Here is a 57,671-nt window from a genome sequence, read left to right on the forward strand (position 1 = left end):
AGTCTCTGCAGATCCATTTTATTCTGAATCAAATATAAGATATCTTGAAGGCATCGCAAATGATATCAAAACAGGAAAAGCTCACTTTGAAGAACATGAACTACTGGAGGATGAAGATTAATGGGAATCCTATGGGAAGACAGAGGTTGGGATGATTATCTTTATTGGCAAACCCAAGATAAAAAGACTTTAAAAAGAATTAATTCACTAATAAAAGATGCCCAACGTGATCCATATAATGGTATTGGAAAACCTGAACCGTTAAAGGAAAACCTCAGTGGGTTTTGGAGCCGTAGAATAAATGATGTAGACCGCCTTGTTTATGATTTTGAGAACGAAAATATACGTATAATTTCATGTCGCGGACATTATGAATAAAATATCGTTAATATACACCGCCTTAGATTGCAACTCAACACTCAACTTAGGGCGGTGTTATTCATATATGTCTATCTTTCCATTAAATAATCGTTTTGCATATATATAAAATTTATAACATTGCGCTCACTGTGTCTACAATGTATAATAATGATAGAATTATGATATATCAACTATGGAGCATTCCTGTTAGGGTAAAAATATCAGGTTTGTAAAAAATGAGTGCCTCTCATAGAATAATGATTGTTAACTTGCCGGTTAATAAAAATCATTGTTCAAAGGAGACACCCACAAATGAATTGTAAGCAGAATGAGAGAATCAATCAAGTAAAAGAATCAACTTTGGTAGTTGGAATTGATATAGGAAGTACTACACATTATGCTAGAGCCTTTGATTGGAGAGGCATTGAACTAGGTAAAGTTTTTAAGTTTAGCAACAGTCGAGACGGTTTTGATAGCTTCAAGAATTGGATGCAGTGGTTACTAAATAAAAACAATAAGTCAGATGTGATAGTAGGAATTGAGCCAACTGGTCATTACTGGTTTGACCTTGGCGCTTATCTTGAGGATGGAGGCATCCTACTGGTTATGGTTAACCCTTATGCGGTAAAGCAGACCAAGGAACTGGATGATAACAGCCAAAGTAAAAATGATTGTAAAGATCCTAAGGTAATAGCAAAGCTAGTTATTGAAGGCAGATATTCTGCTCCATATACACCTGATGGTGTTTATGCAGATTTAAGAGTGTTGGCAACCAATCGTAAGCGAATCATTAGGGAACTTACCCAGATTAAAAATCGCATTGCAAGATGGTTTGCCATATATTTCCCTGAATATAAAGATGTGTTTGGGGACTATGAATCACAAAGTAGCATGCTCGTTTTAAGACATGCATGTACTCCAGAAGCAATAGTAAATCTTGGACCTGAAGGAATAAACCAACTTTGGAGAAATGAAAAACTTCGAGCTGTTGGAATGAAAAGAGCAATGACTCTGTGGGAAACAGCAAAAAGAAGTATCGGTCTGAAGAAGGGAACTACCGCAGCAGAGTTTGAGATGAAGATGATGCTTGAGGATTATGATTACAAAATGACACAGTTAAATTCCATCATGGAAGAGATAGAAAGCTTGTGTAAGAAGATACCTGAAAGCGAGCAGTTGCTTGCCATTAAAGGTATAGGATTAATCACTGTTGCTGGATTCTTGGCTGAAGTTGGTGACGTAAGACGTTTCGATTCACCACGGCAGATACAAAAGCTTGCAGGGCTTTCTCTTAGAGAGAATAGTTCAGGAAAGCATAAGGGACAAACGACCATAAGTAAAAGAGGTCGAAGTAAGCTACGAGCTGTGCTGTTCAATGCAGCAATCCCTTTAATAGCTACAAATCCAGAATTCAAAGCACTGCATAAGTATTACACAACAAGAGCACAGAATCCTTTAAAAAGGAAGCAATCAGTGATTGCAATCAGCTGTAAGCTGATAAGAGTTTTCTTTGCAATTTTAACTAAAGGTGTGACCTATGATCCAGCCAAGATGATGTCGGATATACATAGGCAGCCTGTAGCAGCATAAGAAAACAACTGTAAATTTCAGGAAGACGTCCGCCGAAAGGTGCTGGGATGAGCAGAAACTTTTAAATACAACATAGAGAGCCGTAGTCGGATTTTTTTCCATCAGAGCATGACTCAGCAATGGAGCATAATGACGCCCCTTTATGGATAAGCAGAACGAAGGAATTAAGGACCCTGGAATCAGGTGATCCCGTATGACATGGGAGGTTAGGCTGCCGTAAGGACTTGGGGATAAGAAGGGCCAATCATAGTGATAATAAGGCGACGTCTTATTAAGTGCACCCCAAATACCTGTATATCCATAGTTTTGGCCATGGGGAATGGCATGGACTTAGATAGCTTCATCTATGTGACTATGAAAAAGTGAGAAAAAGTGAGAAAAAGTGAGTTAACAAGAGATATAACAAGATTAATATGGGAGGTTTCGTATATGATTATTAAACCATCTGCAGCTTTAAGAAATAGTTATTCACAAATTTCAGATTTAGCAAAAGAAACTGAAGAGCCTATATACATTACTGTTAACGGTGAAGGCGATGGTGTTTACATGAATATGAATGCATTTGAAAAACGTGAAGAAATCCTTAATCTACGTGAAAAGGTCTTACAAGCTGAGGAAGAAAGAATTCGTGGCGAGAAAACACTTAGTGTGTCGGAAGCTAGAAAACTTTTAAGGGAGCGCATGCATGAATTATAAAGTTGAAATACTTCCATCAGCATGGAATGATTTAAAATCTATTGAGGATTATTATGCGCTTGAATTCGATATAGAAACAGCAATTAATGTAAGCGATTCTATTTTAGATAAAATTGAGCTTTTAGAAACTTCTCCAGAAATCGGCTGTGATACTCCAGATTCTTGGCTTAATAAACGTGGGTATAGAATGCTAATATGCGACAAACACGTTGCTATATTTAGATTTATAGATGAAGCCGTATACATATATCATATTTTTGACACACGTAGAGATTATCCAAAGCTCTTCAAAAAGCAATTAAAAGATGATAAATAGCCTAAACCTCCGCAAAACAATAAATAATGCGGAGGGTTAGTTGAATCAAATTTGGATGGGTTATTGTTGATGATACTAAACGCGGACATAAGTATGGGAGGAATATGATGAATCTAGGAGCTTGGATGTGCGGAGTACTGGTTATACCATTTGCAACAGTAGGACTGTTGTTTGGATTATTCAAAGAAAGGGCAACTAAACTTTTTCACATTCGAGTGAAAATGCAATTGGATATATTACACTTATTGTTGAAGGCATACAGCTTGTGGCTATATTGGGTTCAATTGTGTTTGTGGAAAGAGCTCTTAAGAAAACTTTTAATGAAAATGGTATCAGAAGATAAATTTCAGTTTGATGGGCTTTGGAATCCTCTTTTGAAACAACTTCCTGGAAAATGTCTCCAAGAACTTCCTTATATCCAGCAAACGGATATGAATTAGCTTCTTCTGACAGACCTACAGCTCTATCATAGCCATCTGCCCACAAATCAAAACCTTTGTTATCTAACATTATGCCGCCTCCTTCTAGTATTACGCTGCCAACCAATGGCACTAAAATTTTACTATATGAAGGTGCTAAATAACAAGTTGTTATTGACCTATACATTTTAAAACTGTTTATTCTATGCCGAATTTGGCTTGGCAGAATCTTTTAATGATAATAAAATAGTTAATTCCTTAACAGCAAGAGGACAGCTAGTAACACTGTCCTCTTCTCTCTATTTTGCATGTAGATTTTCAATGGCTTTTTTGTATCTTATGTCCTGCGTAACAATATTGTCATCAGAATCAAAGTTTTTGCTAAATCTATATGCCCAACAAGGAACATTTTCTTTAAAGAACTTATAGTCTTCTAGCACTTGTTCATCTGTTGTTTGTTTCTTCACCCATTCATACATTTCAGATGCGGTGGCAACAGCACTATAAAGTGATTCAAAAGCTTGATCCAAATTTCCCTCATTAATAAAATAATTGCATTTCATAGTATATGCAGTAATATTACCAAATGGGCACTCTATATAACATAAAGCTATGAAAGAATTGTAATATAAACGGAGTTATAGTAAAACACTCTTTTGTTTGGCAGAATATTTTAATTTAATCGAGTAAGCTACTCTTCCTCCGTGGATTCTCTCCATGAAGATTTTTTTATAGCCATTTACCTGACAATGAAGTACAATACTTACCAATATATATAATTTGTAGATGAGTTTGATTAATATATAAACTACAAGGAGGATGTATATGATTATCAAAAATGAAATTCCAATTTTGGAATATGATACTAGTTCAAAAGAAGTTATTTCTCCAACTCACGACTGTCCAGATTTAAAGCTTCCAGAGAAATGTCTTTTTACATTTCTAGGAGATGTCGTTCATGAATATGCTAAAAAAAATTGCGCTGACGTTGTCGAAGAGATGATCAACGTATCCCATACAACCAAGATTTATGTACTTCGTGAGAAAAATGAAGATATTTGTCTGGTCCAATCACAGATTGGAGCACCTGCAGCTTCACAGGTAATGGATGTATTGGTAAGCTGTGGTTGTAAGAAAGTAATTGCTGTAGGTTCTTGTGGCGTTCTGGCGGACATACCTGAGAATGCTTTTTTAGTTCCAACCAAAGCCCTTAGAGCAGAAGGTACTTCGTATCACTATCTTCCAGCTTCAAGATATATTGAACTCGACGAGGAACCTGTTTCAGTAATTGAAAACACTTTTATAAAACATGAACTACCATTTGTGGCATGTACCACTTGGACAACTGATGCATTTTTCCGAGAGACCAAAGATATGGTAAAACATAGGATTTCAGAAGGTTGTACCGTTGTAGAGATGGAATGTTCTGCACTAGCTGCTTGCTGTAGGAAAAGAGGCGCCAAGTTTGGACAGTTTTTGTTTACTGCTGATTCGCTGGCTAACGTTCATGATTATGATGAACGAGACTTTGGAACAAATGCTCACGAGAAAGCTCTTCTACTAGGATTAGATATTCTAAGAAACTATAACTAATAGATTTTTTAATTTCGTACTACGGAGACTGAGTAATGAATGAATCGAAGCTTTATAAAGAAAGCGTGGCTACAATTGTAACCACGCCTATATTTTACTATTTAAGTAATTTCTTTATTCCATTTTCATTATCTTTTGCAAACGAACTTAGCTCATAAGAACGGATTCGCTCTTTTACCATATTAGGTTTTACAAATCCACTTTTAACAAGCACTGCTAAACGATTAATAACAGTTTTATTTGTCACTCCAAGCTCACGGCTAACTTCAATAGGTGTAAATTCACCCTTGTATCTCTTCAAGAGAAGTAAAAGCAGTTCCTTTTCTTTTCCTTTCAGATATGACAAGCTGCCTTCAAGTTCTTCTCCACTGCTGTTCTCAGATATTTCGCAAACCTTATTGGAATAAAGGAGTACCATTCTGAGAAAGTAATTAAACCAAATCTCTGAATGTGGAGGATTGTCCCTACCTGAATAATAAAGTGATGGCAAGCCCATTTGGATAGAATAGTAATATTCTTCTATATCATAAGCAAAATATTCTTCTAATGAACCTATTCCATTAAATCCAAATCCGTTAATATCAAGTATATATCCAGATAAAAGTCTGGCAGTACGTCCATTTCCATCTTCAAAAGGATGAATGGTAACTAGTTGATAATGAACAACTGCAGCCACTATCAGTGGATGATCATCTGTAGTGTTTACATACTCCACTAGTTCATCCAATAAATCTGGAATATCAATATATTCTGGCGGAATGTAATCAGGATGTCCGCTTTTTGAATCATATACTGCGAATAATACTCCTGGTGGCATTGGACCTCTAAGGCCAATTTTCTCTTTCGAAGCACCTTTTTCAACATATTTCTGCACATCAAGAATCAGTTTCTTAGAAAACTTCTCCTTTTTTTTAGCCTTTTCTTCAAGATAATTCAGTGCAAGAAAATAATTACGAACCTCTTGCTCAGGTCTTAGATAATGTTTTCGCTCATCACTTTCAATTACTTCATCAACCTGCTTCTCCGAGAGAGGATTCCCCTCTATTTTCGTAGAGGCATAGGAGCTTTTTTTCTTTGAGTTTTTTCTGAGCTTATTTGCTACAGACACAGAAATATTTACAGTCGACACTTTAAATCTGTTTTTTTCTATCTCAGTAATGTACTTCAAAATTTCATTATTTAAGGTTACTTTTATCACTAAAATAGCACCTCCTGACAATATATATCATATCAGAAAAGGTGCTATTTCTCCACTAAAATTACACTATTTTTACACTATTTTTCATTAACAAAATCTAATAGTTTTTCTCTTCACTATTCAATTATCTCGGAAGTATAGTATAAAAATTAATAGAAATGTTAAAAATTACGTAAATAGTAAATATAGCCACAAATATACTTGTTATGTTGTTTAATATTCCGTCTATCTGCAATGATTTATAAAAACCTAAAATAAAATATGTCTGAGTGCTCAAAGGGAGGAGGTATTTTGAGTCAGAATACTCAAATCTGATAATAAATAGTCAAACAGTTGACGAAGGCTTTTGGGAAACCTATTACATGGGCACAGGTAAAGATTATGATGAACTAGCTGATTCCATAATAACAGAGTACCTAGAGGACCCATATAGAGAGCTTGCTCTAGATTCCAGCGTTGCTGGTGAAAAAAGTAGATATTATATCTATAGTGGCCTTATGGAAGGCGAAGAAATAGAGCTATTAATTGAGTTTATTCTTAACTCTAATAATGAATAATTTATTGTTCTTCTACTTGCAACTGATCAAGAAAATTCAGAAATAAATGACTACATTGAAATGGTTAACAATGCTGAATATACAGGTGCTGCAGATTCTATCGAAAACCCTAGAAGCCCATTTTATATTGCCCCAGAATCACTTGATGCTGATGAAGAAATAATCAACCCCTAAGAAAAAATAATCTATATATTAATCCTATTGCGGCTAGGTGTGCCGGATAATACCAGTAGAAGAACTTACCCAGCCATTTGCAGTCTCCTCTTTTACCGTTATATAGAGCTAAAAGCGGTACTGTTCCCCAGCATGCCAAATGTAATATTCCATATATGTGGCTGTGAACTATAAAAAAAGCAACTGCGTACATACTCACGGAAAACATAAGATACAGCATTTGTCTATGAAACTTTCCGTGGTTTCGACCAATTAACAAAATTGCTATTGTTGCTGCACAGCTCCAGTCAGCTGTACAGGTTAAAATACACCCTATAATAGTAATCAATACTTTAATCCACGTTTTAAATTTTGTTGAATCCCATACTTTAAGAAAAATAAGCCCCCACATAAGTGGCCATGCTATGCTCGTTGAATTAAAAATCAGATTCTTAAAAGGATTAAAGCTAGACATATTAAAATAACAAAAGGCAAAATGACTTATAAGAGCTAAGATAGCCATCCTTTTTAGGTATCTATAATAATCATGAGTATGATGATATCCTTCAGCTACAAAAAATATCATTATAGGAGCTGTAAGCCTTCCAACCATATGCAATAATATCTGACTAACGCTTTCTGCTTGAGTATAAGTCTCTATACCCATCCAAGCCAAATGATCAATAGTCATTGCAATAATGGCTATTACTTTAAGCATATTTCCAGTCAAACTAAGCTGTTTATTAATTTTTTCCTGCATTTTAATTCCCCCGAATTACCTATTAAAGATATCTGCAATTATATCCAAAGTTTGGTCCGACCGCATAAATTATATATTTACAATTAGTCATGTTAAAAGCTGGAGTAATAGCTGCCTCTCCATCATTTAAAGGTGGATTGCATTTATCACAGGCATCTGATAGTTCTTTCATTCCAGCCTTACTAAAGATAACATCCACATATACCACCACCAGCAGCTAAATATCTATTGGCAGCATTAACAACTGCATCAACCTTTTGGTCTGCACATGATCCATTTATTAATTTCAAACTACTCATAAGCCTATTCTCCTTCTACAGTTCTTCTACATCTATCACATTAAATCCTTCAGCTTTAAGTAATTCTACGAATACACCATTGCCAGAAATTAGTTTTCCTGAGAAAGTGCCATCATATATAGTATTAACACCACAGGATGGACTTCTAGATTGTAAGATAACAAGCTCTGCACCCGTATCTTTTAAAATCTCAAGTGCTTTTTTCGCTCCATCTCTAAATTCTTTATCTACAGAACTACCATCCTTATGCTTAACAACCCCATCTACTATTTCTGCAGGGTCTCTTGGAATAGGCAGACCTCCAAGAACCTCCGGACATATGGAAACAACTTCATGCCCCTTAATGTACTCTATCGCGCTCTCACTATAGTTATTTCCACCGCTGTATTTACAGTTTTCGCCTAATAAACAGGCGCTTACACCTATTACCATCTTATATATCCTTGCAAAATTCCTCTATTTTTCTTTCATTATCATCACTAGGTTTATCCTTTGGATCAATAAGAATAAGAGTAGCAGCTAATGTATCTATGCCGATACTATCTTTCAATTTCTCAAATGCTTTCTCAGCTCCAGCTCCACTTTGACATGCAACGGCTGCAATCTTCTTTTCTTTAATACTAGGATTATCTTTTATAAATGTTCTAAGTGGAGGAGTCACATTACTAGCCCATACTGGAAATCCAAATACTATCTGCTCATAAGAATCTAAATCCACAGCATATGGTTCAAGCTCAGGTGTTTCTGCCATAACTGCACTCTTTCCACCCCAAAAGAATTTTGCAAATCCTTTTTCTGGATACTTTTTAACAGGAACTAATCTTAGTGTATCCGCACCTGTCTTCTCTGCAATTTTCTTAACAACAAAATCCGTATTTCCCTCATGTGAATAATAAACAATAAGTGTTTTCATGAAAAATTCCCTCCCATATGAACGGCTCATTTCAATTTTGTTATATACTTGGTTTGTAATTATCTTTATCAACCACAATATAGATATCTTCACCCATCTTTTGCTCGAAATAATCTTTTTATTCAAATATGGGGGTCACAAAAGTGACCCCCATTCAACCAAAGTCCTAGGATTAAGTGCTGAGGCTGTTGAGACTCGGATTGATTCTTAGCCATGAAAATACTGAAAAAGTGGTATTGTCAACTATGTATAACAGGTAATTGATAATTTTTCAATTGTCGTTTATTCTCATACATTCTTTTATCAGCCTTATCAAATACTCCTGCTACATTTCGCTCACCATTGTATCTTGCTGCCCCACAAGCAATTACAACATTATCAGTTTTTTGATTCTCCAAATTAATCTTTTCAAGTTCTGCCATTATAAGGTCCATATTCTGATAATCCATACCTTGAGCAATAACAGCAAACTCATCTCCGCCAATTCTATATATTGGGCTGTGCTTAAATAAGTTACAAATTATAGAACATCCAGATTTAATAAACTCGTCTCCTGCCTGATGTCCCAAAGAATCATTAATTTCTTTAAGACCATTTATATCAAAAACTATGGTTGCAAACTCTAAGTCCTCTTTTTCTTCAATGAGACGGTTAAGTTTAGCCTCTGCGTCAATGTATGCATGTTTATTCTTAACTCCAGTAAGAGAATCAAGATTCGCTATCTTACTCATCTCTGCAAGATTCTTATAATAATTCTGGTCTTTTCTAACCTGATCATCTACATCGACAATACCTAGTATTAGAATTTGTTTTTGGTCTTCAATAATATAGGTAGCCTTAATACATACATATTTTGGTGCCCCCTGATACATTAATCTTATGTTTATAGAATAAACACCATTACTTTCAATTGTCTTACAAATATTTTCTTTTGAAAACAACGTAAGGAAATGGTCGATATCTTCTATAAAAACATTTTTCAGACCTTTCTCTCTGAACTTTTCAAAGAAATTGTCCCCTTCATTATCCAAGCCCAAGTATCTATAATCTTCATCTAAGGTATATCTAACAAAATGTTCATTCTCAGGATCAATTGCATAGATACAAATAAAATCACCTGTAAGCGCAGTGACTCTGTTATAAGTCATACGCTCCCTTTTAATTCGTTCAATTTCCTCTTTATGTCGCAGTTCAGCATCATTATCAATATACCCCAGCATTACAACAGACAACGCTACAGCATCGTTTTCTTCGTTTGTAGCAACTTTACGAATAAACAAGTGAATTACATCGTTGTTCTTGCCTCTAATATCAACGATAACAGGCTTTCCATCTTTTTTGCACTGTATCAATGCATTGAAGAAATTTTGGTCTGCTCTACCATCCGAATAATTCTCACTTACAGAAAACTTTGGATAATATTTCTCCATAAATATCTTATAGGATTTGTTACCTTTCATATGTCTAATCTCATCGCCTTTTACTTCTACGATAAACATAGGCATTGTGTCAAAGTAATCACCAGAAATAATGCTATCATCAGCTGAGAAAGACATATCATACATATTTACATTACCAACAGTTGCGTAATACTCAGCCTCTTTAGGATTCTCAAAACCTATCTGAACTCCGTTTTTATATCTATCTAGAATAGCATCAAATGGAACTGCCTTACTATAATAATAGCCCTGAAGTTTTGTGCACCCTACCTCATTGAGGAAATCTACTGGATTCTCATTTTCAACACCTTCAGCTACTGTATCGCTTCCTAAACCACTGGCTAAACGAACAATTTCAGAAACAATAACCTTACTGTCTTCACTCTCATGAATTTTATCAACGAAGGCCTTATCAAGCTTTATTACATCAAAATGAATCTTCTGCAGTAAATCCGGAGAGGAATACCCAGATCCAAAATCATCTAACCATACACTAAAGCCCAATTCTCGGAATCGTTTTATCTGGATAATCATGTATTCTACATCATCTGTAACTACACTTTCAGTCAACTCGATAACTATTCTACTTCGATCTATCCCTGCATCGTCCACACGTTTTCTTATCTCTTCTACAATGTCACAGGCATAAAAATCCGTTTTTGATAAATTGATGGAATTAGGCACAACATTTAAACCTGCCTCGGCCTGCTGCTTAAGCTTTATAATTACCTGCTCCGCAACATATAAGTCAAGTTTATATGTTATCTTTGCATCCTCAAGAATAGGAATAAAATCATTAGGACCAATTTCACCCTTCTTAGGATCCTTCCATCTGACAAGGGCTTCTTCATTACAAACCTTGCCATTAGATGTACGGATAATAGGCTGATAACAGACCTTTATCCAACCATCTTCTATAGCTCTATCTAGATTTTCAAAGATGTATCGTCTGTCCTCAAACTGCTTCAACATCTTCTCATCAAAATACACAATTTTCGAATCATAAATCTTGCCACAGCTGTCACAGGCTATCTTAGCTCTATCCGTAGCTGTAGCAGGACCTACATACCCAAATCTGGTATCATAAATGCCTATCTTCACAGGCAAATTCTTACCATTATTAATAAGCTTAAAATCTTTAACCAAACATTTAAGCTTATCATCAATCCCTTCCCTGTCTGTGCATACAACAAAATGATCAGCTGTTGTTCTGCAGCAATTATAATTTCCAAAAAACTTAACCAGTAATTTAGCACTCTCTTTTATTAATATATCACCAGCTTCATAACCATATCTTTGATTAAATGCCTGCATACCGCTTAAATCAAAGAACATCATTACTAATTCTCTCCACTCATTCACAGCCTTGCTTCTTGTGGCTTCTGCCAATTCAAAAAAGTAATCCATGGCAGGAAGACCTGTCAAATAATCATAACTCAGAGCTGTCGCAGCCTTTTTGCTCTGAAAATGCTTGTTATGGATTAGATTAAATCCCATAGCGATGTCTCTGTTATCAACATTGTAAACGCCTTCGTTTACATAGTTTATAACAGCAAGTCTTACCCCATTCTCCTTGTATATATGCTTTCCTATAGAATGAAGAATGATATATTTATCACCAAGTTTGGAACGATATACCTGATTGTACTCTCCGCCATCTACTGCGAAACGCACAGCAGCATCTGCCAATTCAGCAACATCATCAGGATGCACATCTCTATACATATCATTATCCATGAGATGATAAGCCTCTTCTAATGATTCAAGGCCAATAAGCTTCACAAATCCCTCAGATAACGCTACCGTAACAACACGTTTATCAATAAACTGATAAACAGCAAGCGGTATACTGCTGCTTTCAATTAATTTCAGTTCTTTATCATCATATCTATATCTTTCCATGTCGAATCCCCACAAAATCGCAGATTACAGCAGATAACATATACATCCATATTATACCTTTTGGGTAATATCATTTCTCTTTATTCACAAAAGTTTCATTGTTCTCAATTTACTGCTCCAAAAGATGATTACTAGTGATGAGAGGTCAGGATCAAACGCGGTAATATTTGAGACTTTTAAACAAAAATTTAAATAGGATGAGCTTCAAATATATATGTATTCACCTACTGCAATTGGTGTTAAAGCTAATATTTACTTATGTTTAAAACCTTCCTTTATTCACGCTTTTGCCCTTTGAGGATTATCTCGCAATTCAATTAGCAGCAAAAAGGCTCCTTCACCATTAAGATACTCGGAAATCTCTGCTAATTTCCTTGCAGTATAACCCTCTACCTCAACAGCCCCTTCTGAAACATATTTATTATCCTTTATCCATATTCAAATTCTTTTGCAATATCAGGGTTTTTCTCGAACTTGCATATATAGATGTCCAAAAATTAATTACTTCCTATTACTGTTTTTCCTTTGTAAGATACTATGCCACCGATACTTTTAGCATTTGTATATCCCATCTTTTCCATAGCACTTACTGCAGATGCACTTCTAGAACCTCGAAGGCAATATACAAAAACTGGAGTATTTTTATCTGCAATGACATCCACTACCTTTTCTATATTCTCAACTGGCACATTTTTACTTCCTGGAATGTGTCCACCTAAATATTCTTCCTTAGAACGCACATCAAGAAGCACTGCGTTTTCTATAGCCTTCATGGCTTCTACTTCGGCATTAATATCTACATGTTTGAAAAGATTAAATAATCCCATATTCACCCCTCAATCCTACGACATTAATTCAATCAACCGCTCTAACTTTGCAAAGATTTCATCCAAACTAAAATATCCAGATCCGCGGATAGCCACTTGCCCTTCTACATATACAACAACAGTAGGAAATGACAAAACATCATTCTGTGCCGCAAGCTCTGGATGCTCATCAATAGATATATGTCTTGCTTCAATCTGCTCATGATTAGATAACCAATCTTCTAACCGTTGCCGTATGGCTACACATGGTGTGCAAGACTTGGAACTAAATTGAAACAATACTATTGAGTGTTTACAGACTAATTCTTGTATAGTCTCTCCCGCTTTAATATCAATCATACCTACTTTTCTCTACTTTTAATACCATCATAGATTTTCTGCTCTATTTCATCATTAGACAAAGAGTAATACTCATATTCACTAAAAGCTATGACAACATCCCCTAGCTCTGTTTCAGCAATGACACAGTCTTTTCCTTCAAAGAAAATCTTATATGTCTTTCCAGCTAAAAGCTTTGTGAATTGTCTTTCCTCTAGAAATTCTCTTTCCATAGTAAAATCCCCCTACTATTCACGTTATTTGCTAGGTTTGTAGTTATCTTTATCAACCACTATGTAGATATCTTCACCCATCTTCTGCTCAAAATAATCTTTTAGCGCCAAATTAGTATCCCATTTTTCAGGATCATAGTAACCGTATCTTCTTTTAACATCAGACATTCTATCTATGATATCCATAACACCTTCAGCTCCACCGATGGAATCACAAAGTTGAATTAACTTATCATATTCATCAAGTTCTATCTTGGCCAATTCTGTTTTTATTAATTCCGTCTCTTCATCCGTTGTATCAAAGTTGCCAACATAACCGTCAATGCTTTTGCCATTGAATGAATGTGTAAGACATACTCTGGCTGGTTCATCGTAACCTAAAGACATCATATAAGAATATCCATCAGAAACATGTCCAAGATGACGTTTCCCAAATCTACGACCAATATCGTGAAGTAAGCCAACAACATAAGCTTTGTCTACATCCAGCCCAATTTTTGCAGCAATACATTCAGCGCAGTGAGCTACAGTTCTACTATGATTTCCCCAAGGGCCTGGATTCATTTTTTCTGCTTCTTCAAGAAGTCTGTTTGCCTCATTTCTAGTTGGATACATTAATAACCTCTTTCCACATCCTAATTACTAACCGCATTTACATCTATCTCCATATGACCGGTGTCATATCCACAATCGATATGAACTGTTTTCGGGATAATTAAATCTTCATCAGCTACAGGATATGTTAAATAAAGTTTATCGTCCTTCCATGTAAACTCTGGTTTATCACCCTCATATTCGGTATAAATCCACTCTTCATAAGCATAATTTGTGTTTGAATCAGTGCCATCAATAGTGTCATTAAGTATGATTCCATAGCATCCCTTCTCTTTACTTATTATTCCATATGCTTTGTATCTACCTGTAGAATCCTCTGCTAAAGATATAAGGGCATCTTGGGAATTATCAATAGTAGTTCCCCACTCCACTGGTGTAAAATTAAATTCATTAAGAACTCTATCAATCACATGTGTATAGTCATCACTCTCCTCTACTATTACCTCAGGCTCATATTTTTCTACAGTCACATGACCTTTAGCCTTCTTACCTGTAACAGTAACTGTATATGTTCCAGCTTCTTGAATACCTACTTCAAAACTTGTTGTAGGAATGTTGTTGCCTTGATATACTGGATCATCTTCTCCACTTTGAATAGTTAATGCAATACTTCCACCTTCACTATCTACCCATACAGAAAAGCTGTCACCTGACTCACACTCAATATCATGCGAATATGATGTATTTAATATAGAAAAATCTATTTCAAAAGTATCATCTGTTCCTACCTTATTTCCATTAAATGTGGCTCCGCTATTGCCACATCCACATAAAGCAGCTGAAATTAATACAGTTAATACAACTTTCCATTCTTTCATTACGTTTCTCCCTTCAGAATACATTAATATAGCTTTAATTGTTTATTTATCTGTGTCTTATATTCTTCAACTACGTCCTCTGGACTTGTAATCTTCACATCAGCTCCAAGTCCAAACACCCATCCAAAAAACTGCTGAGATACAGCCACATCAACAACAACAAAACTCCGACCGTTTTCTGCAGGTCTTATTGTCACGTCTTTTCCGAATCTATCGATAAATATGCTCACCTTATCATCAGTTTTCACCTGCATTATTTTACAGAGATAGCTTAACTTTAATTTTTGATTTGATCCTTTTGGCATAAATAACCCCTCCGTATATACGAACTAAACTAAGCTTAGTATAACACAGAAGGGTATATTATTGGACAATATAATTTATTTTGGAGTTGATATCTTATCTGGAACAATCCATTTGATAATAGTTTTGTAATAAAGGCTCCTCCCATAGAACAACCATAAATACAGTCAACATGACTTATTCCATTTACTTTAAGCCAAATTTCTAGTTCGACTGCTATTTCTTCTACACTTGTGAAATCATTTTTTACATTTGGATCATAACCTGGAATTGCAGGAATAATCAGATGATACTTTTTTTCAAGCGCTGGTATAACGTACTCAAAGAAATCCCACATCACAACTGCAGGATGAAGCAACACCATTATCTTGTCATTTTCTTTACCAAATTCATGTATTGTCATAGCTTTCCTACCTAAATAGTAAACATATCCATGCTAAAAAAGCAGAAACTGGAACAATACATATTACGTGAAGTAAATGCGTCTTCCAGTTATAACCAAATAACTGCCTATTTAATACATACTTTGTTTCTGGATAAAAGTGTGGAAAAAAATTGAGACCTGCATTGCATAGCAAGAACCAATCCCCCATTCTAGCTATACACTTTATACGTTTTATCTACCTCTAAACTAATAATATCACATCAAGTTAGTCTTTGCTAACACTAGTTGCGAATATCGAATCGCATATAATATTCTTCAACCTAGTATACAATAGCCATATCTAAAACTCTCTGTACACAACACCTGGCTCTACATAGCTATAGAATGCCGAATTTCATCAGAAATTCAGCATCCGTAAATGGCGCCATTAAAAAGGTTCCATAGGACACGGCATCAGTGTGCCCTGTCCCCTGGAACCTTAATTATAGGTGCAAATAAGACTAATTTCTTGCTTTCTTTAATATAGCAAAGACACCGCCCTTTTCACAGTTAAGTTTTGCTTTATGGTTGTAGTGCCATTTCATTTTGTACTCCTCTTCTTTGGCATTCTGTTTGTTTACGTCAATACCATTGGCACTATATGATACTATTATTTGACGAATTAAACCATGTGTACCTGTGCGGGTTACGTAATTTGGACTCTTTCCACCAGTTGAAAAATATGTTGTTTTGCCTTCCTGCTTCAGATTTGATGTGTCAAATCCAACCTGAGTCAGATAGTCATTCATAGTGATACCCATAGCATTTACATGATCCTGAAGTCTGCAAATCTGTTCTTTAGATAAATCTTGCTTATTTTCTAATTGTTTATAATCCAATTCTTCAGAATTGTATGTCGCAATTCCTGGGCATAATTTAATTTCATTAAAACCATCCGTAGTCTTTTCAAGATATACACGTCTATTTTTACTTGCGTAATCTTTAAGAGTACCAATAATGCCATACTTGCATTTTTCAAGTTTAGCATCTTTATCACCAGTAAAAATAGATGCTATGCTCATTTTTGCTGTTTTGATACCATCTTTACGTTTCACCAAAGTATCATACTGTTTTTTTGTATCTTCATCTAACGTAGCAACCTGTTCAGCAGTAAGGTTTACAGCCGCATCCTGTATTTTTAATACATCCATAACAAACTTACAGTTTGAAGCAAACTGCTTCACTCTGGTTTTGATAGCGTCACTGGCCTTATCCATAGCTTCTCCTGAGAACATTGATTCTTCCTTATAATAATCATAGAATAGTTCGTACAGGTTTTTACTCATAATTGATGCCTGTGGGCCTTCGCCATCCTTTGAACGAAGTCCATCTGCTGCCATGAACATATCTTTGAAAACACCTGATTTTGCAGCCTTCCTGTCCTCATCAGTACCAAGGAGAGAAGCGATTTCTACAATAGTTTTAGCTTCACCACCTTCTTTATCTTTATATTGTTTTATTATACTGCTCATGTCAGTTGCGATTTGTGTACAGCTGCTTGTAAATACATCAAGATTATTACCTATTGAATTAATCGCTGTTACTACTGGTTGTAGCCTTGTGTTTGTATTTATAAGTGTCTCAATATTTTTATCTGATATATCTATTCTTTTTGAAATCTGGTCAACTACATCTGAATACTCAGACTTTATACCTAATGCTCCCATGATGATAGACTTAACAGGTGCTGCATAGAAATCTGAACCTGGTAGTAATTTCAATGAGCCGTCAACAACTGAACCGCAAGCTTTACCAATTAATGCAGTACCATCATCCTGTTTCTCTTTTGCCACAGGTCCAGTTTCCTCTGTTGATTTACCAGAAAAAATTTCTGTCCCTTTTGTATTAATTGATGATTCAATCTTGCCATTAATAAAGTCTTCTAAGGTAGCATTTTCTTTAATATTATTAGCCTCAGCTTCATATTTAGCCTTCTCAATCATCTCGGCATCTGAATATGTTTTTTTACTAATTTCATTAGAACCTTCATATACTACCTGTTCCCATGTACCATCGGCATTTCGTGTTGTTACGGAAATTGTCTCCGCAGGAATGGTCTTTTCTTCTGTAGATCCAGGAACTGTTTTTTTAGATTCTGGCCTATATATCTTTTCTGAAAATGATCCGTCTGGATTATATGTTCTCTTTAAACATCTACCGTCAGCAGCTGTATATAGATAATCTATATTGCCTTCATATGTTTTTCCACTCATCTTCAATCTGAATTCAGGGTTTGCTGGCATATTCTTAGAGACATAATCCTCCAGCTCTTCTTGGGTCATAGCCTGTGCTTTAGCAGAATCTTCTTTAGCTTCTTCCCCACCCTTATTGTCCTGAGGCTGAGCCTGGTCTGCTTCTGTAGCTGTCTTTTCTTCCTGTGGCTGTGCCTGATCTGTTTCTGTAGCTGCCTTTTCTTCCTGTGGCTGTGCCTGATCTGTTTCTGTAGCTGCCTTTTCTTCCTGTGATTGTGTTTGGTCTGCTTCTACGGTTGTCTTTTCTTCCTGTGGCTGTGTCTGGTCTACTTCTGCAACTGCCTTTTCTTCCTGTGGCTGTGTCTGTTCTATTTCTGTAGTAGCCTCATTAGCCTGTTGCATCATCACCCCGTATTCTGCGTTCCCCGTAGTGCCAATGATTGTGTCTGCATTAATTTTTTCTTCTAATGTACGAACATACTCTGCTTGCACTTCGTTGGGAATTTCATTTGCTTCTGCTGCGAAGGCGATTGTTGACATACTAGACATTGTAATAATAGCAGCCATTCCACCGGCTAATAATCTAACTTTATTCATCCTTGTTTTCATACTCTTTGCCTCCTATAAAAATTGTTTTTCACAAATCTGATTTGCTGTGTTCTATGTTGCACATAATAACAGTCAGTCAATCACATTTATGTCACACTGCTCATAAATCATAAATCCATGGAATTAGGAGTCCTTTCCGATAACATCATAGCCCAAGGACTTTACAAGAAAATGGGCTTCACTGAATGGGGCCGTCTCCCAGAAGCCTTTATATTAGACGATGGCACTCCTATCGATGAGATAACAATGTATAGAAAGCTATGAGTATAAAAAACACAATGGCGGAGCCTAAGCTCCGCCAAATCTATACTTAACCCTATCATTTAATAACCTCAAATACTATTCTCTGCCCTTTTCTTAAGCATACTTTGTTAGTAGGTAAATCGCAACAAACAAAATAATCATGCAGGAATAAAAATATTAAGATGAAATATATCATTCTCAATATGATATTCCATACTTCCACCTAGCTTCTCAGCCAGCATCGACATTGATTTTAAGCCATAGCCGTGGTTTTCCTTATCCTCTTTTGTTGTTTGCAAGAATCCCCCTTCAGTTCTATGTAATTCACTTATTTCGCAATAATTGTCAATATGAATAAACACCATATCATTATGTTTTTGGACATTTAAATGAATCAAACGTTTGTCAATATTATCAATTTTCTTTACCGCCTCAATAGCATTAGATATGGCATTTCCAAATAATGAATATAATTGATTAGGCGAAATATTACTGAGTACCGCACCATCAACAATGTGTATCAATCTAATTTTCTCATATTCGCACTGAAGACTTCTTTCTGTAAGAATTGTATCTAATACATCATTACCAGTTTTAATACAGCTAGTATAGATTGAGATTGCTGCCTCTATTTCCTTCAGATTTTCATCAACAGAGCTTTGACTCCCACTCCGTATTTCCCGGATTTGAAATTTAAGGTCATGGCATTTTATATTGATTAAATCTATACTCTCCTGCACCCTTTCATACATCAGTTTATCTGCATTCCACAATTCTTTAACTCTGACAACTTCCTTTTTTTCCTGCTCGCGCCATAAAAGGGCAAAATGAACTGCCAATGCCAGTGCACAACATAATATGCTCTGTAGATACATGACCACATAAACAGGGACAGGCAACTTTTTATCTCCGACTCCATACACTAGCACTGCATTTAAAACCACATCTACTAAAACTATTATAAAAGTTAGAAATAGTTTTGTGTATCCTGCACCTATATCAAAATCTTCTTCATCGTATAAAAGGTAAGACATAAGAACCCATATCATCCAATAAATCATGCAGTAGCTCAAAAAATATACAAGAATTGTTATTATATTGATATTAGGAAGAGAGTTCTCCTGATATACATCCCCATAATTAGCCATCCCCGTAACAGTAAGGATAAAATTGTATGTTTCAAACGCAATATGCTGAGTTGTATACGCCGTAACACCGCAAAACAAAATATTATAAACAGGCTCATCAAAACAAAAATATGCAAAAACTAGCATAATAAAAAAAAGGAATAAAAAAATAAACATTAAGGAAATAGTGTTATAAGCAACGATTGGCAAGAATCTACAAATTACAAGCAATAACATCGCAGCCCCAAAGACCTTTTTAGCAAAATTCTCTCTTCTCTTAAGTTGTACTGTGGATATAGCCATCGCCAATAATAGCTCTATAATAAATACTACTCTATAGTTAATAATGTTAATAATAAAATTAAACATGCAATGTTCCTCCAAAGTATCTTGCCAGATTTGAACAAAATTCTTTTTTTCGTCTTCTTGACAGAGGTAATTCTCCGCAGGGTAAAATCACAGAATCATTATTCACACTTAAAACATGATTCAAATTAACCGTGACACCGGAATTAATGCGTGAAAACATTTCCTGTGGAAGCTCACTTTCAATAGAAGATAATGAAGCCCAGGTTTCATATGTCTCACTATTTGTATGTATATATAGTTTGTGATTTTGTACTTCTATAAAATAAATACTTGATATAAGAATTTTTACTAAACATTGTTTACTTGTAACAACTATGGACTTTTGTTCACGGCTTTTTATTATTTTGAATGCATTATCAACCATATAACTAAAGTCATAGAATGACACTGGCTTTAAAATATAATCCATAGCACGAACTTTATATCCAGCTATTGCATATTGAGCTATTTCTGTAATAAAAACTATAATAATATTTTCATCAGTTTGTCTGATTTTCTCTGCTACCTGTATACCACTTAATCTTGGCATTTGTATGTCAAGCAACACCAAATCATATTGCGATTTAAATTCTTCTAAAAACTGATGAGGAGAATTATAGCAATCAATTTTTATCTCTCTTCCTTTTTCAATTGTATAATCGGTAAAAAATGACACCAGCATATTGGATGCTAATACATCATCTTCCACAATGACTACATTCATATTTTCCCACCAATCTTTTTATAAACGCCAAATGCCGCTCCACCATTATAGGTGGAACGGTATTTGTAAGAGAATGTTAACTAAGCTGTCCTTTTTTTTGTTTATAGCTCTTAATAATCAAAACTTCCATAAGAGCAAAAATAATACAAAGTACTACATCAAGTACAATTAACATCTTGATCCATGGCTGCATACCAGGATGAAGATTTTCATCGGTGTAAACTCTACTGTTTACTGTAGTATACATTATATTTTTACAAGCACGGCGTAATGCTATAATGGATGTAGCACTTGTTCTATCTTGCACCATATTATCGCCTTTATCGAATGCAAGCAACATAGCATCAGCGCCAGCGCGGACAGCCTGGTCAGCGTTCATATAACCATTTCCTAAGAAATAGTCAGTTATTGCAAATCCTTTAAAGTCCCATTCATCTCTAAGTATATCGGTTAATAATGCTGGTGATCCAGCTGACCACATAGGGCCAACGTAGTTGTGTGAACACATTATGGCACGAGCATTACTGTTTTTAATTGCGACTTCAAAGCTTCTCAAATATATTTCTCGAATTGACTGCTCGTTTCCCCATGTACAGAGCATTCCATCTCTGTTTGTCTCCTGCTCATTTAATGCAAAATGCTTGAGGTAAGCATAAACACCATGTTCTGCAGCACCATTAACTGCTTGTGCTGCCATCATCCCTGTCAAATAGCCATCTTCTGAAAAATACTCTGTACTTCTTCCTTCAAAAGCCGAACGATGAATATTAATACCTGGTGCATACCATCCAGTGATTTGCATTTCGTCAGCCATCTGTCCCATTCTTTCACCATAAAGATTTGCCATATCTTTGTTCCATGTAGAAGCAGTCATGACACAAGCAGGAAATGCAATTGATCCAACTCCGGTGAAACTATTGTTAATCGCCTGTGGGCCATCAACATCAGTAGTAGAAACTTTTCCAACACTCGCAACCTCACCTGTTTGATATCCAGCGATACCAGAAAGATTTACCATGTCTGTAATCGACATCTGATCAAGTAATTTCTCCCAACGAGGATCATCGTAATCTGCCCCTCTTAAATCCGATAATGATAAACCATTATTCTGTTCTGTCAATGGCATTTTATCATCTGCATTATTATATAAACTTGGATCATAGTTTGACGTATTAATAAACAATGCCTTATCCTCTTCAGACATTGATAAACTTTTAGGAGCTGCTGTTGCCTCATCAAAGTTTGCAAACCCATCTGCACGTGAAAGATAAGTAACTCCACTTTCAACATAGTCTAACTTAACAGTTGCTGCGTTTTTATCACTTGTTCGTGGTTTTTTCTCATCATAAATAACATCTTCTGCTACATTATATGTAACCGAATCAAGAATCGTATGCGAATCTCCATTAATAGAAACCACATAATCACCTGACTCTAAAACATAGCAACCATTGTTATACGCATCAAATGATGCCATATCTTCTGCGTTAATTGTAAAAGAAACTATCTCTGACTCTCCTGGCGCAAGTTCTTTTGTTTTATCAAATGCTACCAGATTTGCCGAAGATTTTTCTATTCCCCCATTGTTATAAGGCGGATTGTAATATACTTCTACAACATCTTTTCCTGCTACAGAACCAACATTCTTTACTTCAACATCTAATGAAAATCCATCTGGTGTTATGCTATAATTCTTAATCTTCTGCTTGAAATCTGTATAGCTTAAGCCATATCCAAATGGATACTGTACAACACTGTCATAATCAATTAATCCCTCTGTTGCCGCAGTTTCATAAAATCTATATCCAACATAAATTCCTTCGACAAGATTTACAAAACATGGTGTTACTGTAGCTCCACCATATTTTTCGTCCTTCTTAAATGAATATTCATCCATGTTATCATAATGGAATTCACCAATGTTATTATAATATGGTGTTGATGTTAAATCATAAACAAATGTATCTGAGGTTCTACCGGATGGATTAACATCTCCTTTAAGAATTCTTCCCAAACCATTAAATCCATTTTGTCCGCAAGGAGCACACCAAATAGCACTCTTGATTGGCTCATACTCCTCAACAAAACCCATTTCAAACGCACATGGTCCATTCCAAACAACAATAACCTTATTGAAGTTATCACATACCAGTTCAACCATTTCGCGCTCACTCTTACTAAGCTGCAAATAATGCTCATTTCCAAAATCGGAATAATTACCATTATCATTGTATTCGCCTTCCGCTGGAAGGTTCCCAATATTTGTAGGTAAATCAGCCTGTTCTGTACCTGCTCTGGAAAGAACTACAACAGCAGTATCAGAAAAGTCTTTAGCAGACTTAATTAACTCTTCAGGATATGTAGACGCTGGTGGCTCAGGAAGTGACCAATCCTGATGTCGCATTCCTACATCTGGTCTCTCCGCAGCATATTCTGTATAGAATTTACATAAATCTTGATTAAGGTTGAATCCAGCATTTTCGAGACCATCATATAGGGTTGTAATAGAATACTGTCCTGATGCAGCACCAGAACCTCTACCACTATAATTAGGTGCAATGGAAGCCCATCCAAACAGGTTCAAATTCGTAGTATTAGAAAGTGGTAATACATTATCTTCATTTTCCAATAATATGATTCCTTCCTCACTAACCTTTTGAACATCTTCAAGTGTCTGTTCCACTGTTTCATCTGTCAATTTTCCATCTCCCATAACCAGTGAAATCATAGTGCTCATAGGTCCAATGCAAATCATATTTATTATGGCTATCAGAGCAAGAACAAATGCACCTCCCGCTTGAGCCCTTACTAAATATTTTATATGTTTCTCTTTATTCTTGCAGATTACTATAGCTACAATTGCAAGAACAAAAACAACACCTATAGCAATTAAATAAATTGAAATGGCATTGATTACGTTCATCACGTCTTCAACGGTAAAACTAATCATACATCTAATACCTCCCAGTTATCGTTACAAATCTTTACTAAGAATTGGTGCGCTCCATTTCTTTTGAGATGATACTAACATATGAAAAAATGTGCTTCAATGAACCTTTCGAATATGGTTATCTTTATTACGTAACTGGTAATTTAGATTCAATCTCCGGATGTTCTGTAAGTATTCTGTCTAAAAGGTCTGCTCTGTCAGTCTAATGATTTTTTGCCAAATTTAATAATTTGTTCGATTTACAAGAATGCGTGTTCGGGTGTATTATCTTCTTACAAAAAGCAAACGTATTTTCGGAAATTATGTTCGTTATATTACAAGGAGGTAAGACCTATGGAGCTTTCAGATAAAATTATCGCTGTAGATTTTGATGATACTCTTTGTTTTTCAAATTGGCCTAATCTTGGTGCGCCGAATCTTCCATTGATTAATTACTTACATACGCAAAAAACAGCTGGTAGCAGAATAATTTTGTGGACTTGTAGGGCAGGGAAACCTTTAGATGAAGCTATAGAATGGTGCAAACGCTATGGCCTTTATTTTGATGCAATTAATGATAATCTCCCAGAAATAGTGGAGCTTTATGGAAATAACAGCAGAAAAATCACCTGCGATATTTACATAGATGACAGAAATATGAAACTAGAGGAATTGGTAGGTCAATGATGGAATACATATATAATTTAAAAATCGTACCTCTTTATCTCGCAGTTTTTTATTCCACAAGATGAGAACTCTTCGTTGGTCATTTCCCTGAAATAAGATTCTACCATTCTTGCAATTCCATTATGAGCCACCAGGATAACTTCTCTGTCAGACGCCTTTATATCATCTATAAGATTATATATTCTCTGAGCCAGATGCAGCATAGATTCACCAGTTCCAAATCTGCTTGCCATATCCTTTTTGGCTTCGTGGAATTCTGCTCCGTTTCTTGGAGTAGATTCGTATCTGCCAAAATTCTGCTCTTTAAGTCTTGGCTCTATTTCCATGGGTATCCCTGTTATTTCAGCGATATGTCTTGCGGTTTCTTTTGCTCTAATCAGAGGAGATGTCAGGATAACATCAGCAGTAATACCCTGCTCTAATATCTTCTTTCCTGTTTCTATTGCCTGCTCATGACCTTTCTCCGTAAGCTCGATATCTGTTTCACCGCATATCTTATTCTCTACGTTCCAAACGGTTTCACCGTGTCTAATAAAATAAAAATGATCCATGTTCATACACTTCCTGTTCTAAAAAATTTACTCAGCTTATAGCAGCTTATCCACCATCCCCATAACCTTTCCCAGGATTTCAATATTAGTAAGCACATCCTCTGTTTCAAGGGAATGGTTTGCTCCTGGAATTACCACGTAGGTAAGAGACAGCTCATCGCAAAGGTTGATGCACATGTCAGTGTCGCAAAGTGGATCTGCATCACCATGAAATACAAAACCTTCACAGGGAGATACAAAAGCAAAGGTTGTTTCGATAGGTGTAAAAATGATTAGGTCTGCATCCAGTTCATAGGACATATTGTACCTGGCAGCAAGGGCCGTTCCAATACTTTTTCCTATGAATACAATCTTTTCGTAATTGGTAAAATCAATATCCTCTAGCTGTTTTGTCACCTGCTCAAACGCAGTATCAAAAGCCTGCATTCGCTTTTCTTCATCAGCCTTTATTACCACTCCTGCCTCAGGCAAATCATACTTTATCTCAATAATTTCATACCCTCTGGCATGTGCAAGCTTTTTTGAGTAATACAGAAGCGGTTTATCTGTATGGTAACCTACTCCTGGAAAAACTACTGCTATTTTATTGCTCATACTATCCTCCATATTATCTAGACTTCAAAGTCTAAAATTTAATCATAAACTCTCCCTTGGTCTTTATTTTAAAATCAGTAGCGGCTTCCACCTTAAAAAATCACCAGACACAAGCGAATACCTGATTTTCCGCTTCTTACCTGTAATACTATCATGGAATCTGCTCTCCCCATGACAATGTCCATAGATCACTTGCTCGGCACCATATTGCTCGGCAAGCTTAGTAAAAATGCTATTGGTTTGCAGTATGTTGGTAGGCGGATAATGTAAAAACATAATGTACTTCTTAAATCCGTCTGCCTTGGCTGCTTCAAAGGATGCTATAAGTCTTTCTGATTCTCTCTTAACTAGCTTTTCAGCATGCTCTGCCTCTTTCTCATCCCATCCCTGAACATTGCCGTATCTATCAAGATAAAATGGGCCTTCAAAAGTATATCCCTTAGTGCCAACTAAAGCATAATCCCCATATGAATAGTAGTTGTTCTGAAGAAATTCCAGCCTACCTTTAAACATCTCGTTGAGGTGTTCCGTCTTCTTGGCATCCCAAAACATATCATGATTACCACGTAACAAAATCTTTCGTCCAGGCAAATCCATGATGTACTCTAAATCCTTCTGGCATTCATTAAGATTCTTGCCCCAGCTATGATCTCCAACAAGCACCAGTGTATCCTCATCAGTCATAACCTTCCTACAATTATCCACAAAAATCGCCTCATGGTTTTGCCAAACCTTATCTTCCAGCTGATTTCGAGCCTTGAGCTCAGACTGAAAATGTAAATGCAAATCTCCAATAGCATATAAACTCATGGTTAGTCTTCCTCACTATCTAAATAGTATTTATACTCCGCTATCAAAAAATAAAAACTGCAAATACTCTTTGACCTGGTCTTTTGAAAGTGAAGTCTCAAGGGACTCTGAATAAAATTTCGTGTCCGCTATTATTTTAGTTCGTTTATTTATGCCTTTTATCACTGTATCCACTCATTATATAAAATCTGTATCTTTTGCAACAATTATAGCAAAAGTCCTATGCAATTTGCGATTTCATTTGCAAAATACATAGGACTTTTGTGTATACTCTATTATGGAACAAACTATAAATCGCTTAAATAAATAAGCTGCATGGCATAATAACCATGCAGCTTGAATTTCTTTATAAATGAAAACGAACAATCTACTATGACAAATCATCCTTAAAGAAAGATATTTCCTCATTTAATTTAATGGCAATATCCTTCAAATCCTCAGCTGATGCCGCAAGTGTTGAAACAGTAGCCGAAAGCTCCTGAACGGATGCTCCAGTGGTCTCTGAAGATGCTGCATTTTCTTCTGAAATTGCTGAAAGTGATGACATTGCATCTGAAACTATATCATTGGAAGTCACACAGGTATCAGCTCCACCTGCAATCTCCTTAACACCATCAACAGTACCATCAATGTCCTCAAGCATACCATTTACAGAATCAAGCGTACCACCAATTGCCTCCTGCTGATCTAAGTTGCCCTGTTTTACAAGGTTTGCTGCAGCAACGGCAGCCTCTGATTGCTTCAAAAGAATATCCATCTGAGTTCTGATATCCTGAGCCATGCTATCTGAATCATCAGCAAGCTTTCTAATTTCCTCTGCAACAACCGCAAAGCCTTTTCCTGCTTCACCTGCTCGTGCCGCCTCAATCGAGGCATTCAGTGAAAGTAGGTTAGTCTGAGATGCAATTCCTGAAATTCCTTCTACACTTTCATTAATGCTTGTAACTGCATCCTTTGTGGCAGAAATTGTTCTGGCAATCTCTTCAATCTTTTCTGTCATATCACTGCTTGAGGTCTGTAGGTTGAGAAGTGATCTACTGGATGTCTGTGAGGCTTCCTTCATCTTTCCAGCAAGAACCTCCATATTTTCTGTCGAGTTCTGAACTCCTGTAACAGCATCAGTAATTCTTCCTACACTTTCAGCAGCCTGCTGAATCTCTTCTGCCTGCTGAGCAGCACCAGATGCAATTTCCTGAACCGCATTTGCAACTCCATCGGTTGTTGATGCAATCTGATTTGCCATTTCTGAAAGCTTTTCAGAAGAATCCCCTACAACTCCTGCAGAAGCTTTTATAGAACCTACAATTCCAGAAAGTCTTTCTATAACTGTATTTGTACTCTTTACTATCTTTCCAATCTCATCTTCACGGTTTGAAAAACCATTAATCTGTTTAAATCGACCATCTGCCAAAATGGATAGTGAATCATCCACAGCTGCTATTGGATTGGCAAAGCTTTGAGCTAGCATTACAGAAATTACAGCAGCAATTATGAGTAACATAATACCAATAGCGATAACAATAGACGCAGACTTACGAGCCGCAGACACAATTAAACTTTCACGCTTTGCTACGCAAACAGTAAAACCACAAAGGCCTTGATCATCTCTTGCATATGCAAGATAAGTAGGATAACCTACTGCCGTTGATTTATAGGAACCTTCAATCTCATTTGTATTCATATATGGTGATGCGCTAAAATTTGCAACCTCATCGTCTGGTCCAATCTCATACTGAGAATGAGCCATCATGTCACCATTTCTGTCTATAACAAAACCCTCATCGCATTCAGAAGCCAGAATTTCATGAAAATCATTTAAATCATAATTTCTATGTACTGTACCAATGATTTTATTAGTTTCAGGATCAATTACCGGAGCTGCCATAGAAATACTACGCTTACCAGTAGAAGCACTTACTATAACGTTAGATACAGTAAACTTTCCTTGCATGGCTCCCTGCCAAAATTCTCTGGAACTGATATCCACCAAATCGCCATCATCATCGCGAAGTAACATCTGTCCCTTATCATTTGTTAGTACTAAAACGTTACCATCGCCCAGGTATTCATCTATCGACTGCATCTGAGCCTTTAATTTACCCATATCTACTTCCTCACCCTTCATAAAGGCGATGGTCGTAGGCGATTCTGCAAAGGCCGTAATAGATGATTCATTTGCTTGAATAACTGAGTAAATCTTTCCCTGAACATACCAAGCCTGCCATTCAAGCGAATCTATTGCATCAACTATTGCCTGGTTTGTAGATGTGTAATAGCTTATAGCAACCGACACAATAAGTGGCACAGCAGCTACAAGTAGCATTGATGATATCAGCTTTGTCTTTATACTTTTCTTCCAAGAAAAACCACTTTTCTTATTATTTTGCACCTTTGACTTACCCATAGCTATCTCCTTAAAAACCAACAGGCTATCCTGCTACACTATAACTATGAGTATTATAAGACAAATGTATGTATAAACAGTTAAATTGGCCTATTTTTAATTGTATTGACATAAAGACTACTACAGTGTCATAGCCATTATCAATTTCCAAGATATTAAAGTCCTTACAAGTTGTTATCTTACTTTATTCGTCATCCTCTATACTTGTAAAGCGTGATACCTCATCCTGTAGACGCTGAGAAATATCACGGTTTGTCTCAGAGTCATCACGGATTGTGGTAATTGATTCCAGGATTCCTGTAGTACTTGCTGTAGCTTCAGATACACCCTTGGTACAGTCATTGATTACCTTTGATATATGGTCAATCTCTGATGTCATATCATTAATAGTAGAATTCAGCACCACTGTATTATCATTTACGCTATCAAGCACAATATTGATATCCTCAGCATCCTGATAGTACTGTTTTGCCACATCCTCAAACCCATCATAGTCAGCAAGTACTGTCTCGCTTACATATGTGAGCATCTCATTAGAATTATCTGCAAGTGCTTCAACGGCTGAAATAACCTGATTACTAATTTCCTGGATAGAATTGGCTGTTTCTTTACTATGCTCAGCAAGCTGTCTGATTTCGTCTGCAACTACTGCAAAGCCCTTGCCTGCTTCACCTGCACGGGCTGCCTCAATGGAAGCGTTAAGGGCTAGAAGGTTTGTCTGTGCTGCAATTGATAGAATATCCTCAGTAAGTGTCTGAATCTGCTCTACATTCTTACTTTCTGCTATTGAATTCTCTAAAGTACCCTTGATTGATGAAACCATTTCATTTGTGGTTTCTTTCATTTTAACTGTCTTCTCGCGAATAACATTGGCATGATTCTTAATTTCTGATACTCGACTCGTACCCTCATTTACCTGATTAGATACGTTTCCTACTGCATCATTTACATCACCTGCTTCATCATTAAGCGAAAGAAGTGTGCTGTTTGCTGTCTCCATGCTGGCTGAAAGCTCTTCCATAACCGAAGACACATTACTAACATCATCCTTGGATAGATTGACTATTCCAACTGTATTTTCAACAGAGGTGTATATATTTCCTGACTCATTCTTTATTGTAAAAATAATCTTCTCCAAGGTCTCCAGGAAGTTATTAATACCTGCCACAAGAACACCCACCTCATCCTTGGACTTATTCTTAATTCTGTGAGCAAGATTTGCATTGCCTGCATTCATATCTAATATCATTTTGTCCAAATCCTTAGATGCATAAATAAGTGGATTAACTGATCTTCTCACAATAATGACTGCAAATCCGGTAGCAATAATCTGCATAATAACTCCAAAGACTATAGATTGCTGTACTGCCCTCTCTGATTTAATGAGAAAAGCTTCATTTTCTTTAACAAGAAGCTCCAGTTTTTCACGCATGAGACCAACATTTTCCTCATACACAGTGACATACTCATGTGCACCAGAGAAATAAATGTTCAGGGCTTCACCAAAATCCCCTTTATAAAAACATGCTTCCATCTTTTTATATTCAGACAGAAAACTGTTTGCCGCAGTACTCATCGTATTATACTGTTCTGTAAACTCAGGGTCGTTTATAGTATCCACATGATTTTTCAAATCTGAAACGGCCTCATCAACAATCTGATACTCGCCCTCGCCCACTGCAATAATTGTGTCTCTTGTGGCTGTATCAGTCCAATTATCCTGATACATATTATTCATAGTCTCAAGAATGAAAAATCTCTTGACCAGATTTTGTAAATTAGTATTGGCATTACCGAAGTCTCGCTCTACCAACAGATAAGTCTGTGACATCATATTGGCCGTGGTAACAGCCGCCCTAAAGTTAAAACCTATAAAAGCTATGCCAAATACCATAACTAAATCAAGAAGAACTATGCTAGCCATAATCTTAGCCTTCATGCTACTTTTCATATTAGACACTCCTTTTTCAACAGCACACTTACAACCCGCACCCATCCTAGGATAAAATGATACTATCAAAAAAAATTCCCCAATTTGTGGGGAATTTTTTAACATTTTGAGTTTTATTTGTGAGTGTTTATTTTTTATGGTCGAATGCCCATCTTTTGCATTCATCTTCTAACATACTTGGTGTTTGGAGTAAATCCTCCTCGCAAGATATTCCACTTTGAAGTATGGCCTTATTTATCATATTTCCAGCTCCGAACTGTAGCCTCCCATAAATGCACCACCATGAATATAGAAGTGAAGAATATAATTTGTATCTCCGCCTGCTGGAAGAATTGAGCCAGCCTCAGAAACGATTGGATTTACCAGAATATCAACCAACAATCAAAAATCCAATAACCGGGCCTGCAAAAATGGCCAGATAAATCAATGAAATCCATGGCTGATAATCAATATAGAATTCCCTAAAGGTTAGCCTCCATGGATGCTTTATCAATACCCATCCTACCAAATCAAATACTATACAGATGATTGCCCATATCGCGCCTGTAATCAATGCTACTGTAAGCGTTGGTGCAGAAAGACTTCTCATATAAATCAGCCCAAATACTGAAAAAAGAACTATGTTGTACAGAGGGTGCCATGGCTTGGTTTTCTCATAGCCCTCTCCCATTCCAGGACTCTCCTTCATAGATTTCATGTGCAAAACCTTGATATTAAAGATAGTGTGGGCTATTCCAACCCATGTTACTAAAATGTAACAAATCCAAAAACAAACCATTGATATCCCAAATCGTTCCATACTATTCTACCCTCTCCTTTTTGTTATGATAAGGTAATTGTACCGTATCTAACCTCCAAAGGATATGGAATATTGTCACTTCTTAAAGTGATAAATGTCATATTATAAAGAAGATACCACCTTGCCATATTCAAAGAAGCACAAGAAGATTTTGATGAAATTGCAGAAATCCTAAAGACGTAGCCTAATACCCAACTAGACGGCAAAGTAAACCTATAGCAATTTAATTCTAAAACATAAAGGCTTATCAGTCATAAAATCATTGGTACGTTTAATAACCATAGCCTTTTCAGTTCTTTCAAATTGTAAATCCGCGCCTGTTGATAGCAGCTCCACTTTGTCTATTATCATCCCTCTCATAGGTTGAGCCTTAAAAGCTTTAATCTTGGCATCCCCATTTATCGGCCTCATCCAAAATGCATATATGTAACCATTTTTGTATGTAAATCTATAATCTGACTCATTGTACTCTATTTCCTCTGAATCATTAAATGACCCATCTGTAATAGATGAATCTCCTTCTTTATATTGGCTCCAGCACCTTGTTCCATATATACCTTCGCCATTTACAGAAAGCCATTCTCCTATTTCTTTGAGAACTTTTTCTTCTTCTTTTGTAAAACTGCCATCTGCCTTAGGACCGATATTAAGCAGAAAATTGCCATTTTTGCTGACTGTATCTATTAAATCGCAGATTAATTTATAACTGCGTTTAAAAGTGTTCTCCTTAACATATCCCCATGATTTATTTCCTATAGCAGTATCTGTCTGCCAATATCTAGGGGAAATATCTTGAAGTCCGCCTCTTTCCATATCAAATGTTGCTACATCAGGCGGAAATGCGTAATGCTTATAGCAAATTGTAACTTCTTTTTTCCATTCAATGGCCCTATTGTAATAATATGCGCAGAGTTTCTTTAAATATGGCTTATATTCCTTATTCTGAATAGCAGTATCAAAATAAAGCATTGCAGGCTTGTATCTATCGATTATTTCGGCTGTTCTTGCAAGCCAGTCCTCAATCCATTCCTTGTCCGGGCCCACACATTCTGGATTTTCTGTCAACCCATCAAATCCCACGTTGATGTATTCTGGCCTAAGTACAGCCGGGCCATAAAAATCCCGGTATTTTTCATCATTTACATCACTATCAATCTCTCTTCCAAGATTCATGAAATAATAATGTTCAGCGCGATGTGATGAGCCGCAAAAAACTAAGCCTTGTCTTTCACATTCATCCTTTAGCTCCCCACATATATTTTTCTTTGGACCCATAGCAAAAGCATTCCATCGATTCAATTCTGAATCATACATGGAGAACCCATCGTGATGTTCCATAACAGGTACTACATATTTCGCGCCAGCATTTTTAAATGTCTCAATCCAATGTTTTGCGTCAAATCTCTCCGCGGTAAACAATGGTATAAAATCTTTATATCCAAAATCTTTCTGCGGTCCAAATGTCTCAATATGATACCTATACTCAGGGTCCCGCTTGTTATACATATTCCTTGAATACCATTCATTTCCAAAAGCGGGAACACTGTATAGTCCATAATGGATAAAAATACCAAATTTCGCATTTTCAAACCACTTTGGTGTTTGATGCTGTGAAAGTGATTCCCACGATGGCTTGAACTGCCCATCTCTATTTACAATTTCTATTTGTTTTAAATAATCTTCTTTTGTCATGTTCCCACCCCTGATGATTACATTACTGCAATTTTACCTATAATTCATGAAATTATTATAACAAGGGCTTTAACACTAAATACCTGCGAAAGTATAGGATTCTACCTATTTTTTTTTATTTATATTATTAGTTTAATATGTCAAAAACTATATTTGTTCTACGGTTGACCACAAATTACCCATATTCCTTAACCGGCACCTGATGCTTAGGCCTAATATTAGGATAAGGACCTTCCATCTTGTAATTTATACCAAGCTCTCTCAAAACTTCACCGAATGCCTCAACATATTTAGTTTCTTTAATCAGCTGCATAAATGACACAAAAATTTTGTCAGCCATTGAAGTTACTTCTAATAATAAATGCCCATCAACAAGTATTGCATATGATTCAACATAGTCAGCTACGTCGCCCCAATCCATTTGTCCTGTATAGTTAACAATAAATGTGCCATGCTCCGCCTCTTTGCCCCTGGAGGGATCGTTTTTGCCATAATAGGCACACTTATTTTTTAGACCTTCTATTTTATCAACCTCCTCAAGAAACTTTATATGTCTCTTGAGCTGATAATTACTTACAGTCGGATCTACCTGAAGAATTATTTGGCTTCTTGTAAGTGTACCCAATTTCTCCATATCATATTTGAAATATTCCCTTTTATAGTCAATATGTGAGTGAGTTAAAAGATCGCAATGAGTGTTCGGCAAACCAATATCCGCCGACGGATTATGAGCAATCTCACCGCCTATAACCCGATATTTATCTGGCAATAATTTATCTAGTGCCTTGGCTAAAGTAACCAGGAAAAACGACGCGACACTGGCATCATTGTCTTTTGCAAATGACATAATTTCTTTCTGTTCAAAGGTAAAAAAATAGTAGTTTGGATCTCTTTTAAATGGATTGTACATGCCATTGAGGTAGTCTATCATCATAACAACTGGCTGCTTACTTTTGTATTCATATATAGGTGCCTCATCAGATAGCATATCAATAGTTGGTTCAGCACATTCTCCTTCAAGTAATGGACTGTCAGGTTTCCTTATACCTGGTGCATTTGGCAAAACATCGTATTTTTCAACAACATATTGATACACGTTGGTCATCACCCATGGCAACAGGCCACGTCCTCCGCACATAGAATGGCTAATGTTAAAATAAATATCGCACCCATCACAATCAACGTATAATAAATGCCCATTTACTTCTTCACATCCTAAGTGTAGAAGTTTTGTCGGTGTCTTCATCACGATAACATCTTTGTCATTATGCTGGAAATCATACCCGCCATCTTCTCCAAGGACTACTCTCACCGCAAAATATGGATATCTTTTAATTGCAACATTGACTGCATGCCTTAAAATATCAATGTCGACTATTTCTTTCATAGTGACTTTAACTCTTACACAAAAAGAAAATATTTTTTCGTCAGAATAAAGTCTGTATGTATCAATACTGTGTTTCATAGTCCATCCTCCATACACTTGGAAAACGTTAGCAACCCCTGTATGATGATATCATCAATGTATGTGCATTTTATGGCAAACTAAAGATAATTGGGAATAAAAAAACAGCAGGTTTTCCCAACCGAGAAAACCTGCTTTCTTATAGCAAAATATTTTATTTGATGTTGAATGCCTTGATACCTGGATATACTGCTGAAGCACCAAGCTGTTCTTCAATTCTAAGAAGCTGGTTGTATTTAGCAACACGCTCTGTTCTAGAAGGAGCACCAGTCTTAATCTGGCATGTATTTAAAGCAACTGCTAAATCAGCAATTGTTGTATCCTCTGTCTCGCCTGAACGGTGTGAAGAAATTGCTGTATAACCAGCCTTGTGAGCCATCTTGATAGCTTCGAGTGTCTCTGAAACTGAACCAATCTGGTTGAGCTTGATAAGGATTGAGTTACCGCATCCATTCTCGATACCCTTTGAAAGACGCTCTGTGTTTGTAACGAATAAATCGTCACCTACAAGCTGAACCTTATCACCAATCTTAGCTGTCATCTTCTGCCAGCCTTCCCAATCCTCCTCATCAAGACCATCTTCAATAGAAATAATTGGGTATTTCTCAACAAGAGCTGCCCAGTGATCGATAAGCTCATCTGTAGTAAAGTCCTTGCCTGACTTAGGCTGATGATAAAATCCCTTGCCCTTTTCTGACTTCCACTCGCTAGATGCAGCATCCATAGCAATCATGAAATCCTTGCCTGGCTCAAACCCAGCAGCCTTAATAGCCTTTAAGATTACTTCAATAGCTTCATCATCATTCTTAAGTGAATTAGGAGCAAAACCGCCCTCGTCACCTACTGCAGTAACATCTCCCATCTCCTTAAGAATAGCCTTAAGTGCATGGAACACCTCAGCACACCAGCGTAAACACTCACTGAATGATGGAGCTCCAACAGGCATAATCATAAATTCCTGTGTATCAACAGCGCTATCTGCATGAGCACCACCATTTAAAATGTTCATCATTGGAACTGGAAGCTTAGTTCCCTGAATACCACCTAAAAATCTATAAAGAGGAATATCAAGTGATGTAGCTGCTGCTCTGCAACAAGCAATTGATGTAGCAAGAATTGCGTTTGCACCAAAGTTTGACTTATCCTTTGTGCCATCAGCCTTAATCATAGCTGCGTCAATTGCGTAAATATCAGATGCGTCTAATCCACAAATAGCATCTGCAATTGGGCCGTTGATATTTGCAACTGCCTTAGTAACACCTTTGCCTAAGTATCTTCCTTTATCTCCGTCACGAAGTTCAAGTGCTTCAAACTCTCCTGTAGATGCACCTGATGGAGCCATACCGCGTCCAACAGTACCATCAACAAGTGTGACCTCGCATTCAACAGTAGGATTTCCTCTTGAATCGAGGATTTCTCTACCAATAACCTTTTCAATTTCTAAGTAATCCATAACTATCCATCCTTTCACATAAAAAGTTTTGAACTCCATATTGTTAAGACAGGTAGCAACTGTACTTAACAATATAAAAAGGAGTTCTGCAATGATTTACACAAAGTTAGACTGTGCTAACTACAAGTAGATTAACAGAACCCCTTTATTTATTCAAGGATATTTTATATTTTGTTACTGAGCTTTTTTATCAATAAGCCAGGTTAATACATAAAAATTTAGACATTTATTCAGCATTAGTAACCCATTCGGAAGCTAGATATAAGGGTACATTTACCATCCAGTCCTGCTCTTTGTATCCAGACATAGAAAATCTTACCGGTTTTAGGTCATTATTTCCGTCAAAAATAGTTTTAAGGCTTTTTGATTTTAAGTTTTCTTCTGCCTTTACTTCTATAGGATAAACATGATATTTTTGGATGACAAAATCCAATTCTAGAGTAGCTCGATCTCTTGTGTGGTAATATACTTTTTTACTAGCGAATATACAATCAACTCCCACATTTTTACAAACATAATAATATTCTATTGTTACATTTTTACAAGCGAATATTCTTATTTAGCTCACACTTTCTCAAACGATAAACACCTTCAACATCTTTTCATTGCTTCAAGACCTTCAAATTGTTTACAATACTGCTGTATTACTGTTGAAAATAAAAGCCCTGGGTATCGACGCTTACCGCCACCCCAAGGCTTAACTATAGAACTATTTTATTGTAACTAATAAACTACAAACTTAGCCAATCTCCACTGCTTCCCCAAGTGAAAGCACTGCATTTCTAACACACTCAGGGCACTCGCATAACACTTGGCCCGTTGTGATACCCTTTAAATCCTTGCAGATTGTGGCACCACATTTTTCATTAAACTTGCTTACGATATCCTTTGAAAGTCTAGGTGTACCTTTGCCATCTGTAGCCATACCAGCCACCATAACGGCGCCGATAAGCGCACCACATGTACTTTCCATACATCCCATACCAGCTGCAAAGCCTGCCGACAGTTTCATAAGCTCCTCTGGAGCGATATTTATTTTATCTTCAAATGCTTTAAGCACTGATTGGGTGCAGTTGCACTGTCCTGTAGCCTTTAAATTTGCGGCTAAATTAGCTCTTTCTTCTATTGTCATTACTTTGCTCCTTTTTCTTTTATCTTACATATGCCCTGAGTCATGGTTCCCATAGGACAAAATGTGCACCAGGTTCTTTCTTTATATAGTACCATTACAATGAGGCCAATCAAAGTAGATGTAAGCATCAAACTGTAAAATCCATATCCAAACTGTGCTACCCAATCAGGAAAAATACTTCCAGAATAGGTCCATTCCCAAGGCACCTTAAAGGTCCAGAAAAGCTTTATCGCTTTGCGCAGAGTGCCAACACCGGCAAATACCTGATATGTTTGGAAAACCATTGTACCAAACATTGTAAGGAAAAATATTAAAAATCCATATCTAAACCATTTTGATGACAACCACTTTGGCGCAGGTTTCTTTCTGGAACATCCCACCTTTCTTCCTAATACCCAAAATAGCTGCCCCCTGCCACACATATTATTACAGAACCACTTGTTTCCACCTACTATTGCAAATATCAGAGGCAAAATGAAATCTATCATCCCTAACCATGCAAATAATATATTAAAGAAACCTAGAGCGAAATAAATGATGCTCCAAATCCAAAGATAGTTGTACCAGTGCTTTTTCTTGTTAGCCATTTATCACTTCCCTCTCTTTCACTTCAATAACATTTGCTGGACAGGCTTTTGCACACAATCCACATCCCACACAGAGATTTTCATCTACAGTAGCATAGCATCCTCGATAGATTGATATTGCATTCTTAGGACACTGCAATCTACAGACTCCACAGGCAACACAGCCTGCTACATTTACATTTGCTTTTTTCTTTGCCATTTAGACTTCCTTTTACTTTCCACTTGTTTTTTGAATCCGATATGCATATTATATGTGGTATAAAAAACTTATCAAGTACGCATTTTTTATTAATCTAGTAAGGAAAAACTGACTATGAAAAAAGAACCATTATGTGATGAAATCGCAGGCGAAGGCTGCGGATTAAAGAAAGTATTAAATATTGTCGGCGGCAAATGGAAAATTATGATTCTCTGTGTCATCGACAACAATGAAGTTGCAAGATATGGTGATTTGCGCCGCTCAGTATTTGGAATCACAAACACTATGCTGGCCCAATCACTCAAAGAATTAGAAAAAGATGGCATGATACTGAGAACCCAGTATGATGAAATGCCAGTGCGAGTAGAATACACTCTCACCGATAAAGCAAAATCGATGATACCTATTCTGCTACAGCTAAAAAAATGGGGCGAGGAAAATTTATAATTTCATTATTACATTGGCTAATGATAACATTCTTTCCTCGCCCAAGATGAATTAAGGCCTACAGTTACCACATGAGGTATATCCTTGGTTAATTAAATCTTCTCTCGAACCATGATAATAGTCCTTATTTTTATCCTTCATATCACTCACAGATTTACAACTTGGGTAATGAAACTTCTTAGTATTCGTGTTCAACACATAGTCAGCCGCTTCATTCTCATTACTTGCACTTGAAATATTAGCTTCTACGTTCTGCTCCTGTACTGGATTGGCTTCATTCGATAATTCACTATTACCACTTGCATAGTCAATAGCTATACCAGGTTGGGCATTGTAGCAATAGACATTAAACATCACTCCACGGCCTTGATCCTCAACAGAATAGGCCTCCATGAGAACACCTGATGCCACCAGATTATCACCTTCAAATATTGGTGTAACTCTGTATAAAACATGATTTCCCGTATTTTCTACATAATCAGCAACTTCATTTTCAAATGGAAGCATTCCCTGAACATTTAAATATCTGGTTCCAGTAATAAGGTTCTTTTCATTGGCATTTTCTCCGCTTAGCTGATATCCAATAAGATGACATCTGTTATATAGATAGTTCCCATCAACATACTCATGATAATTTGCTGTATGCCAGCCACTAGGTTTTATGCTTCCTATCTCACCACGTTCTTCTGTTGGCATGAGCTCTTTACAGATGCTTGCATAAGCTACACCGCATCTACCAAGTGAATCAAGATTACTGTATGATTCAAAGGCATCAGTTCTAACCTTATCTTCCTCTGTGAAATAGGGCACATTGTTATTTACTACAGTATATGGACTACCTGTAAAGATCCCGACCTGTTCTAAAGAAAACTCTGTTGTTGCATCAGAAACAGGCGCCAACCCTGAAGTAGGTACTTCATCTGTATCTGCTATCTCTATAGTACTTGCTTCGTTACTAGCAATGCCAGTGTCATAAAAACTATACCCACCAATTAAAATAGCAGTTACCGCTAAAATCATTAATATTTTCTTTTTCATACATGTCCTCCGTGTTGCCGCATTATCTATACAACTAATATAAATGCAAAATAACTACTTATCAATGATAACATTTCTTTCATTAGGGAATATATTTATCCTACCAATCCTTGACGTCAGTGCGCAAACGTGATATCCTGTCAAGGTTTGTGAATAAATTGTGTTTTTTATAACGAAAGGGTACGAGATATGAGAATTAAAGATATTATTGCAGAGTTAAGTCAATACGATGAAAACATCGAGCTTGTAATAGATGTAGACGGCAAATGCACAACACCAGCATTTATGAAAAAAGATATAGTTAATTTTAAGCATGATTATTCTGGTACGTTATTTACTGATGAAGCAATAGTACTTTCAGCACGAATCTAATATAATTTGCATATATTATCCAGGCAGCCACTTCTTTGATGATTAGAAGATGGCTGTTTTTTTTATCTTTTAACAAAAGGATATTAATTTAATATTAGGGGTGCAACTTGAACCCGTTAGAAACGTGCGCCGCTAGACGCACACTAAAAGCCAGCTATATGCTTGATTATAGCTGGCCAATGACGGAACCTACTTTATTATATTCTTTATATCCTCTACTATCTGTTCTGTAGACATTCCTACACTCTTAATCAAATCTTCTGGATTATATCTATCGTAGAATTCCTTATCGAGTCCATAGTTTAAAACCTTCATATCTGAAGAACCATAGAATGAAGCAATTTTTTGACCAAAGCCACCTTCTACTATGCCATCTTCAAGTGTGACAATAACCTGATGGTTTGATTTGAGTTTTTCAAGCAATTCCTTATCAACGCCAGATGCAAATCTAGGATTGATTAATGTTGGAGTGAATCCCATTTCAGATTTGATTGTATCAGCAAGTGCTTCTCCGCGCTGATAGAAATCTCCTAAGGCAAGAATGGCAACTTTCTCTCCGCTAAGCTCTACTTTATATTTATCAATTGTAGAATAGCTTGCGTCTGCTGCTCTATGTGTAACCTGATTTCCTGGAACTAGAATCATTACTGGATGCTCATTTTGATCTACAGACCAAGCTAGCATATTGCTGTATTCTTCTGCAGATGAAGGAGCAAGCACTACAAGGTTTGGAATATTTGTAAATGCTGCCAAGCCAAAGATTCCTAGGTGAGTTACATCTGTAAGCCCATCAAATGATGAATAGTTTAAGAGCATAGTTACAGGATTGTTGTTGATACATACATCCTGGGAGATTTGATCATAAGCTCTTTGCATAAATGTCATGTTTGTGACGACAAGTGGCTTTGCTCCGTTCTTTGCAACTCCAGATGCAATAGCAACTGCTGCTTCCTCGGCAATTCCTACATCTAAATACTGTTCTCCAAGCTCAGCTCTTACTTCCGGTGTAAGACCGATGGCTCCTGGCATAGATGGAGTAATAACTAAAAAGTCCTTATCAGCTTTGGCCTTATCAATAATGTATTTAATGGTGATATCTGTGTAGCTTTCACCATCTCCAAAGCTAATGGTAGGCTTGCCTGTTTCTCTATCAAATGGGAGAGTCCAATGCCATGCTTCTTTATTTTCTTCCGCAAGTGCATAGCCCAAGCCCTTCTTTGTATGAATATGAAGTACGATTGGATGATTGATATCCTTTACCTTTTCAAACAAAGCAATCATAGACTGGATATCATTTCCATTTTCTTCATAAATGTAATCTAAACCATATGCCTTAAAAATATTGTTTTCAGCCTTGCCGTTAGATTCACGTAAGTCTGCAAGATTTTTATACATTCCACCGTGAGTTTCAGCAATAGCCATCTCATTATCATTAACGATAACTATGAAGTTTGTGTTCATCTCACCGGCAACATTCAATGCTTCCATTGCCTCACCGCCTGAAAGTGAACCATCACCTATAATAGCGATAATGTTTTCCTTATCTTTCTTAAGGTCTCTAGCCTTTGCAAGACCTGCTGCTAGTGCAATTGATGTGGATGTATGTCCAATGTTAAAGAAATCATGCTCACTTTCCTCCGGATTAGTGTAGCCAGAATCCTCTGTAAATCGTGCATCATCAATATATCCATTTCTTCTTCCAGTCAAAAGCTTATGCGGATAGCTTTGATGAGATACATCAAATACAAATTTGTCCTTTGGTGAATCGAATACGTAATGAAGAGCGATTGTGGCCTCAACCATTCCAAAGTTTGGTCCAAAGTGACCTCCAATCTTTGTGAGCCTATTAAAAAGTGCCTCACGCATTTCTCCTGCTAGATTCTCTAATTCATCAGCTGACAGTTTCTTTACATCAGCGGGTGAATCTATATTTTTTAATATTTCATACATAGTTTTTTCTTCCTTTCTATTTGATACGAAATGAATACTAGCACCTATAGTTAACTTTAGGTCAAGGTTTTCTTGCACATTAATTTATATCATGCTAAAATCCACGTAATTAAAGTATTTTTTTAGTACAAGGTTTTGGAGGTCTTATGATGTATACAATTGGCCAAGTTTCAGAAATGTTTAATATCCCTATTTCAACTTTGCGCTACTACGATAAGGAAGGTTTCTTTCCTAATATGGAGCGCCAGTCTGGAATAAGAAAGTTTTCAGATGCAGAAATTTCAGCATTACATATAATCGAATGTCTAAAATGTTCTGGCCTAGAAATTAAAGAAATCAAGCAATTCATGGAAATGACTACAAAGGGAGCTGAAACCTACGAAGCTAGAAAGAAGCTCCTTGAAACAAGGCGTGCCGCTGTAGAAGCTGAAATTGCGCAACTTCAAAAAACTCTAGATATGCTTAAATACAAATGCTGGTACTATGAAACTGCTATTAAAGATGGAAATGAAGATGGAATCAAAGCCATGCTTCCTGACAATCTTCCACCTGAGATTCAAAAGCTTTATGACAACGGAAGCGGACACACAGCCTAATTATTTAATATATCACTTAGACAAAATGGTATTGAGCCATATATTTACTTATTTACTCTGGCCCGGGAGGGCCGTGTAATTATAATTCTATCTTTACATTAAATATCTGTTTTGCATATTAATAGCATATATTTTATAATATACTCATGAGTAATGAGTATCGAAACGAACAAGACATTAAAAATAACACAAAAATAAATGAGCTCTTAAATGATATGCCAGAGTTCTTAGAGGATTTTCATACCCACTTGGACTCAAGGAATCGTTCTACAAACACAATTCTTGGGTATATGTATGAGATAAATGTATTCCTAAGATTCATGGCTGTAACATTAAAGAAGGAAAATATCAAAGATATCCAGGTTACTGATTTAGATAAAATCAGAATGACCCAGATTGAAAGATATATCGCTGAATCAGAGGATGGAATCAAGCTAAGTGAAACTGCACGCCGCAGGAAGCTTTCTGTGCTTAAGACCATGTATAAGTATTACCTGGCTATTGGTGCAATCAAAAACAATCCTACACTTCTCGTGGAAGGTCCAAAGCTTCATGAAAGAGACGTGGTAAAGCTCAGTGATTCAGAAGTTTCAGCTTTATTAAATTGTATACAAAATCAGGATAAAATTTCAGAACATGCCAAGGCTTACAATAAGCGCATGGTTGACAGAGATATGGCCATTATTATGGTGTTGCTTGGCACTGGTATGCGTGTTTCAGAGCTTGTGGGACTTAATCTTTCAGACATTGATACTACCGAAGAACACAAAGTGTATTTCAGTATTATCAGAAAAGGTGGAGATTATGATAAGGTACGTGTAATCACTCCTGTATACAATGCCGTGGCTGATTACATCGAGTTTTCTCGCCCTCTACTGCTCTCTTCTACTGATGAGAATGCGCTGTTCATTTCAACCCAGGGTAAAAGAATATCCGTAAATGCGGTACAAAAAATGCTTAAGAAATACTGCAAAGCTGCTGGCCTTTCTGATAAGTACTCTCCTCACAAGATGAGGGCAACTTTCGCTACCAAAGTTTACGCAGAAACAAAGGACATCTATGCAATCAAAGATGCCCTTCATCATAGCAATATTGATACTTCCAAGCATTATATTTCGGATAAAGAAGCTAGAATTGATGCTGCGGCGGAGGCGGCGAGTGCCTTCTTCAAATAGAAATAGAATAATAGTCCAATCATTTAATTAAAAGCTTTAATTCCCTTTAAAACATGTCCATTATTATCAAACAATAATAATGTATAATCTGGAGCAATTTAATCCAATGGAATGCAATTTCTTATGTTTGGCCATTTAGAGATTTCTGGGCATATATAAATCTTTTTACAATGGTAATGGTTTTCTTCTATGTAACAAGCTCTTGGTTCCATACGGAACCAGGAGCTTTTTTCCATTATTTCTAATTAACGTTACGTTATTCCATATTATTGGAAAAGCTCATTCTTTCCTCTGTTTTTGGTTTTTCCATTAACTTCAATTAAGGCTCCATTAATGCCAATTATTGGAAAATTTAATCTTATGTGTACCATTTCTAGATTTTTGGGCCATTTTATATATAGGCTAGCCTATCAAAATTGGGGTCCGTTTGTTCCTTGCAAGCATAGACAAATGTCCTTTTTTTCCATTAAAACTCCGTTTTAATGAATTTCGTTGTGTAACCCCAAACCCTTGATATTGAAGAAATCTCAAAGGCTACGCACTGTAGGAATATATTCAACAAGAATATGAAAAGAAAATTTTTATTTGCTGCTTGAAATTATATCCTGAGAATCTTCGCCAGCAAGGACTTCGCAAGTGACATGTGTCATCCTTGACGGCTCAGCTTCTCTGGATAACCAATAAACAAGCAAAGAAAAGGAAAAAGCTTGAGAATTCAACATTCTCAAACTCTAATCATTAAAAAATATTATGCCGGCTGCGGGACTTGAACCAAAAACTGGTTCACAAATACTATAAAATCAAGGAGGAAAAGCATGTGGTCAGTCTCGTTGCCCTTTTTTATCATTTTTTCACAAATATCATGTACAATAATGTTGTAGAAGAATGCTTTTCAACCGATACCATATATGAACCAACTATTGTAGATTCTGTGAAATTGTGGTATAAACATAGTTACAACCTTTCGCGATGTAGGTCAAATAACATCGTTTGAGACAAATGTGTTTCGCAATGTACACCAAAATACATTGCTTGTTACAAATTCCCTTCGCAATGTGGGACAACAAACATTGCTAGAGGCTCTGCATAATGTGGAGCCTCTTTCTTTGGAGATATATGATTATTCATGGAATTTACTTTGGTAAGGATGAAATCTACAATAAAATCCGTTCCGAAGGTGGAGTATGGAATGACTCAAAAGAGCGCCCTATTTTCTGCTTAATAGAGTCAGCAGAACACGCTGGGCTTTATTGGGCTATTCCTTTAGGTAATTGGAATCATCGTGATGATAAAGCAAAGGAACGAATTCGAAAGTATATAAATTTTCCTGATACTGATTTGCGTTCCTGTTTTTATCACCTTGGAAAAACAGATACAGATACTATTTTCTTTATTAGCGATGCTATTCCTATAACAGATAAATACATTGAACGAGAGTATCTAAATAGATATTCTAAGCAACAACAAATTATCAAAAACAAAAAGCTTATTTCAGAGTTGGAACGAAAACTATTCAGAATTCTATCAGATGAAAATGCTAATCCGAATAAATATAGACAACATATCACTGATATCAAGAATAAGCTTATAGAAGAATTAGATTCATAAAACAACGGTTTGTGCAGTTTTGATACCGCACAAACCATCAGATTAGAAATCTGTCTTGTTTTTGTGTTAAAAAAAGTTCAAAACTGCAACAAGTTGCTGCAGAAATTCCTTTTCAAGAGACTTGTATACTTCACCAGTCTTAAGATTATAGAAACTTATGGTAGATCCATGATATCCACCATATTCCTGAGCCTCAGCAACATCATAAAAATCTTCATTATCTGGTATCCCATAGGCTAGCAAGTCCTGACAAGGAATTTTCTCGATATATAATCCTTCCACAACATTAAATTTCTTTATTTCCATCAGTCACCTTTTAATAATTATATGTATATTTCCACACACTTTTCATTTGAGAAACAAGGAGATTAACATCCCAGTGCTTTTTTGAGTTCTTTGGACTATTTGGATCATTAACAATTATTTGACCATCATCAGTTACACCTATTAAAACAATAAAGTGTCCTGTTTTAGTAAAATCACCTGGTGTCATAGAACAGATTAATGGTGTGGAGCTTGTAAGATTAGTCAGTATGTAATCAGCTGACACGCTACCTGATGAAACATCAAGCCCAAAATGCTTTGCTCCTGTAGTCATAATATCCCAGGACGTCCCCTGTCCATATGTATAGAATCCCTGCTGTGCAGCGTATTGACTTACAACATAAGGATTAATAGCTGCATCTTGCTCAAGTCCACATGCAACCATGGCAACACATGTAGGTCCGCATCCAGCTACACCCACATAATTTCCACCATAATCTTTATATCCCCAACGTTTATCCCACTGGATAAATAAAGGAATATTACGTTCTGACATTTCCTTTGAAACATCCATATCAAAATCTTCGTCTTTGTACTTGTTAAAATTCTTTACATAATCAGATGCTTCAGGATATTTCTCACCAAATTCAATTACATTCTGAGGTATATCTTCTACGTCTCGATTACCAAAAATGTTGAATCCTAAAATCATAATCAAAAAGATTAATACAATAGCCAATACAGGCTTTAATATTTTTAGGTGTTTCTTTGTATGCTTTTCTTCTGGTAGATTTAAGTCATCAATTTCAAAATCAACCTTTTGTTTCTTTGTTGCCTTAGGACTGTGTTTAATCTTAATTATGCTTATTAAAACATAAATAAAAAATGAAAGTGCCAATATACAAAATGCCACAGAATCAGTTAGCCACTCTGGTGCAAAAAAATAATCCATTGCTATTAAACCAATAAAAACAGCAAGGATAATTATGAAAGTTTTTAATAGCCATCTGATAGTATTTCTCAAATATGTATCCCCCCTCATCAAAGCGTTGCATCCGCCCAAATAATTATCAACTGGTAATATTTTAAAATGGAGAGCCTTGAAAAATCAAGGCTCCCCAAGCTAACAAATCATTATTTTGCTCTTACTATTTCCTCAGCCATATCTAGCATTTCTTCAGCCGAAACATCATTATCAAAGGTTCCTAGGTCATAGATAACATTATCCATTTCAAATATTACGTTTGAAACATAGCTTGTTTCACGTTCATCTGAACCATAACTTATAAAGAAATGGTCATCTGTTGCTTCGCGTTCACGTTCTTCTTCAGTAGGTTCAGAGCCTTCTTCGACAGGTAAAAATAAATACTCATCTACGCTGTAATAAATATCTACGCCATCAACTGTACGAGTTTCTAATGCTCTAGTTGCATCAACAGATTCTCTAGTTATATGTTCCTCTGAAATAACAGGGCTAGTTGAAATGTAAATATATGGTGAACCATCCCTCTCATATTGAAGATATATTTCTTTGTACTCATGCAAGGTGTGACTATCTTCATCTTCAATTCGACTTGATTCTGTTTCCATGTATGAAAAAGAATATCCATTAGTGAAATTCTCTATAGCAACAATATCTAGACTAGTTTTCTCCTCAAGCTTTTCTAAATCATCAAAATTTGTTGTTTTAGAATATAAATCATTATGGCTTATTATACTAGCCGCCTTACCAACAGCAAATGCAGTTCCACCAACAAGTACTAAGCAAGCAGCTGTTACAGTTGCTATTTTCTTTATATTAAATACTGATTTCATATGGCCTCCATTCTTTTCACCAATTGCATTATTAATCTGATGTATCAAATGTTCTTTTTCAATTGTTGAAAACTGGAACTCATCCATGGACATTTTATATTCTTTGATTATTTCTTTATTCATAAAGTTCACCTGCCTTAATATTAATTACATTATCCCGAGTCAAAGATTTCTTTAGTTCCTGTCGTCCTCTAGATAGATATTTTGAGACTGCAGAGATTGGTTTATCCATTATGGCCGAAATCTCTTTGACTGAATAACCTTCATAGTAATGAAGATATATGCTTATTCGATAATTGAGAGGTAGCTTCTTTATTTCATCTAACAGCTCAGAAGTAGGTGCCACTGGTGCTTCTTTTTCCACAATAGCCTCTAGACTTACAGTTCTTTTAAAAAAAGCACTTCTTTTTAAATCGTGGCATGCGTTAATAGTGGTTCTTATAATCCATGATTTTTCATGTTCCCTTGTATCGAAAGTCTTGCCGTTTGTCATATATTTCAATAAAACTGTTTGGCAAATATCTTCCGAATCAAAGGTATGCTGCAAATAGTTGTAGCTGATTCGAAGAATCATATCTGAATAAGTCTCCACAATTCGCCTTACTTCTTTTTCATCCATGTGATATTGCTCCCTTTTTCTTAATTTTAGAAGGCCTTCTACTTATAATACGATTAAAAGTGGGTAAAGTGGACACTAACATTTAAATTTTTTAATGGTAAAACAAATTATATCTATTTATACTTATACGTTGCTATGGAATTGGGAGGTCCAGTTGCAAGTTAGCTTTGTTAACTTTGTTTAAGAATGATAGTATTTAAGTATAATAAATACTTGAGGGGAAATTATGTATGAAAAATCCAAAATCTTTATTTTTAATAGCTGTGTTGTTTTTTTGCTTATCAGCCTGTGGAAAATCCGCTACCGACACTTTACTAAACTACACTGCAAGTGAGAATGAAGGCATTCAGACCTTACAGATAGATGATAAAGTCTTTGTTCCATTTACATCAGTTACACCAGCTGATTGTGGTGTGCAAATTGGATTTGTTGGTGATGATTCAAAGGGTAAAATCTATGAGTACAAAGATTTTAGTTCTGATGAATGGATTATAGAATACTATGAATCCGGCGAAATGGATGTTCCAATGCTTTATCGAGAACAAAATGTTGATGACATTCCAGATGGCATCTCTTCAGATTATGAATGGAATAATACTACTTCAAATGATAGCTGTAATTCAGATTATCCTATGTTGGTCATGGTTAATGATGTGGTTTACAAGAATACGGGTTATATTTGTTCCGCTATTAGCTGTGGGAATATGGATGGCACCATAGATAAAACTCTTGATTCCAAAGATACACCTACTGAAAATAACCAATCTAATTTTGGTACCGGATATAATTATCAATATAGTACTGAAGGCCAAATAGTCGTTGATATTGATGGAGAGAAATATATTTTCAGAGATTCCAAATTAACAGATTCATCCATTCCTATAGAAGTAGCTAATTTTACTGCTACAATCAAAGAAGTTAGAAATGATGGACAGTTACTTGTAACCTTTGTAGATATGGATGATATGTTTGTATCTCTTGCAGATGGAGACTATATAGTTGATGGTTCAACATTAGAGACTGATTTTTCTGAAGGGGATTCGGTAAGGATTTGGTTTGATGGCAGTGTTGAAGAAGTCCTGCCTGCGATTCTTCCTAACGTTTATAAAATTGAATTACTTTAATTTAATCCATTTCGCTTCCTACAACAATCAGTTGTGGGAAGCTTTTTTTATTTTATAAGGTTATATTTCTATAAATCATTCCGATATTAAAAATGAAGACTAGGCATATGGAGGTGCAAAAAAGTCTTCGCGTTTGGCCTTTTAAACTCTTTATTTGTGGAAAGGAGTCCGCTATGAAGATTGAAAACAGCCATGTAAACATGGCATCTAGTCACAATTCTTATTCTTACACCCATGTAGAAGTTGCAACAATTGAAAGACGAGCCAGTTCAGACACACTTGGCGCCATTATGCAACTATCTGAAGAAGGGGAAAAATCCTACAAAGAAGCAATTAAACAATATGAAAAAGACGAAGAACAGGCCAGAAAAGATAGGCAGCAAAAGAATATGCAAAACTCCATGAAATTAATGGCTGAGCAAGAAAAGCAAGTTCGAGAGGCTAATCAAGGCAGAAGCCAGTGGGATTTTGAAGATTTAGAAGTCAGCATTGTAAAGAAGATTCTTGCAGTACTAAACGGTGAAAAGCTCGATACTAAAAAGCTAAAAGAACAACTAAATAATTGGCAAAAGGGAATATTGGGTGGTTGTGAAAATAATTCTGATGGCGTTAGTTTCAGTGTAAACGGAGTAAGCCAGAATACCTTAAATCTTTCTTCTACTGAGTCAGTTTCCCGGACTCAAGTATGGCAGAAAATTACCGCTACAGAAGGAACTCACCTGGAATATGAAAATACTACATTTGCGAGCCAAGGCACAGTTCAGACTTCAGATGGGCGAAGTTTGAGTTTTAATGTAGAGGTTCAGCTTGGTCGCAGTCTATCTCAAAAAATCAACACCTTATCAGCTGAATCATACACAAGAATCCTTACAGATCCTTTGGTGATAAATATGGATTCTAATATCACATCAGTATCAGATATGAAATTCAAATTCGATATTGATTCAGATGGCAAAGAGGATGATATTTCTTTCGTTGGTAAAGGTAGTGGTTTCCTGGCATTAGACAAAAATGAAGATGGTAAAATAAATGATGGTTCTGAACTATTTGGAACCAAGTCTGGAGATGGTTTCAGTGATTTAGCAGAATATGACAAAGACCATAATGGCTGGATTGATGAAAACGACAACATCTTTTCTAAGTTGAAAGTATGGATTAAAGATGAAAACGGAAATGATAAACTTCTTAACCTAAAAGAAGCAGACGTAGGAGCTATATACCTTGGAAATGCAGATACCGAGTTTTCTTATAAAGATATAGCTGGTGAAACAAATGGAGTTTTACGTAAAACTGGAATCTATCTGAAAGAAAGTTCAGGTGCTGCCGGCACAGTAGCTCATGTAGATTTGGCATTATAGATAAAAAAGAGGGGCTGTGAAAAAATGAGATAATCATTTTTTCACAGCCCCTTAGTTTATAACTGTGCTATTATATTTTATCTATAAAATTTATACATTATTGCATACTGCAAACAATTCGTCACAGTGACGTCTAATCAGACCTTCAAGGCATATATTGTAACTATAATCTTCTTCACCTTGATTGCTGTATGCATAAATTTCTGCAATGTTATCACAGAATTTCAATAGCATTTCCTTCTCTGCACCTTCTATCATAGCAGGTAGTCTATTATGCAGTAAATTATATACATCTTTTTTGGCTTTATATTTTAATAATGCACGATACAGTGCCTCTTTTTCAGAATCAGATATAGTCTCGATTATATCTTCTGCTTTTGATTTTACACTCATTAATTATTACCCTTCTATTCCCTATACAAAACCATGACTCCTTGCTATCCCAAAATAAAGTTGTTAGCAAGAGCCAATAGAAATTGCAACGGAGTATAATCTATCATGATTCCTTTTCAAGGTCAATCATAAACTTTTCCATTGGCAAAATTCTTCATTTTTTGGCATTATTCAATAAAGCTATTTATTGTCGCTGTTTACTTTAAAATTCTAATAGAAACCTGTTTTATCTATTGAAAGGGTTTCCTTCATAAATCAAGTCTTTTTTATGAAAAATATTTCTGTTATCATATGTTAAATTTTGCAATATATACATGGGAGGACTCTCAATGGAAAATGAACTTGAATTCTTAAAAGCTATTCCCAAAGCTATACAACTGATACTTTCAAAGAAAAATATGACTATAGATGAGCTTGCTCAAAAAGGTAATTCCTCAGTTGAAGATATAAATGCTCTCATGAGACTTGAGATAGATAAAGTACCATCAGATATTTATGACAAAATTGCTATCGGATTTGATATTAACAAGCAATACCTAATAATGATTACCAATTGTATAGCTACAGGTGATTCTATTTTACAGAAACAATTACTTCAATTTATTGACCGCTCAGCAGATGGTCAGCTGAGAGTTATTCAGGCCCTAACAGACCTTAGTGAACGCTGGCAGGATGGGGAGGACAATTTCCATTTTTCTTTAAGCTAGCTAAATCCCCACGCATTTATTGAAAGGTGTGATAAAATAGCCTAGTAACTTACACTTTGGGATTTATTTATCTCAAAAAAGATTGGAGAGATATTTAAGCTATGAAAAAACGCTGTATTTCTGCAGTAGCCGTTATTGCTTTAATGTTTTTTTGTTTTAAAGCAGGATATGTTAATACCGCAGTAGCTGAAGTTGAAGAATTTATAGAAGTTCAAACCGATGGAACACTTGATGATAATGCAACGAATGACAATCGTGTAAAAGTAAAAGGGATTTTTGTATCAGGCCCTATGGGTGGCTCTGAAGGTATGGACAACATCATTTCCCTCATTAACGATACTGAACTAAACACCATTGTATTAGACGTCAAAGATGATTGCGGAAATATCAGCTTTAAAATGGACAATCAAAACGTCATAGATACTGGCGCTTGCATCCCTTATATTCAGGATATTAATGCATTTTTAAAAACCTTAAAGGATAATGATATTTATGTCATAGCAAGAATTCCATGCTTTAAAGATCCTATACTAGCCAAAGCACGACCTGACCTGGCTCTGATAGATGACCAGGGAAACCCTATAACCGATGCAGGCGGCAATGCCTGGGTCAATCCTTGTAAAGAAGAAGTCTGGAACTACATCATCAGTATTGCTGAAACTTGCTGCGAGTTAGGTTTTGATGAAATTCAACTTGATTATGTCAGATTTCCAGTTGGACAAAATGCTGCCAATGCTCTTTACGGCGCACCAACGGATGATGCCCACCGACAGGAATATATTAATCGTTTTTTAGACCAGGTAACAGAGCGTATACATCAATATAACGTGCCTGTCGCAGCAGATGTTTTCGGAACTATAATTAAAAGCTCTGAAGATGCCGCTCATGTAGGTCAAGATTATGTTAACCTGTCCAAATCGCTTGATATCGTATGCCCCATGATTTATCCCTCTCATTACGCAAACGGCGAATATGGAATTGAAATCCCCGATGCTGAACCTTATAAAACCATTTCATCAGCTCTCAATAGTTCAAAGGATGTGTTATCCATAGTGCCAGATAGCGAATGTGCTGTCATCAGACCTTGGCTCCAGGGATTTACAGCCACATGGATAGAGGGTTCTATCGAATATGATAAAGATGCAATCAATCAGCAAATTCAGGCTGTCTACGATGCTGGATATGAGGAATGGATTATCTGGAATTCAAAATGCCAATATGACTACTTTAGATAAACCAAAATTTTCCATATAACCAAAATATTACAAAAACGCACCTGACAAAATCAGGTGCGTTTTATTGTATTAGAATTCTATTTCTTTGAAAATCGCTATTGTTCTCCTAGCTTGCCATGCTTTTCATAATTTGTAATTCGAGCAGCTTTATTTTCATCATCCACAAAAACCACCTTTGGCTTATGTCCCTTTGCCTCATCAGCTGGAATACTGCAGTAGCACATAATAATCACATGATCATTTACAGAAACGCAGCGGGCTGCAGCACCATTAAGGCAAATGACACCACTGCCCCTCTCGCCTGCTATTGTGTATGTTTCAAAACGATTTCCATTTTCAACATCTACAATCTGTACCATTTCATACTCAAGAATACCCGCAGCATCCAGCAAATCCTCGTCAATAGTGATGCTGCCTACATAATCAAGCTCCGCCTGTGTTACAGTCGCTCTGTGTATTTTGCCCTTAAGCATTGTTAAATTCATCTTGTATACCTCTTTCTATTCCACCACAAAGTTGTCAATCAAACGAACCTTTTCGCCAAAATAAACAGCCACTGCTGTAAGGATTGGTCCATCAATCTTATCCACCTTTTGAAGCTCGTTCCAATCTACTATTTCCACGTAATCAACTCGTGCCAGTGGCTCTGATTCAATGATATCTGTGACGGTTTGCTTTACCACATTGGCATCCTTTTCACCGGCACGAACCATTTCCTCTCCTACTGTAAGAGCTTTGTGAAGAACAAGTGCCTTCTCACGCTCCTCTTCTGTAAGATAAGTGTTGCGTGAGCTCTTTGCCAGTCCGCTTTCCTCTCGAATTATTGGACATCCCACGATTTCTATGTTGAAGTTCAAGTCTCGTACCATACGTTTTACAATAGCAAGCTGCTGTGCATCCTTCTGTCCAAAATATGCTTTGTCAGCTTCTGTGATATTGAAAAGCTTGCTAACAACAGTACATACACCATTAAAGTGAATAGGTCTGCTCTTTCCGCAAAGCTCTGATGATAAAGTATCAACGCCCACATAAGAATGGAATCCATCGAGGTACATTTCAGATGGTTCAGGATGGAAAATCAAATCAGTTCCAAGACCTTCACATAAAGCACAGTCTGCCTCAAAATCTCTAGGATAAGTAGCCAAATCTTCCTTTGGGCCAAACTGAATAGGATTTACAAAATCAGAAACTATGACTTTATCGCATTCACTTCGAGCACGCTTGATTAAGCTAGCATGTCCCTCATGTAAATATCCCATTGTAGGAACCAGGCCAATTGTAAGTCCCTGTTTTTTCCACTCTCTTACGTTCTCTTTTACCTCTTTTATTGTTGTAGCCTTTATCATAATTATGCCATTACCCTTTCATCTTCAAGTGTTACTGTGAATTCTGTAGTTGCTGCAGCCTTACGCACCTCTTCCATGACGGCCTCATCTATTTTGAAATTGTGCTCTTCAGCAGGAAATGCCTTTGATTTTACTTCTGTATCATATTCCTTAAACGCGCGCTTCATTTCCTCACCGATATTTGCAAAATGCTTTACAAACTTTGGCTTAAATCCGCTGAACATTCCAAGCATATCCTGATATACAAGCACCTGACCATCACAGCCGTTTCCAGCACCGATACCAATAGTTGGGATTGACAGTTCCTGTGAAATAAGTGTTGCAAGCTCCTCTGGTACACATTCAAGTGTAACCATAAATGCTCCTGCCTCCTCTACAGCCTTTGCATCCTTGAGAATCTGAATAGCACGCTCTACATTTTTGCCCTGCACCTTAAAACCGCCAAATGCATTGATAGACTGTGGTGTAAGGCCTATATGTGCAACAACTGGAATATCCGCATTTACGATAGCACGAATCTGCTCACAAACTGAAGCACCACCCTCAAGCTTAACTGCCTGAGCATGACCTTCTTTAATTAAACGGCCTGCATTTTTTACTGCATCGTAAACTGATGTCTGATAAGACATGAATGGCATATCTGCCACAAGAAATGTATCTTTAAGACCTCTTGAAACTGAGGCACAATGATGAATGATATCATCCACTGTTACTGGCAGTGTATCGCTATAGCCCATCATTGTCATGCCAAGTGAATCGCCGATAAGGATAGCATTAATTCCGGCCTCCTCCATAAGGCATGCTGTTGAATAATCATAACATGTAAGCATGCTGATTTTTTCTTTGTCCCTCTTCATCTGCTGAAGTGTGGTAACTGTGTTTTTCATTATTCTCCTAATCCTCCTGATTGTTAAGTAGAAGCTCCAATTTGCTATAATCCGATTGGGGATGCTTTTCTTTTGCAATCTCCATAGTCTTAATTGAAAGAATTCGATAAATATCTCTATCAATACCTGTAAATGTATCCAGGTGCTTTGCTACCGTACCCAAATCGTTACGTTCTATAGGGCCAGTTAATGCGGCTTTTGTACCAACATTTAACACCTTTTGCACATTCCCTGCTAAAAGTGGTGCGATGGCATCACTCATCTGATCCTCCGCAAATCCGCATTTACGAAGTTCGTCCTGAGTAGCCTGCACCAGTGCAACCACCAGATTTGAACACATAACAGCTGCCCCGTGATACCTTGTTTTCACCGAAGCATCAATAGTTACTGATTTTATTCCACTTTTATCTAAAAGTGACTTGATTTCATCTATATGATGCTCGTTTCCTTCAATTGTAAATAATGCTTTTGGAAGCTCCTGGTAAGATCTGTACCTATCAGATACAGCCAGTAATGGATGGACCGAGAAACCGAATGCGCCAGTTTCCTCTATATCCTTAAAGATTTTCGAAGATAAAGAACCGCTGCAATGACATATCATTTTTCCAGCAATATTCATGTGTTTTATACTGTCCCAAACCATAGGAATGACATCATCCGGAACAGTGATGAACACTGTATCACTTTCTTCAATTAATGTCTCTAAATTTTGAAAATGTTTTGACTTTGTAAAATCCGCCGCATCTTCAGCGGAAGTAGACGTGCGACTATAATAGCCTGCAAGAATGTGCTGTGTTTCGGCAAAAAGCATTCCAAGAGAACAGCCTACTTTTCCAGCACCTACAAATCCAACCTTCATCGGCAACACCTCCTTAAAATATGGGGGTGATACAGTCTCGTTCAAAATGATACGAGCAGCCATCCGGCCTACCTTTTTAAAATTTAGAAGCTAAAAGGTATAGTTTCTTTCGAATACCATCCGCTAGACAATATATCATTTGTGTCTACGATTGTAAATAGATTATTTTTACATTGTACACTTGAATAATAAGTTTCACATTGATTACACAATCCATTAAATATTCAGATATCTTTGGCTCTATAATACTTTTGTTTTGAATATTATAGTGGTAAAATAGTCGTATCCTATTAAATAACGGCAATAGGAAATACTATGGGGAACTATTATTATGTAAGAGGAGGTTACTTATGAAATTCTTTGTTTGTGAAGTTTGCGGCAACTTCGTTGGCATGATTAAGGAGTCCGGTGCTCCTATGACCTGCTGCGGACAGAAAATGAAAGAGCTGGTGCCAGGTACTTCTGATGGTGCTGTTGAAAAGCACGTACCTGTAGTTACAGTTGACGGCAACAAAGTTACTGTAATTGTTGGCTCTGTTGAACATCCAATGGCTCCAGAGCACTTTATTGAGTGGATTGCTCTTGAGACATCTAAAGGTGCTCAGAGAAAAGTTCTTGAGCCAGGTGCTAAACCATGTGCTGAATTCATGCTAACAGACGATGATTCTGTTATCGCAGCTTATGCTTACTGCAATTTACATGGTCTTTGGAAGTCTGAATAAAATTAATACGTGACAGAATAAGGCAAAACATGTTATTTGTTTTAATAACCTAATAAATCTATTTATTCTGTTTATTCTGTTTAGTTATATTATTTCTATTTGTGTCTTTTGTGTGTTTAGTCTATTAAGTGTCGAGGATAAGTATAAAACAAAGTCCTCGACACTTTTTTCGCAAATTATAACGCCTATACAAAAAACTCTCAAATAAAGTAGTGTTCTACTTTATTTGAGAGTTGTAAACTCGCTATTATTTGTTTAATCCTCGTCCTCATACAAAGCATAGCTAATATCATCTAGCTCTGCATGGAAGAATTCAGCCCAGCTATATTGGTTCATATAATCTCCAAGATATTGGTACTTAGACTCCTTTTTCTTATCAAGCCAGTCAAACAAATCACACTCGATTTTATCTTTGGCAATAGCCATGCTACCGCGCTGTTTGATAATGATGCCATCCAACTTATACTTTTTAAAAGTATTCTGCAAATCCTGTCTAAGATTACACAAATATGAAAGCTTTTTATCTGGATCACCATCATCCTCCCATAAAGATGCAATCAGCTCTCCATTGGAAGTTTGTGCCCCACGGTTATTAACCAATATTGCCACGATTTCCTTTGTTCTATTATATTTAAACGCAACAGGCTCGCCATCAACAAATAACTCAAAGTTACCGAATGTCTGGGCAAACACTCTTTTATATTTCTTTCGAATCTCTGGATATCTTAAAGTATCCAGTTCTTTTCCTATTCTCTCCTCTACTTCAGGCTTATATATATATCCGCTGGCATGAAGTTGCATAGCCTCAAATGCAAATTCCTTATGTTCAGTCAGGAATATAATGTTCATTGAAGGATTAAGCTCCACCAAATATTTTCCCAAATCAATTCCTGAAAGTTCCGGCATATTTACATCTAAAAATGCCAC

62 protein-coding genes (1 of these 62 running past the window's edge) are annotated in these 57,671 nt (G+C 36.4%); 18 read left to right on the forward strand and 44 right to left on the reverse strand.

Going from position 1 to position 57,671, the window contains the following annotated elements; all coding sequences use genetic code 11:
• Nucleotides 1-120: 120 nt before the first annotated feature.
• The 4 genes from BLV53_RS13620 to BLV53_RS13635 all read left to right on the forward strand — a co-directional run bounded on the left by BLV53_RS13620 (nt 121) and on the right by BLV53_RS13635 (nt 2,962).
• Nucleotides 121-378 (forward strand): Txe/YoeB family addiction module toxin, encoded by a 258-nt coding sequence (locus BLV53_RS13620; RefSeq protein ID WP_090301811.1) that lies wholly within the window; start codon nt 121-123, stop codon nt 376-378.
• A gap of 294 nt (nt 379-672) precedes the next feature.
• Nucleotides 673-1,950, forward strand: a complete 1,278-nt coding sequence (locus BLV53_RS13625) for an IS110 family RNA-guided transposase (RefSeq protein WP_090301813.1) — start codon at nt 673-675, stop codon at nt 1,948-1,950.
• A 429-nt stretch (nt 1,951-2,379) separates the two neighbouring features.
• Nucleotides 2,380-2,646, forward strand: a complete 267-nt coding sequence (locus tag BLV53_RS13630; protein WP_090301815.1) for a type II toxin-antitoxin system Phd/YefM family antitoxin — start codon at nt 2,380-2,382, stop codon at nt 2,644-2,646.
• Entirely contained in the window at nt 2,636-2,962 is a 327-nt protein-coding gene (locus BLV53_RS13635; protein ID WP_090301817.1) for a type II toxin-antitoxin system RelE/ParE family toxin, read from the forward strand. The genes BLV53_RS13630 and BLV53_RS13635 overlap by 11 nt, the downstream gene beginning before the upstream one ends.
• Nucleotides 2,963-3,157: 195 nt before the next feature.
• Here BLV53_RS13635 and BLV53_RS17670 read toward each other — a convergent pair whose 3' ends face one another.
• Together BLV53_RS17670 and BLV53_RS13645 are read right to left on the reverse strand one after the other, a co-directional pair.
• A complete protein-coding gene (locus BLV53_RS17670) occupies nt 3,158-3,472 on the reverse strand; it encodes a hypothetical protein (RefSeq protein ID WP_170830869.1) in 315 nt (104 codons plus the stop codon).
• 208 nt (nt 3,473-3,680) lie between these two features.
• The gene (locus BLV53_RS13645; protein WP_090301821.1) at nt 3,681-3,911 is read right to left on the reverse strand and encodes a hypothetical protein; all 231 of its coding nucleotides are present in this window, start codon (nt 3,909-3,911) and stop codon (nt 3,681-3,683) included.
• Nucleotides 3,912-4,206: 295 nt separating this feature from the next.
• Between BLV53_RS13645 and BLV53_RS13650 the strand changes: the two genes are divergently transcribed.
• Nucleotides 4,207-4,974: a nucleoside phosphorylase gene (locus BLV53_RS13650; RefSeq protein WP_090171388.1), complete on the forward strand. Its 768-nt coding sequence runs from the start codon at nt 4,207-4,209 to the stop codon at nt 4,972-4,974.
• Between the two features lie 97 nt (nt 4,975-5,071).
• On the opposite strand, the gene BLV53_RS13655 is transcribed toward BLV53_RS13650, so the two are convergent.
• Nucleotides 5,072-6,172 carry a Fic family protein gene (locus tag BLV53_RS13655; protein WP_090301823.1) on the reverse strand — a complete coding sequence of 367 codons (1,101 nt, stop codon included), beginning with the start codon at nt 6,170-6,172 and terminating at the stop codon, nt 5,072-5,074.
• A 362-nt stretch (nt 6,173-6,534) separates the two neighbouring features.
• Between BLV53_RS13655 and BLV53_RS13660 the strand changes: the two genes are divergently transcribed.
• Nucleotides 6,535-6,729: a hypothetical protein gene (locus BLV53_RS13660; protein ID WP_090301825.1), complete on the forward strand. Its 195-nt coding sequence runs from the start codon at nt 6,535-6,537 to the stop codon at nt 6,727-6,729.
• A 163-nt stretch (nt 6,730-6,892) separates the two neighbouring features.
• On the opposite strand, the gene BLV53_RS13665 is transcribed toward BLV53_RS13660, so the two are convergent.
• From BLV53_RS13665 to BLV53_RS13725, 13 genes are all read right to left on the reverse strand, one after another.
• Nucleotides 6,893-7,642 (reverse strand): TraX family protein, encoded by a 750-nt coding sequence (locus BLV53_RS13665; RefSeq protein WP_090301827.1) that lies wholly within the window; start codon nt 7,640-7,642, stop codon nt 6,893-6,895.
• Nucleotides 7,643-7,664: 22 nt separating this feature from the next.
• Nucleotides 7,665-7,841 (reverse strand): macro domain-containing protein, encoded by a 177-nt coding sequence (locus tag BLV53_RS13670; protein WP_090301829.1) that lies wholly within the window; start codon nt 7,839-7,841, stop codon nt 7,665-7,667.
• Between the two features lie 115 nt (nt 7,842-7,956).
• Complete coding sequence (locus BLV53_RS13675) at nt 7,957-8,373, reverse strand: 2-thiouracil desulfurase family protein (protein WP_090301831.1); 417 nt, start codon at nt 8,371-8,373, stop codon at nt 7,957-7,959.
• A gap of 1 nt (nt 8,374) precedes the next feature.
• Nucleotides 8,375-8,854: a flavodoxin family protein gene (locus BLV53_RS13680; RefSeq protein WP_090301833.1), complete on the reverse strand. Its 480-nt coding sequence runs from the start codon at nt 8,852-8,854 to the stop codon at nt 8,375-8,377.
• Nucleotides 8,855-9,093: 239 nt separating this feature from the next.
• Nucleotides 9,094-12,195 (reverse strand): sensor domain-containing diguanylate cyclase, encoded by a 3,102-nt coding sequence (locus BLV53_RS13685; RefSeq protein ID WP_090301835.1) that lies wholly within the window; start codon nt 12,193-12,195, stop codon nt 9,094-9,096.
• A 497-nt stretch (nt 12,196-12,692) separates the two neighbouring features.
• Nucleotides 12,693-13,022, reverse strand: a complete 330-nt coding sequence (locus BLV53_RS13690; protein WP_090301837.1) for a rhodanese-like domain-containing protein — start codon at nt 13,020-13,022, stop codon at nt 12,693-12,695.
• 15 nt (nt 13,023-13,037) lie between these two features.
• The gene (locus tag BLV53_RS13695) at nt 13,038-13,361 is read right to left on the reverse strand and encodes a thioredoxin family protein (RefSeq protein ID WP_090301839.1); all 324 of its coding nucleotides are present in this window, start codon (nt 13,359-13,361) and stop codon (nt 13,038-13,040) included.
• Between the two features lie 2 nt (nt 13,362-13,363).
• On the reverse strand, nt 13,364-13,573 hold the full coding sequence (locus BLV53_RS13700) for a hypothetical protein (protein ID WP_090301841.1): 210 nt from the start codon (nt 13,571-13,573) through the stop codon (nt 13,364-13,366).
• 24 nt (nt 13,574-13,597) lie between these two features.
• Nucleotides 13,598-14,188 carry an HD domain-containing protein gene (locus BLV53_RS13705; protein WP_090301843.1) on the reverse strand — a complete coding sequence of 197 codons (591 nt, stop codon included), beginning with the start codon at nt 14,186-14,188 and terminating at the stop codon, nt 13,598-13,600.
• A gap of 20 nt (nt 14,189-14,208) precedes the next feature.
• Nucleotides 14,209-15,006 carry a hypothetical protein gene (locus BLV53_RS13710; protein ID WP_090301845.1) on the reverse strand — a complete coding sequence of 266 codons (798 nt, stop codon included), beginning with the start codon at nt 15,004-15,006 and terminating at the stop codon, nt 14,209-14,211.
• A gap of 23 nt (nt 15,007-15,029) precedes the next feature.
• Complete coding sequence (locus tag BLV53_RS13715) at nt 15,030-15,311, reverse strand: WCX domain-containing protein (RefSeq protein WP_090301847.1); 282 nt, start codon at nt 15,309-15,311, stop codon at nt 15,030-15,032.
• Nucleotides 15,312-15,346: 35 nt separating this feature from the next.
• On the reverse strand, nt 15,347-15,712 hold the full coding sequence (locus BLV53_RS13720) for an alpha/beta fold hydrolase (protein WP_090301849.1): 366 nt from the start codon (nt 15,710-15,712) through the stop codon (nt 15,347-15,349).
• Between the two features lie 482 nt (nt 15,713-16,194).
• Complete coding sequence (locus BLV53_RS13725) at nt 16,195-18,534, reverse strand: cell envelope integrity TolA family protein (RefSeq protein ID WP_090301851.1); 2,340 nt, start codon at nt 18,532-18,534, stop codon at nt 16,195-16,197.
• Nucleotides 18,535-18,651: 117 nt separating this feature from the next.
• Here BLV53_RS13725 and BLV53_RS17090 point away from each other — a divergent pair, with 117 nt between their 5' ends.
• A complete protein-coding gene (locus BLV53_RS17090; protein ID WP_170830870.1) occupies nt 18,652-18,798 on the forward strand; it encodes a GNAT family N-acetyltransferase in 147 nt (48 codons plus the stop codon).
• A 137-nt stretch (nt 18,799-18,935) separates the two neighbouring features.
• On the opposite strand, the gene BLV53_RS13730 is transcribed toward BLV53_RS17090, so the two are convergent.
• The 3 genes from BLV53_RS13730 to BLV53_RS13740 form a co-directional block, all read right to left on the reverse strand.
• Nucleotides 18,936-20,273: an ATP-binding protein gene (locus BLV53_RS13730; RefSeq protein WP_090301853.1), complete on the reverse strand. Its 1,338-nt coding sequence runs from the start codon at nt 20,271-20,273 to the stop codon at nt 18,936-18,938.
• Nucleotides 20,266-20,976, reverse strand: coding sequence for a LytR/AlgR family response regulator transcription factor (locus BLV53_RS13735; protein WP_090301856.1), 711 nt, complete (start codon nt 20,974-20,976; stop codon nt 20,266-20,268). Before BLV53_RS13735 ends, BLV53_RS13730 begins: the two co-directional genes overlap by 8 nt.
• 76 nt (nt 20,977-21,052) lie before the next feature.
• Complete coding sequence (locus tag BLV53_RS13740; RefSeq protein ID WP_090301858.1) at nt 21,053-23,926, reverse strand: glycoside hydrolase family 3 N-terminal domain-containing protein; 2,874 nt, start codon at nt 23,924-23,926, stop codon at nt 21,053-21,055.
• A gap of 333 nt (nt 23,927-24,259) precedes the next feature.
• On the opposite strand from BLV53_RS13740, the gene BLV53_RS13745 reads away from it, so the two are divergent.
• Nucleotides 24,260-24,592, forward strand: a complete 333-nt coding sequence (locus BLV53_RS13745; RefSeq protein ID WP_090301860.1) for a hypothetical protein — start codon at nt 24,260-24,262, stop codon at nt 24,590-24,592.
• A gap of 17 nt (nt 24,593-24,609) precedes the next feature.
• Here the strand turns inward: BLV53_RS13745 and BLV53_RS13750 are convergent, their stop codons facing one another.
• From BLV53_RS13750 to BLV53_RS13810, 13 genes are all read right to left on the reverse strand, one after another.
• A complete protein-coding gene (locus BLV53_RS13750; RefSeq protein WP_090301863.1) occupies nt 24,610-25,143 on the reverse strand; it encodes a histidine phosphatase family protein in 534 nt (177 codons plus the stop codon).
• A 36-nt stretch (nt 25,144-25,179) separates the two neighbouring features.
• A complete protein-coding gene (locus BLV53_RS13755; RefSeq protein ID WP_090301865.1) occupies nt 25,180-25,737 on the reverse strand; it encodes an alpha/beta hydrolase in 558 nt (185 codons plus the stop codon).
• A gap of 63 nt (nt 25,738-25,800) precedes the next feature.
• A complete protein-coding gene (locus tag BLV53_RS13760; protein ID WP_090301866.1) occupies nt 25,801-26,547 on the reverse strand; it encodes a metallophosphoesterase in 747 nt (248 codons plus the stop codon).
• 370 nt (nt 26,548-26,917) lie between these two features.
• Complete coding sequence (locus BLV53_RS13765) at nt 26,918-28,951, reverse strand: methyl-accepting chemotaxis protein (RefSeq protein WP_090301869.1); 2,034 nt, start codon at nt 28,949-28,951, stop codon at nt 26,918-26,920.
• A 184-nt stretch (nt 28,952-29,135) separates the two neighbouring features.
• Nucleotides 29,136-30,902 (reverse strand): methyl-accepting chemotaxis protein, encoded by a 1,767-nt coding sequence (locus BLV53_RS13770; RefSeq protein WP_170830871.1) that lies wholly within the window; start codon nt 30,900-30,902, stop codon nt 29,136-29,138.
• 237 nt (nt 30,903-31,139) lie between these two features.
• A complete protein-coding gene (locus BLV53_RS17095; RefSeq protein ID WP_170830872.1) occupies nt 31,140-31,283 on the reverse strand; it encodes a hypothetical protein in 144 nt (47 codons plus the stop codon).
• Nucleotides 31,273-31,701: a hypothetical protein gene (locus BLV53_RS13775; RefSeq protein WP_090301873.1), complete on the reverse strand. Its 429-nt coding sequence runs from the start codon at nt 31,699-31,701 to the stop codon at nt 31,273-31,275. The genes BLV53_RS17095 and BLV53_RS13775 overlap by 11 nt, the downstream gene beginning before the upstream one ends.
• A gap of 213 nt (nt 31,702-31,914) precedes the next feature.
• Nucleotides 31,915-33,393 carry an alpha-L-fucosidase gene (locus BLV53_RS13780; protein ID WP_090301875.1) on the reverse strand — a complete coding sequence of 493 codons (1,479 nt, stop codon included), beginning with the start codon at nt 33,391-33,393 and terminating at the stop codon, nt 31,915-31,917.
• Between the two features lie 175 nt (nt 33,394-33,568).
• Complete coding sequence (locus BLV53_RS13785; RefSeq protein WP_090301877.1) at nt 33,569-34,858, reverse strand: hypothetical protein; 1,290 nt, start codon at nt 34,856-34,858, stop codon at nt 33,569-33,571.
• A gap of 154 nt (nt 34,859-35,012) precedes the next feature.
• Nucleotides 35,013-36,311 (reverse strand): phosphopyruvate hydratase, encoded by a 1,299-nt coding sequence (gene eno / locus BLV53_RS13790; protein ID WP_090301879.1) that lies wholly within the window; start codon nt 36,309-36,311, stop codon nt 35,013-35,015.
• A 739-nt stretch (nt 36,312-37,050) separates the two neighbouring features.
• Nucleotides 37,051-37,443, reverse strand: coding sequence for a C-GCAxxG-C-C family protein (locus BLV53_RS13800; RefSeq protein ID WP_090301883.1), 393 nt, complete (start codon nt 37,441-37,443; stop codon nt 37,051-37,053).
• Nucleotides 37,443-38,030 carry a 4Fe-4S binding protein gene (locus BLV53_RS13805; protein ID WP_090301885.1) on the reverse strand — a complete coding sequence of 196 codons (588 nt, stop codon included), beginning with the start codon at nt 38,028-38,030 and terminating at the stop codon, nt 37,443-37,445. The genes BLV53_RS13800 and BLV53_RS13805 overlap by 1 nt, the downstream gene beginning before the upstream one ends.
• Nucleotides 38,023-38,229, reverse strand: a complete 207-nt coding sequence (locus tag BLV53_RS13810) for a 4Fe-4S binding protein (RefSeq protein ID WP_090301887.1) — start codon at nt 38,227-38,229, stop codon at nt 38,023-38,025. Before BLV53_RS13810 ends, BLV53_RS13805 begins: the two co-directional genes overlap by 8 nt.
• A 114-nt stretch (nt 38,230-38,343) precedes the next feature.
• Between BLV53_RS13810 and BLV53_RS13815 the strand changes: the two genes are divergently transcribed.
• Nucleotides 38,344-38,676, forward strand: coding sequence for a winged helix-turn-helix transcriptional regulator (locus tag BLV53_RS13815; protein WP_090301889.1), 333 nt, complete (start codon nt 38,344-38,346; stop codon nt 38,674-38,676).
• Between the two features lie 51 nt (nt 38,677-38,727).
• On the opposite strand, the gene BLV53_RS13820 is transcribed toward BLV53_RS13815, so the two are convergent.
• The gene (locus BLV53_RS13820) at nt 38,728-39,714 is read right to left on the reverse strand and encodes a DNA/RNA non-specific endonuclease (RefSeq protein WP_242879111.1); all 987 of its coding nucleotides are present in this window, start codon (nt 39,712-39,714) and stop codon (nt 38,728-38,730) included.
• 189 nt (nt 39,715-39,903) lie between these two features.
• Between BLV53_RS13820 and BLV53_RS13825 the strand changes: the two genes are divergently transcribed.
• Entirely contained in the window at nt 39,904-40,086 is a 183-nt protein-coding gene (locus BLV53_RS13825) for a hypothetical protein (RefSeq protein WP_090301891.1), read from the forward strand.
• A 189-nt stretch (nt 40,087-40,275) separates the two neighbouring features.
• On the opposite strand, the gene BLV53_RS13830 is transcribed toward BLV53_RS13825, so the two are convergent.
• Nucleotides 40,276-42,036 carry a 1-deoxy-D-xylulose-5-phosphate synthase gene (locus BLV53_RS13830; protein ID WP_090301893.1) on the reverse strand — a complete coding sequence of 587 codons (1,761 nt, stop codon included), beginning with the start codon at nt 42,034-42,036 and terminating at the stop codon, nt 40,276-40,278.
• Between the two features lie 149 nt (nt 42,037-42,185).
• Between BLV53_RS13830 and BLV53_RS13835 the strand changes: the two genes are divergently transcribed.
• The 3 genes from BLV53_RS13835 (at nt 42,186) to BLV53_RS13845 (ending at nt 45,415) form a co-directional block, all read left to right on the forward strand.
• Entirely contained in the window at nt 42,186-42,632 is a 447-nt protein-coding gene (locus tag BLV53_RS13835) for a MerR family transcriptional regulator (protein ID WP_090301895.1), read from the forward strand.
• Between the two features lie 146 nt (nt 42,633-42,778).
• Complete coding sequence (locus tag BLV53_RS13840; protein WP_090301897.1) at nt 42,779-43,807, forward strand: tyrosine-type recombinase/integrase; 1,029 nt, start codon at nt 42,779-42,781, stop codon at nt 43,805-43,807.
• A 1,116-nt stretch (nt 43,808-44,923) separates the two neighbouring features.
• Complete coding sequence (locus BLV53_RS13845) at nt 44,924-45,415, forward strand: hypothetical protein (RefSeq protein ID WP_090301899.1); 492 nt, start codon at nt 44,924-44,926, stop codon at nt 45,413-45,415.
• Nucleotides 45,416-45,481: 66 nt separating this feature from the next.
• Here BLV53_RS13845 and BLV53_RS13850 read toward each other — a convergent pair whose 3' ends face one another.
• The 4 genes from BLV53_RS13850 to BLV53_RS13865 all read right to left on the reverse strand — a co-directional run bounded on the left by BLV53_RS13850 (nt 45,482) and on the right by BLV53_RS13865 (nt 48,113).
• On the reverse strand, nt 45,482-45,721 hold the full coding sequence (locus BLV53_RS13850) for a hypothetical protein (RefSeq protein ID WP_090301901.1): 240 nt from the start codon (nt 45,719-45,721) through the stop codon (nt 45,482-45,484).
• A 10-nt stretch (nt 45,722-45,731) separates the two neighbouring features.
• On the reverse strand, nt 45,732-46,703 hold the full coding sequence (locus BLV53_RS13855) for a C39 family peptidase (protein ID WP_170830873.1): 972 nt from the start codon (nt 46,701-46,703) through the stop codon (nt 45,732-45,734).
• 110 nt (nt 46,704-46,813) lie between these two features.
• The gene (locus tag BLV53_RS13860) at nt 46,814-47,617 is read right to left on the reverse strand and encodes a hypothetical protein (protein WP_090301906.1); all 804 of its coding nucleotides are present in this window, start codon (nt 47,615-47,617) and stop codon (nt 46,814-46,816) included.
• A complete protein-coding gene (locus BLV53_RS13865; protein ID WP_090301908.1) occupies nt 47,610-48,113 on the reverse strand; it encodes an RNA polymerase sigma factor in 504 nt (167 codons plus the stop codon). The genes BLV53_RS13860 and BLV53_RS13865 overlap by 8 nt, the downstream gene beginning before the upstream one ends.
• A gap of 230 nt (nt 48,114-48,343) precedes the next feature.
• Between BLV53_RS13865 and BLV53_RS13870 the strand changes: the two genes are divergently transcribed.
• Both BLV53_RS13870 and BLV53_RS13875 read left to right on the forward strand, forming a co-directional pair.
• A complete protein-coding gene (locus BLV53_RS13870; RefSeq protein ID WP_090301910.1) occupies nt 48,344-49,237 on the forward strand; it encodes a hypothetical protein in 894 nt (297 codons plus the stop codon).
• Nucleotides 49,238-49,410: 173 nt separating this feature from the next.
• On the forward strand, nt 49,411-50,595 hold the full coding sequence (locus tag BLV53_RS13875; RefSeq protein WP_090301912.1) for a hypothetical protein: 1,185 nt from the start codon (nt 49,411-49,413) through the stop codon (nt 50,593-50,595).
• A 90-nt stretch (nt 50,596-50,685) separates the two neighbouring features.
• On the opposite strand, the gene BLV53_RS13880 is transcribed toward BLV53_RS13875, so the two are convergent.
• Complete coding sequence (locus BLV53_RS13880) at nt 50,686-50,988, reverse strand: hypothetical protein (protein ID WP_090301914.1); 303 nt, start codon at nt 50,986-50,988, stop codon at nt 50,686-50,688.
• Between the two features lie 329 nt (nt 50,989-51,317).
• Here BLV53_RS13880 and BLV53_RS13885 point away from each other — a divergent pair, with 329 nt between their 5' ends.
• Together BLV53_RS13885 and BLV53_RS13890 are read left to right on the forward strand one after the other, a co-directional pair.
• On the forward strand, nt 51,318-51,695 hold the full coding sequence (locus BLV53_RS13885; protein ID WP_090301916.1) for a hypothetical protein: 378 nt from the start codon (nt 51,318-51,320) through the stop codon (nt 51,693-51,695).
• 101 nt (nt 51,696-51,796) lie between these two features.
• Nucleotides 51,797-52,930 carry a putative glycoside hydrolase gene (locus BLV53_RS13890; RefSeq protein WP_090301918.1) on the forward strand — a complete coding sequence of 378 codons (1,134 nt, stop codon included), beginning with the start codon at nt 51,797-51,799 and terminating at the stop codon, nt 52,928-52,930.
• 95 nt (nt 52,931-53,025) lie between these two features.
• Here the strand turns inward: BLV53_RS13890 and panD are convergent, their stop codons facing one another.
• From panD to BLV53_RS13910, 4 genes are read right to left on the reverse strand one after another with little or no spacing between them, the layout of a single operon-like run.
• A complete protein-coding gene (gene panD / locus BLV53_RS13895) occupies nt 53,026-53,415 on the reverse strand; it encodes an aspartate 1-decarboxylase (protein WP_090301920.1) in 390 nt (129 codons plus the stop codon).
• 15 nt (nt 53,416-53,430) lie between these two features.
• Entirely contained in the window at nt 53,431-54,276 is an 846-nt protein-coding gene (gene panC / locus BLV53_RS13900) for a pantoate--beta-alanine ligase (RefSeq protein WP_090301922.1), read from the reverse strand.
• A 2-nt stretch (nt 54,277-54,278) separates the two neighbouring features.
• Nucleotides 54,279-55,163, reverse strand: a complete 885-nt coding sequence (gene panB, locus BLV53_RS13905) for a 3-methyl-2-oxobutanoate hydroxymethyltransferase (protein WP_090301925.1) — start codon at nt 55,161-55,163, stop codon at nt 54,279-54,281.
• Nucleotides 55,164-55,170: 7 nt separating this feature from the next.
• Nucleotides 55,171-56,022, reverse strand: a complete 852-nt coding sequence (locus BLV53_RS13910) for a Rossmann-like and DUF2520 domain-containing protein (RefSeq protein WP_090301927.1) — start codon at nt 56,020-56,022, stop codon at nt 55,171-55,173.
• A gap of 350 nt (nt 56,023-56,372) precedes the next feature.
• On the opposite strand from BLV53_RS13910, the gene BLV53_RS13915 reads away from it, so the two are divergent.
• Nucleotides 56,373-56,744, forward strand: a complete 372-nt coding sequence (locus BLV53_RS13915) for a desulfoferrodoxin family protein (protein ID WP_090301929.1) — start codon at nt 56,373-56,375, stop codon at nt 56,742-56,744.
• Between the two features lie 255 nt (nt 56,745-56,999).
• Here BLV53_RS13915 and BLV53_RS13920 read toward each other — a convergent pair whose 3' ends face one another.
• Nucleotides 57,000-57,671 carry the 3' portion of a response regulator gene (locus BLV53_RS13920; RefSeq protein WP_090301931.1) on the reverse strand. It continues 144 nt past the right edge of the window, so the window shows 672 of its 816 coding nt (coding positions 145-816); its start codon lies off the right edge, out of view — the gene reads right to left on this strand; the stop codon is at nt 57,000-57,002.

This window comes from Pseudobutyrivibrio sp. ACV-2, assembly GCF_900107545.1.
Classification (GTDB): domain Bacteria; phylum Bacillota; class Clostridia; order Lachnospirales; family Lachnospiraceae; genus Pseudobutyrivibrio.

Coding starts and splice junctions, on each gene's coding strand:
- BLV53_RS13850 (WP_090301901.1), bottom strand. CDS start 45,721: ATGGAAATAAAGAAATTTAATGTTGTGGAAGGATTATATATCGAGAAA.
- BLV53_RS13750 (WP_090301863.1), bottom strand. CDS start 25,143: ATGGATCATTTTTATTTTATTAGACACGGTGAAACCGTTTGGAACGTA.
- BLV53_RS13820 (WP_242879111.1), bottom strand. CDS start 39,714: ATGAAAAAGAAAATATTAATGATTTTAGCGGTAACTGCTATTTTAATT.
- panB (WP_090301925.1), bottom strand. CDS start 55,163: ATGAAAAACACAGTTACCACACTTCAGCAGATGAAGAGGGACAAAGAA.
- BLV53_RS13835 (WP_090301895.1), top strand. CDS start 42,186: ATGTATACAATTGGCCAAGTTTCAGAAATGTTTAATATCCCTATTTCA.
- BLV53_RS13880 (WP_090301914.1), bottom strand. CDS start 50,988: ATGAGTGTAAAATCAAAAGCAGAAGATATAATCGAGACTATATCTGAT.
- BLV53_RS13695 (WP_090301839.1), bottom strand. CDS start 13,361: ATGATTGATATTAAAGCGGGAGAGACTATACAAGAATTAGTCTGTAAA.
- BLV53_RS13690 (WP_090301837.1), bottom strand. CDS start 13,022: ATGGGATTATTTAATCTTTTCAAACATGTAGATATTAATGCCGAAGTA.
- BLV53_RS13770 (WP_170830871.1), bottom strand. CDS start 30,902: ATGAAAAGTAGCATGAAGGCTAAGATTATGGCTAGCATAGTTCTTCTT.
- BLV53_RS13810 (WP_090301887.1), bottom strand. CDS start 38,229: ATGGCAAAGAAAAAAGCAAATGTAAATGTAGCAGGCTGTGTTGCCTGT.
- BLV53_RS13705 (WP_090301843.1), bottom strand. CDS start 14,188: ATGTATCCAACTAGAAATGAGGCAAACAGACTTCTTGAAGAAGCAGAA.
- BLV53_RS17670 (WP_170830869.1), bottom strand. CDS start 3,472: ATGTTAGATAACAAAGGTTTTGATTTGTGGGCAGATGGCTATGATAGA.
- BLV53_RS13870 (WP_090301910.1), top strand. CDS start 48,344: ATGAAAAATCCAAAATCTTTATTTTTAATAGCTGTGTTGTTTTTTTGC.
- BLV53_RS13700 (WP_090301841.1), bottom strand. CDS start 13,573: ATGGAAAGAGAATTTCTAGAGGAAAGACAATTCACAAAGCTTTTAGCT.
- BLV53_RS17090 (WP_170830870.1), top strand. CDS start 18,652: ATGGAATTAGGAGTCCTTTCCGATAACATCATAGCCCAAGGACTTTAC.
- BLV53_RS13650 (WP_090171388.1), top strand. CDS start 4,207: ATGATTATCAAAAATGAAATTCCAATTTTGGAATATGATACTAGTTCA.
- BLV53_RS13635 (WP_090301817.1), top strand. CDS start 2,636: ATGAATTATAAAGTTGAAATACTTCCATCAGCATGGAATGATTTAAAA.
- BLV53_RS13710 (WP_090301845.1), bottom strand. CDS start 15,006: ATGAAAGAATGGAAAGTTGTATTAACTGTATTAATTTCAGCTGCTTTA.
- BLV53_RS13630 (WP_090301815.1), top strand. CDS start 2,380: ATGATTATTAAACCATCTGCAGCTTTAAGAAATAGTTATTCACAAATT.
- BLV53_RS13675 (WP_090301831.1), bottom strand. CDS start 8,373: ATGGTAATAGGTGTAAGCGCCTGTTTATTAGGCGAAAACTGTAAATAC.
- BLV53_RS13755 (WP_090301865.1), bottom strand. CDS start 25,737: ATGAGCAATAAAATAGCAGTAGTTTTTCCAGGAGTAGGTTACCATACA.
- BLV53_RS13685 (WP_090301835.1), bottom strand. CDS start 12,195: ATGGAAAGATATAGATATGATGATAAAGAACTGAAATTAATTGAAAGC.
- BLV53_RS13625 (WP_090301813.1), top strand. CDS start 673: ATGAATTGTAAGCAGAATGAGAGAATCAATCAAGTAAAAGAATCAACT.
- BLV53_RS13815 (WP_090301889.1), top strand. CDS start 38,344: ATGAAAAAAGAACCATTATGTGATGAAATCGCAGGCGAAGGCTGCGGA.
- BLV53_RS13875 (WP_090301912.1), top strand. CDS start 49,411: ATGAAGATTGAAAACAGCCATGTAAACATGGCATCTAGTCACAATTCT.
- BLV53_RS13910 (WP_090301927.1), bottom strand. CDS start 56,022: ATGAAGGTTGGATTTGTAGGTGCTGGAAAAGTAGGCTGTTCTCTTGGA.
- BLV53_RS13805 (WP_090301885.1), bottom strand. CDS start 38,030: ATGGCTAACAAGAAAAAGCACTGGTACAACTATCTTTGGATTTGGAGC.
- BLV53_RS13885 (WP_090301916.1), top strand. CDS start 51,318: ATGGAAAATGAACTTGAATTCTTAAAAGCTATTCCCAAAGCTATACAA.
- panD (WP_090301920.1), bottom strand. CDS start 53,415: ATGAATTTAACAATGCTTAAGGGCAAAATACACAGAGCGACTGTAACA.
- BLV53_RS13775 (WP_090301873.1), bottom strand. CDS start 31,701: ATGGAACGATTTGGGATATCAATGGTTTGTTTTTGGATTTGTTACATT.
- BLV53_RS13730 (WP_090301853.1), bottom strand. CDS start 20,273: ATGTTTAATTTTATTATTAACATTATTAACTATAGAGTAGTATTTATT.
- BLV53_RS13665 (WP_090301827.1), bottom strand. CDS start 7,642: ATGCAGGAAAAAATTAATAAACAGCTTAGTTTGACTGGAAATATGCTT.
- BLV53_RS13800 (WP_090301883.1), bottom strand. CDS start 37,443: ATGACAATAGAAGAAAGAGCTAATTTAGCCGCAAATTTAAAGGCTACA.
- BLV53_RS13765 (WP_090301869.1), bottom strand. CDS start 28,951: ATGGGTAAGTCAAAGGTGCAAAATAATAAGAAAAGTGGTTTTTCTTGG.
- BLV53_RS13890 (WP_090301918.1), top strand. CDS start 51,797: ATGAAAAAACGCTGTATTTCTGCAGTAGCCGTTATTGCTTTAATGTTT.
- BLV53_RS13780 (WP_090301875.1), bottom strand. CDS start 33,393: ATGACAAAAGAAGATTATTTAAAACAAATAGAAATTGTAAATAGAGAT.
- BLV53_RS13760 (WP_090301866.1), bottom strand. CDS start 26,547: ATGAGTTTATATGCTATTGGAGATTTGCATTTACATTTTCAGTCTGAG.
- BLV53_RS13740 (WP_090301858.1), bottom strand. CDS start 23,926: ATGATTAGTTTTACCGTTGAAGACGTGATGAACGTAATCAATGCCATT.
- BLV53_RS13915 (WP_090301929.1), top strand. CDS start 56,373: ATGAAATTCTTTGTTTGTGAAGTTTGCGGCAACTTCGTTGGCATGATT.
- BLV53_RS13735 (WP_090301856.1), bottom strand. CDS start 20,976: ATGAATGTAGTCATTGTGGAAGATGATGTATTAGCATCCAATATGCTG.
- BLV53_RS13830 (WP_090301893.1), bottom strand. CDS start 42,036: ATGTATGAAATATTAAAAAATATAGATTCACCCGCTGATGTAAAGAAA.
- BLV53_RS13860 (WP_090301906.1), bottom strand. CDS start 47,617: ATGAATAAAGAAATAATCAAAGAATATAAAATGTCCATGGATGAGTTC.
- BLV53_RS13725 (WP_090301851.1), bottom strand. CDS start 18,534: ATGAAAACAAGGATGAATAAAGTTAGATTATTAGCCGGTGGAATGGCT.
- BLV53_RS13840 (WP_090301897.1), top strand. CDS start 42,779: ATGAGTAATGAGTATCGAAACGAACAAGACATTAAAAATAACACAAAA.
- BLV53_RS13680 (WP_090301833.1), bottom strand. CDS start 8,854: ATGAAAACACTTATTGTTTATTATTCACATGAGGGAAATACGGATTTT.
- panC (WP_090301922.1), bottom strand. CDS start 54,276: ATGATAAAGGCTACAACAATAAAAGAGGTAAAAGAGAACGTAAGAGAG.
- BLV53_RS13825 (WP_090301891.1), top strand. CDS start 39,904: ATGAGAATTAAAGATATTATTGCAGAGTTAAGTCAATACGATGAAAAC.
- BLV53_RS13785 (WP_090301877.1), bottom strand. CDS start 34,858: ATGAAACACAGTATTGATACATACAGACTTTATTCTGACGAAAAAATA.
- BLV53_RS13620 (WP_090301811.1), top strand. CDS start 121: ATGGGAATCCTATGGGAAGACAGAGGTTGGGATGATTATCTTTATTGG.
- BLV53_RS13720 (WP_090301849.1), bottom strand. CDS start 15,712: ATGACAATACATGAATTTGGTAAAGAAAATGACAAGATAATGGTGTTG.
- BLV53_RS13845 (WP_090301899.1), top strand. CDS start 44,924: ATGATTATTCATGGAATTTACTTTGGTAAGGATGAAATCTACAATAAA.
- BLV53_RS13745 (WP_090301860.1), top strand. CDS start 24,260: ATGGAGCTTTCAGATAAAATTATCGCTGTAGATTTTGATGATACTCTT.
- eno (WP_090301879.1), bottom strand. CDS start 36,311: ATGGATTACTTAGAAATTGAAAAGGTTATTGGTAGAGAAATCCTCGAT.
- BLV53_RS13865 (WP_090301908.1), bottom strand. CDS start 48,113: ATGGATGAAAAAGAAGTAAGGCGAATTGTGGAGACTTATTCAGATATG.
- BLV53_RS13660 (WP_090301825.1), top strand. CDS start 6,535: ATGGGCACAGGTAAAGATTATGATGAACTAGCTGATTCCATAATAACA.
- BLV53_RS13715 (WP_090301847.1), bottom strand. CDS start 15,311: ATGCCAAAAGGATCAAATCAAAAATTAAAGTTAAGCTATCTCTGTAAA.